This window comes from Candidatus Hydrogenedentota bacterium, from assembly GCA_013359265.1.
Taxonomy (GTDB): Bacteria; Hydrogenedentota; Hydrogenedentia; order Hydrogenedentales; family SLHB01; genus JABWCD01.
In genome coordinates this window covers 288,356-346,026 of the sequence record JABWCD010000004.1, presented here as the reverse complement: position 1 = coordinate 346,026, position 57,671 = coordinate 288,356, and the positions used below count along the sequence as shown (strand labels likewise).

Below are 57,671 nucleotides of genomic sequence, written 5' to 3'. Positions count from 1 at the left end.
TCAATGTCTTTCTGCCGGCGTCGAAGCACTTCGTGCTGGGCGGGGTCGCTACGCCGAGCATCCGAATAGAGGGAAAGGCGGACGGCACGCTTGCGATGTCGCTAAGCGCGCCTGTCAATGGACTTCTCGTGCGTGATCAGCCGGAGTTTCTCAAACCGTTGACCGGCACGATCGATGCCCGTGCAACCTACGACCCGCGCGCCGAATTGCTTACGATTGGCCTTTCCCAGGCCGTTACCGAATCGCTGAGTGGGACCATCAGCGGCTCGATTCAGTTTGCGCAAACATCTCCCGCTTTCGATCTGAAGCTCGTATCGGCCCAGTTGCCGCTCGATGACATTGCGAGTTTTGCGCTTCAAAACCGCGTCGACGAGTACGGCGAACTTTCATACGCGCTGAGTCCGGATGCGGAGGTTGCCCTACACCTTACCGGCTCCGCCGAGTCACCCTTGTTCCATGTCAGCGCGGCGATGTCCGGCGGGGAGGTTTCGTTCAAGCCGAAGGACGCGCGCTTCCCGGAAGGATCGCTGAAGCTGGGCCGGGTCGATGCATCGTGGCGTTCGGACACCAAACATTCCACGGGTTCGCTTGCGGTCCTCGGCGGCGACATTCGCAAGCCGGACCTGGGGCTTGAAGCGACGAATGTCACTGCGACCGTATCGTTGGAAGGCCGCCGCATTCAGGTGGCGTCGCTTAACGCTACGGCGCGCGAACAACCGATCGTTGCGAACGGCTGGTACGACCTCGAATCCAAGACGGGGGAGGCTTCCGTGGCCGGCGTGTTGGCGGGCATAGGCGACACCAAGCTCGCGCAATCGATCCGCAACGCGGAGCTCGCCGGTTCGGCCACTGTGAAGGCGTCCGGCCGCCTGGAAAACGGCGTGTACGCATTCGAGGGTGACATTGACGCGTCGCAAACGCAGATCGGCTACCGGTGGTACTTCCTGAAACCGCCGGGCATCGGCGCGAGCGCGCATATCACCGGGGCCTTCACGCCGAAGAAGTCCGCGAAGATCGAGGTAGCGGGCGCCGTCGCGGGCTCGGACCTCAAGGCCGTGACGAACCTGGCATACAGCGCGAAGAGCAAGAAGTGGCAGTTGAAAACTGCGCAGGCGGAGGTCCCAAAACTCGACGTCGTGTCGGTCGGAAAGTGCCTGCCTCTCCCCTACGTTATTACCGGTGGCACCGGAACGGCCGGACGATACGAATGGACACGCGTCGACGGAAAATCCGATCAGCAATGGTCGGCAACGTTGAGTCTCGCCGTGGACGAGATAGCCGTGCGCGCCGAGGGCGCCAATGCGGCGATTGTGTGTCACGACGTTACGCTGACCGGCGACATGGTCGAAGGCGAGAAGCCCGTCACGAATCTGAAACTGCACGCAAAACGCGCGGTCACTCCGCCGCTGCGCGGCGACAAGTGGTTTGTCCCGTTGGAGCGCGACTTTAAGAAGTACCCGCCAACGGACCGGTACTACTCGTATGAGCTATCGGCAGACGCGCTCGATGTTCCTCCGTGGACGGGGACCGATTTCAAGGGGCACGCGTACCAGACGGAAAAGGAAAACGGTCTGGACAGATACTCCGCCAAAGTGGGCGATGGTACGATTGAAGGCAGTTATGTCAGCAACCGCGCGGAAAATTCGTACACCACAAGGGCGAAGTGGACGAACGTGCCTGCGGCGTACTTTATGAAACATCTAAGCCAGCCGGATATTTTTTTCGGCAATATGAACGGCGAAGTAACGTACACACAAGATCGCGACGACCCGCGCAGCCTTGTCGGCAGCGGCAGGTTCGATATGGCGGACGGACAATTCAGCGCGGACTATCTGATCGGGCTGTTCGAGCGGCAACTTGAAGGCGATGTCACTGCCCTCCCGCCTTCGCTGAAGTTTTCCAAACTGAACTCGACGATCGAATTCGAGCGCGACGTAATCCGAACGCCGGAGATTCATCTGGAATCGGACGCGATGAAGCTCGACGCCGACGGGGAATTCGTGATCGACGGCGACATGGATTACACGATCAAGGTTGCCGTATCGCCGGAGGCGGCGGAGCGGATACCGCTTCTGAACGAGAACTTCAACGTGCAGGGGCATCGCTTGGCGCAGGAAGATATCGATCTGGCGTTCAATCTGACTGGGCCAACGCTGAAACCGGTGAGTACTGTCTCAGAGACGCCGCCGGTGCGCGTCACGCTTGTCAGCGGTGCGCTCGAAACGGCGCGCGAAGCGCTGCAAGTGATCGATGCCCCTAGAAAAATCCTGTTTGATTTGCTTAAAATTGGAGGTGGAATCGTGGGAGCCAAGAAACAACCGCAAAGTGGGAACAAGAACTGAGGTTTAATGGAAATTCGTATCGGAAAACCCGGCCGCGTCTGCGCCGGCAGCAATAAGCAATTTGAACACGGCGAGACCGTTGTATCCGTGATGCGCGTCGAGAACCAGCAACTGGCGCGGCACGATTTCGCCAAACCGGTGTGGGACGAAGAGCGAGCATCGGGTGCGATTGCGGTATGGGAAACACAGTACAGCGACCCCTCGATGGCCCAACAGGAGCCCCCGGAAAAGTTCTCGCCGTTGCGCAAGATTTTCTACGACTCCGCCGAGTCGGAGGACCGCGTGCAGATTGCCAAGGCCTACCTCGCGGCGCAACTCCTTCGACGCCAGAAGGTGTTCCGGCTCGTGAAGGAATCGGACGATTCCGAGGGCGACGCGCGCGTGGCGTTGTTCATGGACCGGATCGGCAACCGGCTGGCCGAGGCGCGCGATCCGCACCTGACATACGCGGAGATGGAAGCGGCGCGTGTCGAACTCATGAAGGAACTCGCGACGTTGGAGGGAACTGACTCCGGCGAAGCGACGGAGTCTGGTGAGAGCGCGGCAGCCGATCAAGGACCAGAAGACCATGCCGAGTAAGGGTGGAAAAGACGGCGGCGGCCTGAGCCAGGAGCAAATGTTGTGGGTTGTGCTCGCGCTCTTGTGTACGGCTGTCTTGTTTTTTGCGGCGGGCATACTCGTCAATAAGATTCAATCCGGCGAAAAAGTCACGTCCACCGAAACCGGCCAAGTCGAGCGATTACCTGGCGCGAAGGACACCGAGGAGCGCGCACCGGAAGAGTCCGGCACGAGTACGGAATCGAACAACTCGACGACGACGGCCGGCGTTCAGGTCTCCCCCGCGCCCGTTGTCATGCCGGACGGCACGGCAGGCTCGGCGCCACCGTCGCGCCCGGTGACGAAGCGCGATTCGAACACGCAATTTGTTCCCGCGCCGCCACCGCAACGGGAAGAAGCGAGCGCGAAGCCGGATAAACCTGAATCCCCACCGGTAACGGAGCAACAGGCCGCGCCAACGCCTGTGGCGGACGCGCAGCCCAAGACGGAGCAAGCGGCTATGCCGGCGTCCGAACCCGCGGCACCCGCGCCGGTGTCTCCGTTGGATGATATCGAGCAGCAGAAAGAAGGCGAATCCGGGCCGGCGGGCGAGTTCACGATTCAAGTCGGATCGTTCGACACGATGGCGAATGCCGAGGCGTTTAAGAAGGCGATCGAAGCGAAGAGCGATCACACGGTTACGCTGTATCCCGTGAAGGACAGCAAAGTGGTAAAGGCCTGCATTGGCACGTACGACACGAAAGAAGCCGCCGCCAAAGCGCGCGCGGAGTTGGATCGGATAAAAGACTTCAAAGGCTGCTTCGTCAAGCCGCTCAGCGAACTCTAACCGCGGAAGGAACAGGTCGCATGAAGATTGCCGTAATCGGCCCGGGCGCGATGGGCTGCCTATTCGCGGCGCGCCTGGCGCGCGCGGGTTCCGACGTGACGCTGGTGGACTACAAGCAGGACCGAGCGGCGCGCCTGAACGCAAACGGTATCGTCGTTGAATCGGCAGACGGCACAATTGAAGCCAAACCCAAAGTGGTTGTGACTTTGCCGAACAATGCCGAACTGGTAATCGTCCTGGTCAAGGCGCATTCGACCATTCACCTGAACTTGAACAGCCGCACGCCGGTCCTTTCGCTGCAAAATGGACTGGGCAACGTGGAAACGTTATGTTCGCTGGTTGGCAGCGCGAACCTCCTCGCGGGCGTGACCTCTGAAGCCGTCACCCAACTTGACGAAGGCAACGTGCGGCACGTTGCGCCCGGAGTGACGCGGTTTGGCGCGTGGACGTCGTGTCCAACCGGGCCCGCGGTGAAAGCGCTGACCGCGGCAGGGTTCAACGTCGAGATTACCGAATCGCCGGGGCAGGCGATCTGGGAGAAGGCTTCGGTGAACGCGGGCATCAACCCGGTCACGGCCCTAGCCAACCGCAAGAACGGCGCATTGCTTGAAGTGCCGGAACTGCGGCAGCTCATGCGCGACCTTGTGGTCGAGGCGGTGAAAGTTGCCGCGACGGAAGGCTATCGCTTTGAGAACAGCGTGGTCGAAGTCGCCGAGAAGACTTGCGCGGACACTTCCGAGAACATTTCTTCCATGCTGCAGGACGTGCGCAACGGGCGCATGACGGAGATCGACGCGTTGAGCGGCGAGATTGTCCGCCGCGCGCAACTGTCCGCGTTGCCCACGCCTCGCACGCGCGTGGTGTGGCAGTTGGTGAAAGGCATGGAGCATCGGTGAGCCATCCGGAGCTCGACTATTCAACTCCCGTCTCCTTTACGTTTCGCCAGCGACTGTCTCTCACCCTATTGGCCCCACTTGTTGCACTCGTGATCCGATTGTTGTTCGGAACATGCCGCGTCGAGGTGCGCAATGCGCACTACCACTACGACGCGGAGAAGCGGTTCGGTTGTGTGCTGCTGGTGTTTTGGCATGAAGTGTTGCCGTTGGCGGCGTGGCGCTATCGCGGAACCGGGTACCACACGCTTACGAGCTACAGCTACGACGGGGAATTTGTCGCAAGGGTCATCTCCTGGCATGGGATGGGCGCTCTGCGCGGTTCGTCGAGCCGAGGCGGCGGTGACGCGCTGAACCGAATGAAGGCCGCGATCGATCGCCGCGTCACCCTGGGGTTCACTCCCGATGGACCGCGCGGACCGCGGCGCGAAATGAAGTCAGGCGCGGCAGTGCTCGGCGCGCGGACGGGCGTTCCGGTGATTCCCACCGGGCTTGCGGTGAATCGCTGTTGGCGGATGAAATCGTGGGACAAGATGGTGATCCCGAAACCGTTCTCGTTGATCGTGTGTGAGTATGGGGACGCCATTGCGCCGTGCGAAAGCGAGGACGAGACGGCGATCGAGGCGAAGCGTGCAGAAATCGAAGTAGCGTTGAACGAGGTGCAGCGAAAAATTGAGCGCGGTGTGGGGATGCCGGAATGACTGGAGGAAGCGCTTCAATGCGAGGCGCGCACGCTGCGATCACGTAGCATCGATATGGCGGCGGCGCAGTTGGCCGCAGGCCGCATCGATGTCCTGGCCCTTTTCCTTACGGAGTGTGGCGGAGACGCCGGCAGTTTCGAGCATGTCGCGAAAGTCTTCGCATCGATCGCGGGGCGGCGGCGAATAGCCGAGGCCATGCACCGGGTTGTAGGGGATGAGGTTGACGTGGGCCTTGAGACTATTCGCGAGCGCGGCGAGTTCTTTGGCGTCTTGCTCCGAGTCGTTGACGCCATCGAGCAGCGTCCATTCAAACGTGATTTGCCTGCCGGTCTTGTCGAAGTAGGTTCGGATCGCTTCCTTTAGCTGTGCGATCGGATATTTCTTGTTCAACGGGATCAGTTCCGTGCGTTTCGCGTCGTTGGCCGCGTGAAGCGAAACGCTGAGCCGCACCTGCCAATCTTCATTCGCGAACTGCTCGATGCCCTTTACTTCGCCAACGGTCGACACGGTGATGCGGCGCGCGCCGATGCCGAGTCCATCGGGCGACATCAGGAGCCGGATGCTGCGGACCGTTGCGTCGTAGTTACGAAACGGCTCGCCCATTCCCATGTAGACAATGTTGGGCGACCTCTCCCCCATGTTTTCGTCGGCGAGCAGGTAGAGCGCCTGCTCGACAATCTCGCCGGGCGTGAGATTTCGCGTGTAGCCGGAATGGCCGGTCGCGCAGAACGAACATTTCACGGCACAGCCGACTTGGGTAGAGAGGCAAATCGTGATGCGGTCTTTTTCGCGAATGAGGACCGATTCCACGGTCTCGCCGTCCGCAAGTCTGAAGAGCGCCTTTTTCGTGCCCACCGCGCGGGGCGATGTGGACATGTTCACGAGCGTCAGTTGATTTGCGGAGTACGATTCCGCAAGTCGCGCGCGCAGTTCTTTCGACAGGTCGGTCATGCGATCGAAGTCGAAGACTCTTTTCTGGTGAATCCAGCGAAATATCTGCTTTCCCTGGAAGGGCTTTATGCGGAGGTGGTCCGCGATCTCGGCCGGATTCATATCTGTAAGCGGAGTCTTCATTGTCCTGGGGGCCAGTCCCACGTGAAGTTTATGCCGGGGAGTCCCGTGTTGGCGCGCACGTTTCGCAACTCGAATGTAACGTGCGTTTCCTCGACGGGAAATCTCGCTTCGAGCGCGGTCGGTATACGCACGCCGTCAACATCCTGATAGTTGTCCATTGTCGTATCGCTAAGGGTCGTTCCGGTTGCGTCGGTCAACGTGTTGTGCACGATTCGCCACGGTTCTCCCTGGACGACAATCTGCCGGACTAGGCCGCCGTCCAGCGCGACGTCGAGGGTCGCCTGACCTGCCGCTTCGTCGAAAGCGGTCAGGCGAATGTCTTTATCTTTGGTCTTTGTCCAGTCAATCGGGCTGAACATTTCGTGCGCAATATCGGCGGGCGCGACGGGAAATGGGACGTTCGCGAGATCGTCGGCCTCGAAACTGCAGTAGTACCGATCGTCCACATCCTGAACGGACTTGAAATCGATCAAGAATTCGGGGCCGCGGCTAATGAGTTCGAATACGACTACACCCATGTTCTTCTTTCCGACGATGTATAAGTCGGCGGGCTTGCGGTATGCGACGGTGCCGGACCGAAAACTCTGGACCGATTCCAGTCGCGGAGACGTCAGCGTGAAGCTCGCAGCCGCGCGGAAATCGGTCAGGGCCTCGTCGTTCGCGCGGAGATCGGCGACAATCTCGTCGAGAGACGGCGCGCCGGGCGGCAGCGTTAATGCCTCGACCGGCCGCGCTTTTCCGGTCGTCGCGCAACCCGATGCGACTGCGTAGAGCGTGGCCAGAGCCAGTAAGCCAAACCAGGCGCGGCGCTGCTGGTGGCACAGCAGCCCCGCGGCGCGCGCGGCATCGTTCCTAAACTCTTGCCCATCGCGTTGCACTCGCGGGGTGGTTGCGCTTGCGCGGATTGGTCGTCCGCTCGGAGTTAGTCCTCGTTTGCGAAACGAGGGGTAATTAATTGACAAAATAGGCATAACTTATTATAGCGCATTCACTTTTGAGATGCGACTGGATGGGGCTAGAGCAATTCAAGTTTGAGTACACCGTCTGTTTCGTGCTCCTGCGCGTGAGTCGTCTTCGTACTCGCACTCGATCCTCGATAAGATCGAGTACGATGACGAGCAGGGGCACGAGCACGCGGTGCAGCCGACCTTGAAACGCTCTAGCTTCGAGAAGACTTGAGGATATCTCCAGCAAGGAGTGGATAAGATGGTCTACACGGATTCTGCTTACGGACAGCAGAGAATGGGCGCAGTGCGCAGGGCGAAAGCGACCGTGCGGTCGCCCAACGGGAACGCCGGTTGAATCGGGCGGTTTCATATGGTAGGCTTCCCTGCCTCTTGAACTGTATATTCCCCAATTCCGTTGGCGGGTTTCGTACGTCGGCGGAGGACGTTAGGAGTCAGGGTCATGTCTCGAGTGTGTGATTACAGCGGCAAGCGTCCGCAGATCGGTAAGCGCGTTGTGCGTCGCGGTAAGGCGAAGCGCGAAGGCGGTATCGGTCAGAACGTTACGGGTATTTCGACGCGGCGCTGGAAGCCGAACCTTCAGAAGATTCGTATCATTGACGAAAACGGGACGGTCCGCAAGGTGCGGGTATGCGCGCGGTATATCAAGGCGGGCAAGTTCGTGAAGGCGACGAAGGGGTTGAAGTCGAAAAAGAGCGCGTAGCGGTGAAGTAGCCGCAAAACAACGCATAGTAAATTGTGGCCGCCGGTCAACGAGGAGTTGGCCGGCGGCCTTTTTTCGCAGATCTGCATAGGACGAAAGGGACCGAAACGACCCAAACGAGCCGGACGCATTATACGGTCTGCATGGCTAGTTCAGAGGGCGCGCACAGCGCCCACTCCTCGGAAATTCGACGTGAGTGCGCTGAAGTTTCGTGCGCTCGTTCTCCCTATGCTTTGGGTTCTTCCGGTTTCGGTGCGTCGCCGGAATCCGGGGCGGGCGCTTCTTCCTTTGGCGCCTCTTCGGACTTCTCTTCTTTGGGTTCCGCGCCAAGTTCCTTGGCTTCTTCGCCCGCAGCGGGCGCCTGTTTGGCGACTTCCAGCACATCCGACGCGGGGACGATGATCGCCATCATGTTGTCGTCGCCGCCTCCGAACATGCCCATACCGCCGCCGTCGCCGCCGCGGACAGTGCGCAGTACGCACAAGCCCACCGCGTCACCGTCGACCGTCAAGGCGGGGCATCCGAGGGCCGTCTGGGTTGGGTCGTTGCCCATCACGTAGAACGTACGGGGACGCGAGACGATCGCGTTGATGCGTTCGATGGAGACAGCGTATTCGCGGCCGGCAACACGGCCCAGGCGATTGATCGTGATGACCGGATCGAGGAGACCCGGGGTCGCCGCTTTCGCCAGATCGACGGCGGGAAGCGGTTGCTTTGGCGCCTCGGTGGGCCGGATGAACGCGAGATCGAGATCGCGATCGCGCAAGACGACTTGGGCGGCGATTTCGGTTCCGTCGTCTTGAAGAATTTTCAGATCACCGACCGTGCTTTTGACCTCGAACCCTTCGCGGCCTTCCATCATGTTCTCGAACATGCCGGACGGGTCGGTTTCGTTCAGCGACAACACGGTAAGTCCGGACGGATCGATGATCGTACCTGTCGCTTCGGATTTCATTTCCTCTTCGCGCGACGGGAAGTTGGGCATCGACATCTGCATTTTGATCACGATGCGCACAGTAACGACGCTGGATTTATATTTCTCGAGGACGGCGCGGCCCTTGTCCGCGACGTCATCCGCGAGAGAGGCGAACGAGAATACACACGTTGCCGCGATGGCGGCGAGGCGGATTGCGCGAGTCAGCATAATTAGTCCTTTCCTGCAGCGGGGGCTGCGTCCCACTTGGGTTCAAATTCCAGAAAGACGGTGTAGACGCCGCGTTCGACCTGGAATATGGCGCTCTCCGCTTTCGAATCCTTGATTTCCTTCATCTTCTTCTCGACGTCGTCGACGTTCGCTATGGGAGAACCGCCGATCTTGACGATGAGATCGCTGGGGTCCATGTTCGCGACGGCGGCCCATCCGCCGGGTTCAATCTTTGAGACCAAGGCGCCGGCCTTGTCCTCGGGCCATTTCTCTTTTACCTTGTCGATGAACGTCAAATCGCGGACCTTGAACTCGAAGTCGAAGTCTTCATACTCCTTCATCTCGCGCGTTTGCCGCGGCGACGCCGTGAGTTGGACGGGGATTTTCAGTTTTTCCGATCCGCGCAGCACGCCGAACTCGGCGGTTGATCCGATCTTGTATTGCCGCACCAAGGCGGTGAGTTCCTCGTAGTCCTCCGGCGCGGCCGCTTCGAGCGGCTCGCCATCGACGGCGTAAATGAAATCGCCGACTTTCAGGCCGGCAGATTCCGCCGTCGTGCCCGGGTACACCTGCGTCAATCGGAAGCCCTTGAGATCGGGGTTGCCTACCTGCGTGGCGATATCGCGGGTGATGACTTGCGTGTCAACGGCAAGCCAGGCCTTTTCGACATCCTTGCCGGGGTCGGGCGGCTCCGCGATGCCGACTTTCACAACGGTCTGCAACCGCGCGACCTTGCGTTCGAACTCGACAAGGACAGGCACGGGGTCCTTTTGACCCTCGAGAATCTTCGCCGTGAGTTCTTTCAGCGTGGCCATGTCCTTCACCGGCTGGCCGTTCAGACCGACGATGATGTCCTGGCGATTGATCTCGGGTTTCGCCGTACCGGTCGGACCGCCGGGCCGGACCGAAGTGATGAGGACGCCGTCGGTCGTGTCTCGCTTCATTTCGCGCGCATTGACAAAGGAGACGTTGCGCGCGGTGACCCCCCACTCTTTGAGTTCGTCTTGATCGGGCTCTACTTCCTGGTAGGGGATCGGTGTAACGGTCAATCGCTCCTCTTTGCCGTCGCGCACGACGGTCGCTTCGAGCGGCTGGCCGATTGGGAGCGATGCGATGAGCGCATTGAGCAGCGGGAGCTGCTCTTCGAAACGCACGGTGATGTCGTTGCCGGCGATAGAGGTGAAGAGATCGCCGGCTTTGAATCCGGCTTGATCGGCGGGAGATCCGGCGAACGCATTGCGCACGAGCACGCCACGCGATTGAACATCGGTCTTGAGTTGCGGCTGCATGTTGAGGCCGATCCAGGCGCGCTCGACCTTTCCGCTCGAGATGAGCTTGCGGGTAACATCCTTCGCGATGTTGCCCGGGATGGCCCCGCCCAGCCCGATGCTGATCTCGTTCACGCCGACGATTTGCCCGCGAATGTTCACGAGCGGGCCGCCGGAGTTGCCGGGATAAATTGGCGCGTCGTGGCCGATCCAGCGAATGAGCGAACCGACGTCTTCACCGTCCAGCGTGAGCGAACCGAAGCGGCGCGCCGGGAACACGAGTTCCGTGTTGCTGACAATACCCTGCGTGACGCTTTGCGAAAGCGAGAGCGGGCTTCCCATCGCAAGCACGATGTCGCCCACGCGCAACTCGGAGGAGTCGGCGAATTCCGCGGTGGGGAAAATGCGGCCACGTTCGCCTTTCAGTTTGATGACTGCGATGTCGGTCTGCGGGTCCTTGCCGATCAAATCGGCTTCGATAATCTCTTTTGTCGAGAGTGTGCAGAAGATGCGTGTGGCGTGGCCCGCGACATGGTGGTTGGTGACGACGTGGCCTTCGCCCGTGACGATGGTGCCGCTGCCGCTGGCTTCGTATTTTTCTTCACGCCCGTCGTTGTAATCCGTCCACACGACGCCGATGCGCACGAGGGCGGGCTTCACTTTCGCGATGGCGACGTCCACCGCGGAACGAACGGAATCGGGAGCGTCCTGTGCGAAGGAGATGGTGGCCGCGGTCAGGAACAGAAGCGTGCTGCGGACGTAACGGGACTGCATATGCGATACCTCTTTGCTTTGCACGTAGCGGGTCGGGTGGGCAGTGCCGGAAGGCTTCCGTGACGGCGAGTCGTGCGCCGGCACGGGGAATTCGGCTATTGCGCCAAGGCCCGATTATGGGGCGTGGGCAGGATGGAATCAAGCGGCGGCGGGCAGGTGTGGAGGCGGGAAAGTGCGACAGCGTGAGGGCGGGAAGGGCTGACTACGTTGGGGATTCGGTCTCGCGTCGCGGGTGGGCGCGCGTTGGACTATTCGGGCGAGGCGATCGCGTGGCGGCGTGCGATGTAGCCGGCGATGATGCCGTGGGTCGGCGAAAAGAGGGCAGCGAGCGCGAAGAGCATGCCGCTGACGACGGCCATAGCGCCCGCGATGGAACCGTCTATGAGCGCGGCGAGCCAATAGCCGCCGAGCGCGCTGGCGATTCCGAGCATAACGGACAAGGCGAGCATTCGCGAGAGGCGGTCTGTCAACAGGTAGGCGGTGTTGGGCGGAACAATGAGCATCGCGACAACGAGAATTGCGCCCACGCTCTCGAACGCGCCGACGGTGGTGAGCGACACGAAGCCCATGAGCAGGTAATGCCAGAGGGTGACGTTGATGCCGAGCGCCGCGGCCATTCCAGGATCGAAGGAGGTAAGCTTCAGTTGCTTATAACCGAGCGTAACAAAGACCAGGTTGGCGATGGTGATGGCGCCGAGAATCCAGACGGCGCGCGGGCCCATATCGGTGTCGCCGAGAATCCATATGTCCCACGGTGACGACGCGATTTCGCCGTAGAGGACGCATTCGGCATCGAGGTCGACGTGGCCCGCGAACGCTGAGATGAGGATTACGCCCACCGCGAATAGCCACGTGAACGTGACGCCGATCGAAGCGTCGGGTTGCAGGCGGCCATGGCGTTCGAGCGCGTTCGTGGTGAAGGCCGTGAGAAGTCCCAATGCGCCCGCGCCAAGCAGCATCGGGATCGGCGCGCGGCTTTGGGTGACCAGAAAGGCGATAACGATGCCGGGCAACACCGAGTGGCTGATCGCGTCGCCCATCATCGCCTGTTTGCGCAGGACGAGAAAACATCCGACCAGCGCGCAGGCGGCGGAGGCGAGCGATCCGACGAGCACGACCCAGGCGGGATTGCTCATGGGGCCGCGCTCCCCGCGCCCAACGCGGGCGGAATGTGCCGCGCATGCGGGTCCTCGGCGGGATCGTTCAGGGACGCGACGAGACGCGCCTCGAGTTCGGGCGTGATGATGTGCTCGATCTCCTCCGCGTCGTCGTGGACGTGGTCGGGCGCGAGTTCGAGTTTGCGCGTGAGGTACAGTTCCCACAAACGGTGAAGGCGCGTGAGACGCGCGCCGCGCGCGACCCCCTTGGGTGTCAGTGCGAACATGCCGTCGGATGGTTCGCGCACGTATCCTTGTTTGGCGAGGCGCGTAAGCGTGTGATCGAGGCGCGCGGCGTTCATCGAACGGAATTGCAGGAGGTTGGCCATGGAACACGCCGTGTCCATGTCCTGGTGGCGTTCGCCCTCGAGATACAGGGTGCGGAGAATATTTTCGTCCGCGGTTTTTCGGCGAATGCGCCACAGCAGGAGCAGCCGCGCGACGAGTCCGCGGCGCGGCGCGAACAGGAGTGAGACCGCGAAGACGACGGTGGCGGCGACGACCATCCACGGTCCGGTGGGCATGCGCGGGCCGAGATAGCTTACGTAGGTGCCGATGGCGCCGCTGACCGCGCCGAAGATACCGGAGAGGACGATCATGCGCGCAAGGTTATCGGTCCAGTAGCGCGCGGACGCCGCGGGAGTGACGAGCATGGCGGCCATGAGCACCACGCCGACCGCCTGGAGCCCGATCGCCACGGCGAGCACCGTGAGCGTCGCGAGGGCAAATTCGATGACACGCGTTCGCAGGCCGATCGACGATGCGAACGACGGATCGAACGACACGACCTTGAATTCCTTGTACGCGAGCACGACCGCGGCGAGCATGAGAACGGCTGCGATGGCGAGCGTCCAGACGTCGCGATCGAGCATAGCCGAGGCTTGTCCGAAGAGGAACTTGTCGAGACCGGCCTGCGCGGCGTTGCCGCTGTGTTGAATGTAAGTCAGGAGGAGGATGCCCGCGCCGAAGAACACGGACAGTACCATGCCAAGCGCACTTTCCTCTTTGACGCGCGTGTAGCGCGCGATGAGGTCGATCGCGATCGCGCCGATCCAACAGGCGATCGTGGCGCCGGCGAGAATGATGACCGGGTTCTTCGTGCCGGTGAGGATGAACGCGACGCATACGCCAGGCAGCGCGGAATGGGCGAGCGCATCGCCCAACAGCGCGCGTTTGCGCAGGAGCGCAAAGCACCCGATGACGCCCGCCGTTATTCCGAGCAAGATGCACCCGGCGAGGATAAGACGGACGTTGGTGTCGCGAAAGGTGAAGAAGTCGATCCACGGCGGCAGGGCGCCGGCCGCGGGCAGGGCCGGATTCATCGCCGTGCACTCCACTCTTGTTTGCGCAACTTCTCCCCTACTTCGGTCAGCAGGTTCAGGCGGCCTCCGTAGGTCTTGTTCAGGTTCTCGGCAGTGAACGTCGTTTCGACGGGGCCGAACGCGATCATGCGCAGGTTCAGCAACATCACGGAATCGAAGTATTCCGGAACGGACTGAAGATCGTGGTGGACGACGGCGACGGTGCTGCCCTGCTCGCGCAGTTCGCGCAACAGGGTAACGATGGCCTTCTCGGTTGCGGCATCCACGCCGGCGAACGGCTCGTCCATGAGATAGACCCGCGTTTGCTGAGCGAGCGCGCGCGCGAGGAACACGCGTTGCTGCTGGCCGCCGGAGAGCTGGCTGATCTGCCGGCTGGCAAAATCGAGCATGCCGACTTTATCGAGGCAATGGCGCGCAATTTCCCGGTCGCGCTTGCGCGGCCGGCCGAAGAGCGGGACATGCCCGTAACGGCCCATGAGCACGACGTCGAGCGCGGTGGTCGGAAAGTCCCAATCGACGGATTCGCGCTGGGGAACGTATGCGACGAGTTTTCGGACTTCGTCTGCGGGCTTACCGAAGATGGAGACTCTTCCGGATGCGAGCGGAACGAGACCGAGAATCGCCTTGATAAGCGTGCTCTTGCCCGCGCCGTTGGGTCCGCAGATGGCGATGAGATTGCCTTCCGGGAGCTTTACGTCGATGTCCCAAAGCACGGGCCGGTGCCGGTACGCGACGGTGAGGTCGTGCACCTCGATTGGGACGGGCTTAACGTCTTCCATACGGGTTACTTTAGCGCATCAGCGATGACGTCGGCATTGCTGCGGACCATGCCGATATAGGTGCCCCCGGGCGTCCCGGGCGCGCCCATGGCGTCGCTGAACAGTTGGCCGCCGATCCTGACGGAGCCGCCCTTCCCCTCGACGCCGCGCACGAGGGCCTCGATCGATTTGGGCGAGATGGACGACTCGACAAACACGGCCTTGATCTTGCGCGCGACGATCACATCCACCAGGCGGCTCAAGTCTTGCGCGCCATACTCGGCGGTGGTGCTGATGCCCTGCAAGCCCATGACCTCGATGTCGTACGCACGGCCAAAGTAGCCGAAGGCGTCGTGGGCCGTAATGAGTACGCGTTGGTCCTTGGGAACTTCCGCAATGCGATTGCGCACGTACGCGTCAGTTTCCTTAAGTTGGACGGCAAAGTCGGCGAAGTTTTTCTCGTAGTCGCCCTTATTTGCGGGGTCGGCTTCGATTAGCGCGTCGCGGATGCGTTCGGCGGCGATGGTCCACAGCGAAACATCGAACCAGACGTGCGGATCGTGCTGCCCTTGAAACTCGGGCGGTTCGCGGAGTTGGTCTTCGGGAATGGACTCGGTGACCTGGACGGTGTGTACCGTTCGCGCCATCTTCACGAGCACGTCGGCCATTTTCCCTTCGAGGTGCAGCCCGTTGTAGAGAATGAGGTCCGCCCCGGAAAGGCGCTCCAGGTCGCCCTGCGTCGCCTTGTACAAATGCGGGTCGACGCCCGGCCCCATCAATCCGGTGACTTGCGCGTGCGGTCCCGCAATCGTTTGCGCGACGTCGGTGATCATGCCGATGGTGCAGGTCACTTTCAGCGGACCAGTCCGCGGCGCATTCGCGGGAGTTCGGCCGGATGCGCTTCCTTCGCCGCAGCCGGAAAGTGTAAATGAAAAGAGGGTCAGCAGGGCCAACGCAGCGATACGAATCGTACAGGTCATTTTGTCTTCCGTTCGGGCAGCCAAGATTCTGCCGTGATGTTGTGTTTCTCCAAGTAATCCGCAAACGCCGTCAGCCGGGCGTAGACGTCTTCATCGAGCGTATGTTCGATGCGGCACGCATTCTGGTCGGCGCACGCGGCATCGACGCCCAGCACGTTTTCCAGGAACGTGGCGAGAAACCGGTGGCGCTCTTCTACCGAGCGGCCGATCTTTTCGCCGGCGTTCGTGAGCGTGACGTACGAATAGCGGTCGTAGTTCACGAAACCGGAGGCGCTGAGCTGTTTGAGGGCCGTAGTTACGGACGATTTGGTTACACCGAGCGCCTGGGCGATATCGCGCGACCGGGCGACCCGATTACGGGTCGTGATCCGGAAGATGGCTTCGAGATAGTCCTGTGCGCTGGCGCTGACCGGGGATTGCGGCATGGTTGCAGTCATTGTGATCACCTTGTAACCTTGCGCTAAGATTGTACGATGAATCTAACTTTGTGTCAAGTCGCTAATAAACTTGACATAAACAAATTACTATCAATTACTTAGATGAATTGGATTGTCAGGGAGACGCAGTGCAGCAAGGAGTCGGTGGGGCAGAAAGTCACACTCCGAACTGTTGACATGCCTACAGGATTCGGCATTTGCAGAAGTGGATTCTGCATGGTACAATCCGGGCGCAGGTGAGGCGTACGAGCCGACTTACCGAGCAGTTAGTTCGTATTGTGTGGCTGAGCCTGTGCAGGTAGACAGTAGTCGACCCCGACGGCTACTGTCTTTTATTTTTCGAGCTTCGTTCTTCCAGCGCAGATAGACAGTTCTTTCCTTATTGTACGAACGCCCCGAAGCGTTCTGCCGGTTCCGAATCCCCGATTCAACGTCCTTTGGTAGTCAGCGGAGAGGCGAGCACCTGAAGCTTCCTGGCTGCAGTTACTCTTGGGGAAGGAGTGACTTGAGGTAGACTTGTAACGTAAGCCCTCAGTTACCCGCCTCTCCGGCCTGAGCAGTGAACATGTCGTCCCGAACGACATGTTATGAGCCTGTTTTCATGAGGACGTCGGCCTTCACTTCGACGTCCTTCAGTTCGGTGGATCCGGTCAAGTAGTCCGGAACCAATCGAATCTCAATGGATTTCATTCCCGAAATCGGCGTATCGAGCGGAATATCGAGCGAACTGGCGCCCGGCGCCGCAAACTTGCTGCTTTGAAGCCTGCGATGAACAATAGGCTCGCCGTTCTCGCCCAACACGTACAGATCGTACGAGCGAAAGTCGGCGGGCTCTGCCTCGGCCGATGGCTGCCAGTAAATTCGTAACGACGACACGGTGCCGCCGAAGGTATCGACGACGTACACGCTGCGCGACGGCATTTCCGCCGCGGGCGACGTGACTTGGACGCGGCTATTGAACGCGCTTTCTGCCAGCGGATCGGGCGTGATGACGCGGGCCCACGCGTTCTCGATCTTTGCATCCACCGCGCTTGGCTCGGAGAGCGCGCCATCGCCGGATACTTCTGCGCGTTGGCCGGCTTCGAGGGCGCAGAATTCCTGGTCCGTTTCTACCTGGACTTCGCCCCGCTCGACGGTCACGGTGGTCAATTCGTTTACGTACGAGACGCTGAAACACGTGCCGAACACGGTAACCTCGCCGCGCGGCGTGTTCACGCGGAAGAGCTTTCCGTCGCGTCCGACATCCAACCAGATTTTGCCGCGTTCGAGGCTAATGTTCCGCGCATCGGTGACGCGCAGGCTCGTGCTCGACCCAATTTTTACGGAGGTCGGACCGGTGAGGGAAACCATCAAAAAGCTGCCCCTCCGGGTCTCGAGGCGGTCTCCGCGAGTGATGAGCTTCTGCAATTCCGCGGGCTGGGACATTGGCCCGTCGCCGGGCACGAGGAGGGCATCGCCAAATGCATTGGTCACCATGCCGATGCTGGTGACATTGCCGAGATCGTGGGTTTCGGAATAATTGTAGAGGACCAGGGTGACGAACACGAGGATAGCGATGGCCGCGGCGGGCATGAGCCTGCCAACCAACACCCACGTGGTGCGCGGGTTCTTTGCGCGCTCGTTGATCAAGTCGACCACGCTGTCGGAATCGCGCGGCATGACTTCCATCATCGGGAGGTGCGCAAGCACGCGGTAGCGCAGCGGCGCATCGAGCCGGTCGTCGGCGAACACCGCGAAGAGGGTCGCATTGGCGCGCTGCTGTGTGCGCAGCGAGTCGCGGCACGACTCGCATTCGGCGACGTGCTGCTCGAAGATTGCGCGATCGGAGTCGCCCAACTCTCCGTCAATGTACGCCTGAAGCGTGCCTTCTACTCGCGTGCACGAAACCAATTCTTGCCGCCCTCGTTCGGTTCGTCCGCCGCGTACAGCGTGTCGCGCAACTTGCGGACCGCCTGCTGCAGAATTCCGCGGACTTCGTCTTTCGACTCGCCGGTGAACTCGCTGATCTCTTCGTAGCTGAGTTCCTGGAGGTACCGGAGCACCACCGGGAGCCGGTAGCGTTCGGGCAGTGCATCGATTGCGTGATGCACCTTGTCGAATACCTCGGCCCGTTCGGCACTGCCGCCGGGACCCTGGCGATGGTCTTCAATTTGTATAGGCCGCTTGTACGGAAGCGGTGTTTCCGCGCCGAGCCGCTTCTTGTGCTTGCGCAACCAGTTTGCGGCGGTGCGCGTGGTGATTTCTTTCAGCCACGGGCCGAACTTGCTGGGGTCCTCGAGGCGCCGCAGGTGCCGGTACGCCTCGAAGAAGGCGTCCTGCGCGACGTCCTCGGCAGCGCCGTAGCGCCCGACGTAGTAGTACGCGGTGGCGTAGACAGCGCCCTGGTAGTGGTCCACCAGTCGACCGTAGGCTTGGGTATCCCCCTCAAGACAGAGGTACACCAACTGTGCATCTTCAAACTGCATAGTGGTGATTAGTTCATGTCTCTATAGGGGATGTCCAGAAACCGAGCTTCTTAAACTGTACGCAGACGAAGTGGTAGTTTGGCTGGCGCGGCGCATGGATTGCTCCAATTTGGAACGATATTGACGAATCGGGCAGCCAAGGATGAAGCCCCTGGGATTCGCGCGAATGCACTTTGACAGCGTGCCCTTTGGCGTGTGAAGGTGGACGCGTCATGTCACCTTCTGAACTAGCCGACGCCGTGAAAGACAAGGCCGCGCTGCTGGGTTTTGACGCCTGCGGTATTGCCGAGGCGACCGCGATCGACCCCGAGCATCGTCTGGCGCAATGGCTCGATGCGGGGTATCACGCGAGTATGGAGTGGATGCGGCGCACGTGCGACGTACGCACGGACGTTTCCAGGAAGCTGCCTTGCGCGCGCTCGGTGATCGTCGTGGCGCGGAATTACTTCGCGAACCGGCCGGAGCCCGTCGCGGGTGCGGGGCGGGTTTCGCGCTATGCGTGGGGGCGCGACTACCATCGCGTGTTGGAAAAGCCCTTGCGGAAACTCGCGGCGTTCGTAACGGAGCTCGAGCCGGGCACGGGCGTTTATCCGTGCGTGGACAGTGGGCCGGTGATGGAGAAGGCGTGGGCGGAGCGCGCTGGGGTTGGGTGGATCGGAAAGAACAGCCTGCTGCTTCGCCGCGAGCTGGGTTCGTACTTTTTTCTTGGCGCGATCGTCACGACCGCGCGGATCGCGCCGGACTCCCCCGTTCCGGATTTGTGCGGCGGCTGCACGCTGTGCATCGATGCGTGCCCGACGCAGGCGATCGTGCAGCCGAAAGTCGTCGACGCGCGGCGCTGCATTTCGTACCACACCATTGAAAACCGCGGAGACGTGCCGGACGAGTTAGCGGAGAAGTTCGGCGATTGGGTCTTCGGCTGCGACGTGTGCCAGGACGTTTGCCCGTGGAACCGGAAACTGCGAGAGACCACCGAGGCGGATTTTCTGCCGAGGCCGGGAAACGCCCATCTCCGCACGGAAGAAATCAGTGCGCTGGACGAGCGGGATTTTCTCGCGCGCTTCGCCGGGACGCCGATCATGCGCGCGAAACTGGCTGGCCTGAAACGCAACGCTCGGATCGTGGCGGAAAACCAAAGCGTTTCCGTTACGACTGTGAATGGCGGCGCCCGGTCACCGCTTCGCGAATCGCCTGTTCGTTGATGCCGTAGTGGGATGACGACCACAGCACGGAGCGATCCTTGACGAGAATCAATTGCGGCGATTTGTGTTGGAGCGCGAGTTCGTCGGCGATCTGGTTTGAGACGGGGCGGGCTTCGATCACTTTCACCAAGTACACCTTCGGGTCCGATTCGGAAGCGTTTTGGATGTACTTCGCGACTTCGTGGTACGCCTGCGACGAGATGGGACAGGCGGTGCTGTGTTTGAAGATCAGGACGGGCTTCTCGGCGGACGCGATCAGGCAGTCGTCCAATTCGGGAAGGGACGTTAGCGCTTTCATGTTGGCGTCGGCACCCTCGAAATCCAAGCGTGGCATGAACACGCTTCGCAATAGCGGCAGCAGATTGGCAAGCATCGCGAAACGATAGGCCGCGGCAGACGACAGAGTCAAACAGGGCGCGCCCATACATCGGCGTGGCACGGGCCAACGCCCTACTTCGGAGCGAAGGTGTACGTTTTCCACGGTTCCGCATCGAAGGTCAGGACATTCGGTTCGGGCCGAACGACAGCGGCGTCGAGACCTTCTCCGACGAGGCGCAAAGGGGATTTCGAGCGGAGCGTGCACGGCCCCTTTTGGGATGTAGTAATGCTCGCTACGGCGACGCCGTAGTTTTCCCAGCGGATGGAAACTTTGAAGCCGCCGCGCGCGCGGAGTCCTTTGACGCTTCCGCTCGGCCACGCCTTCGGCAGCGCGGGCAGCAGATGGATTTCGCCGGCGTGGGACTGGAGCAGCATTTCGGCGATGCCGGCGGTAGCGCCGAAGTTGCCGTCGATTTGAAAAGGCGGATGGTTGTCGAAAAGGTTCGGCAAGGTGGATTTTGCGAGCAGCGCCTGAATGTTTTCGAGCGCCTTGTCGCCTTCTTCGAGTCGTGCCCAGAAGTTGACGATCCATGCGCGGCTCCAACCGGTGTGGCCTCCCCCACTCGCCAATCGGCGTTCGAGCGAGACGCGCGCGGCCTTCGCGAGTTCCGGCGTGCCGCGCAGCGTGAACTGGTTGCCGGGGTGCAGGCCGAACAGGTGCGACATGTGGCGGTGGCCGGGTTCGGGCTCGTCGAAATCTTCAATCCATTCCTGCAACTGGCCGTGCTTGCCAATCTGCGGTGGCGCGAGTTTTGAACGCGCGTCCGCGAGCCGTGTGCGGAAGTCTTCGTCCACGCCGAGCGCCGTCGAAGCGTCGATGCAGTTGGAGAAGAGATTGTGCAGGATTTGCATGTCCATCGAGGGGCCGTAGCAAATGCTCGCGACGGTCCCGTCGGCGGTCTTGAAATGGTTCTCGGGCGAGTTTGAAGGGCTGGTCACGAGCCAGCCGCGCCGGGGATCGTTCACGAGAAAATCGAGATAGAACTCGGCGGACTCTTTCATGATCGGGTAGGCGCGTTTGAGGTATTGGGGATCGGGGTTGAACGCGTAGTGTTCCCAGACGTGCTGGCAGAGCCACGCGCCCGCGCACGTGAATTGCCCCCATGAGGGGTTTTCTCCGGGCGACGTGAAACCCCAGACATTCGAAATGGTGTGCGCGACCCAACCGCGCGCGCCATATTGGACTTTCGCCGTGCGGCGCCCAGGTTCCCGGAGCATATCTATGTATTTGATGAATGGTTCGTGCAACTCGGCGAGGTCGCAGACTTCCGCGGGCCAATAGTTCATCTGGTCGTTGATGTTGTGGTGATAGTCGCAGTTCCACGGCGCGCGGTAGTGGTCGCACCAGATGCCTTGAAGGTTCGCCGGCAGATCGCCGGGACGCGAACTCGATATCAGAAGGTAGCGGCCATAGTTGAAGTAGAGTTCAACGAGCGCGGGATCAACGGCGCCCTGCGCGGCGGCCAGGAGGCGTTTATCGGTGGGCAGCGTTGCCGTCGCGCCGCTGAGATCGAGGGACACGCGGTTGAAGAGGGACTGATAGTCGGTGACGTGCGCGTGTTGGAGGTCTAAAAAGGATTTTTCTTCCGCCCGCCGAAGCTGCGTTTTACTGTACGCTGCCGGGTTCTTGCGTTCTACGTAGTCCCACGCAATATGTTCCATGGGATCCAACATGAATTCCGTATTCGCAGCGAGAAGCAGGGTAACGCTGTCGGCGTTCTTGATCGACAGCGTAGCGTCGTGCGCGGTCACGTCTCCCCCATCGTTTCGCGCGACGAGCCGCGCGTCGAATTCCATGCTGTCGCCGAGCATGGTGCGGCCCCTGAGCAGGAGCGCGTTGTGTCCAATGGCGCGCGCGCGCAAAGGCCATTCTTTTCCCTCGGGTTCGGCCCGATCGAAGGGTTCGATGCGGGAATCGTTTTTGTTGTAGCGCGAACAGCGTCGCGGATCGCGATCGAGCGTCACATCAAACGAAATGCTTTTGGGTTTGTCCGCGGTGAAATGGAGCACGAGCACCCGGTCCGGTGCGCTGCTAAACATCGTGCGGGTGAAGCGCACGCCGTCCTGTGTGTATTCGACCGTCGCCACCGCCGTCGAGACATCGAGCGCGCGGCGGTAATCGGAGATCGCGCCTTCGGGAAAGGTGAACGTGAGGTCGCCAAGGGTCTGATACGAACCGAAGGCGGCGTAGGCGCCGTTGCCGGTGCTCGAGCCCGGGCCCTTGCAGACCATGTATTTGTTCGCGAGCGCTTCGGCTTCCTTGTACTTGCCGGCAAACAGCAGGCCGCGGATTTCGTCGAGATGTTCGCGGGCCTCCGGATTGTCCGCATCGTAGGGATGCCCGGACCAGAGACTGTCTTCGTTCAACTGGATGCGTTCGCGCTCGACGCCGCCGAAGACCATGCCGCCGATCCGCCCATTGCCGATTGGCAGCGCAGACGACCACGTTTCGGCAGGTGCGTCGTACCAGAGCGTGTTGCGGTTCTGAAGGGATGCGTCGTCAGCGTGCGCGAACCCACCTGAGAGCATCGCGGTTGTGAAAAGGATTAGCGATCGCATAAGGCCCCACGGAATTGTACGTGGCTCAATCTAAGCGGATTGGATGCAGCCCCGCAACCTAGCGTCGTGCCGTACGGTGCGCGCGCAAGTGGGCGCCGAAATGGACATCAAAGTCCTTGATACGCCGTTCGCGCGCCACTTGACGCTATCCTACGAAAAGTAGGCCGAAAACGACAGGTGGATGTCCCCACTTATCCCCCGAGTTAGTCTTAACCGATCTGAAACAGCTACCCAGCGCCGCCTTCTCCGTTTCTCCATTTGGAGAAGGCGGCGCGCGACGCGGAATTAGTGAACGTCTACCACGGGAATGTTTGCGACTTCGCACGCACGGTAGAAAATCTGGACTTGCTTGTAAGTGGCGTTATTTTTGTCGTAGCGCACCGGCTTCCACACGACCACCTGGGGCCAGACTCCGGGAAGCTGTACCAGAATTAGGTCGAGGATAAGAATCGTTGGATTTATCCCCTGAGGTGTCCTTGGAGTCAGAAGTACTTCGATGCCGGGATTCCCTACTTGGACCTCGCCTGTAACGTGGAAGTCGTCCGGCTTCGGGGGCATCAAGTTATTCCACGCATACCAATCCCGAGTCGCAATGCACATCGGGTCCGCAGCAGCGCTCCCCGCCCCGTGCGCGTAGACGAGATCGCACTCTTCGAGAGTGTATTCGAGATTGCCAAGCGTATAGCAGACTACCCCGTTATTGAGCGGTACCGTATGGACCGCCGCGACAACGACATCGCCAGGGCTTGCCTCAGCCTGAATCTTCGCGCCTGGGGCGGTTATGTTTCCCGCAGCAGCGATCTTTCCGTTGATCGCAAGTGCCGCTTCGGCACCCGTGTTAGGGCACAAGTTCGAATTGCCACGGCGTACGACCATCATTTTCGGTGTGCCGCCACCTACCTCGCGAATCGAAATGGACCACTCGCCCGACTCGCCCACACTACCTTTTCCCACAATCTCACATGCACCTGGAATTGTCATAGAATCAGACTCCCTCGGTTCGTTTTGCACTGAGTTTGGTCGCTTTCCAAGCCCAAACACCAAGGAGCAGACAGACTGATCAGTCTGGAGCCACACCGGGCCTTGAACGCCGTCTTATATTCACCTCCTTCCACGGCTGGATGATATCTATAGCATATTACCGATATTTAATCAATAGGTAACTATATGGTCTGCGGACAAGATACGCACATAACCACAATAGAATCCGGTGAGAGTATTAGTTCGCAATTTGCGTTTCGTTAGGATGTTACTGGGAAGATTCAGGAAATTCAGGGACGGAAATTCGGGGAAATTCACGGACTACAGACTGCAATAATCAGGCAAAACTACAGCAACCGAGACCGACTCTCGACCCTGGGATTTAGGCTTCGATTCTTGCAGTCGTTTACCACGTGTCAGTGCTCACTTAACCTGCCGTTTACCGCGTGTTTATCCAATAATCGGCATGGTCCAATACGCATTCATAATCCCCGATGCATTCCGCGACTCGGAAGACGTATACTCGGATCATGAAAACCGTACGCATACGGTACTTGGTCCAGGAGCACGGCGTTGGCCCGGTGGTCGCGGCGCTGTTGTTCGCATGCGTGTCTATTGCGGCGGACCAGGGAGCGAGTTCCGGGGCAACCGATCTGGTGGGCCGGAACGGGCAGTTCACGGTGAAGGGTCCGAGCGGGAAGGTTGAGACGGTCGACGCGAAGAGTCTCAACATGCAGAAGGAGTTGATGCCGTCTGCGCCGCGTGGCGTGATAACGGATGCGGATGCGGAGTCGCCGGCGGGTGAGTCCAAGCCCGGCGAGAAGACCGTTCCAGCAAAATCTGCCGCTGCGCAGCAGGCCGCGCCGAAGGAAGAGACGCCCGAGGAGAAGGCCATTCGCGCGGCGGACGTCGAGACGTTGCGCCAGTTGCGGAAGATTGGCGGGGCCTACTTTTACACGGAAGACAACCAGCCGGTATCGAACGAGGAGATCGATCGCAGGATCGAAACCGGCGAGGTCGAGGGGTTGAAGGTCATTGGACTGCACTTGCAAGACTGGGAGCCGGAGACGAAGTCGAAGGATGCCCCGGCGGAGGAAGCGTCCGACACGGTCGAGCCGGGACCCGTTACGCCGCCCATCCTGGTTCCTCGTTTGAAGGAGAAGGAGAACAAGAAGTATTAGCGCCGCGGCGGTCATTGGAGCGGTGCGGCGGTCGTATCTGCCGCCTTTTCTGGCCCTCTTTCTCCTTACCGTCGTACTGGTCCCTCCGGCCGGCAATTTTCCGTTGAACGACGATTGGGTCTACGCGTCGATGGCGGAGACCCTGTACGAGCGGCACGAATTCGTTCCGCACATGTATCGCGCCGCGTACGCCATTTTCCAAACGTTTTGGGGTGCGGCGTTCTGCTGGGTGTTCGGATTCTCGTACACCGTGTTGCGCGTTTCGACGATCGCGCTCGGGTTGATTGCCGTTTGGTTGACGGCGCGCTGCGCGCGGGAAGCGGGCGCAACGCGCGGCATGTCACTGCTGTGCGGCGCGACGCTGCTCGCGAATCCGCTCTTTTTGAACCTGTCGTACACCTTCATGACCGAGGTGCCGTACCTCGCGCCGATGATGGCGTCGGGCTTTTTCTATCTGCGGGCGCTTCGGCGCGGGCGCGCTATCGATATGCTGTTGGGGAGCACGTCCGCCGCGCTGGCATTCAGCAACCGGCAATACGGCGTCCTGTCCACGGTCGCATTCGCCGCCGCGCTGCTTGTGACATATCGGCGGGCAGTGTTTCGTCCACGCGTGGTGCACGCCGCCGCGGTACTTGCGCCGTGGCTCGTGGTCGTCGTGGCGTTCGCTGTGCTGAGCGCACAGCCGGACAGTCCGCTGCAACGCATCGGACTCGCCGGCAACACGACGCTCAAGACGCAACTGAACATCGTGTTCAACGCATTGTTTTCGCTCTTGCCATACTTGGGGTTGTTTATCCTGCCGATTGCCATGGCCGCGCTCGCCGGCGTGCTGACGAAACGCGTGCGGTGGCGTTGGACCCAATGGACGTGTTTCGTTTGTATCGCCGGGTATTTCACGATTCTGATGGCGATTGGCGTGCAGCCCCTCCCCCGTTTGCCCAATTTGCTTCGGGATTTCGGCGTCGGGCCGTTAACGTTTTACGACACGATGTATGCGGATCGAGAATGGTCGCCGGTCGAGTTGCCGGCGGGCGCGTGGAGGGGCATTACGATTGCTGCGGCAGTTGCCGCAGGCGCGATGGCCGCGCAAACGATCGGTACGCTGAGGCCGAACAAGGGAAGACGCACGAGAACGACGCACCCGATTCGCCGCGCCCAGCATTGGTACTTGTTCCTGTGGTCGGGGATGCTGCTGCTGAGCCCGCTCAATCCCGCGCTGACGATTTACTTCGACCGCTACCTGTTGCCTGGTGCGATCCCACTGTTCATTCTCGTCGCGTCACGCCTAACGCTGCGTGGGCGCGTCGCGCGCATTGCCGCGGCCTCGTGCGTGTTGGCGATGTACGTGGCGGCGCTCGCGGGGATTCAGGACTATCTCGCGTGGAACCGCGCACGGTGGGATGCTATCGCGATCCTGCGTACAAAATACGGCGCGACGGACGATCAGATTGATGGCGGGTACGAATTCAATGGCGTGTACACCAGCGAGACGTACCGTGCGCTGCATCCGGAGAAACCGGCCATGCACACGGGCGACCGGCCCTGGTGGATCATTGATGATCTGTACGCCGTGTCATTTCTGCCCCGCGAAGGGTATGTGGAATTGGAGCGCGTGCCGTATCGCTCGTGGTTGCTTGCCGGGGATGGGCACCTGCTGATTCTTAGGGTGGCGCGCGATTGAGTGCACACATTGTTTGCGATTGAAGTGCGCTCGTACATCCCCCTAAATCCCCCTTCAAAAGGGGGACTTAAGAATTGCAGATTGACGTCGATCGCGCTGTATTAAGTCCCCCTTTTGAAGGGGGATTTAGGGGGATGTGGCTCCCGTGCATTCAAACAAGACGCGCACACTGCGGCGTCGTGGGGCGGTGAGAAATGCCTGATAGCGCGTCTCACGGCCGGCTGCACCGCGTGCTCGTGCTCATGCTCGTCATCGTACTCGATCGTTTCGAGTATCGAGCGCGAGTACGATGACGGCTCACGAGCATGAGCACGAAAAAGACGGCGCGCTCAAGAGCTTACACGTGAGCATTTCTCGCCGCACCGAAGGATTCTACATAATAGACGCGAAAGAGGCGGGCGCGTTGTGCGCGGCGGCGGCGACCGTATATTCTCATGCGGATACTTGGGGTAATCGGATTGGGAGCGGAAGATGACGAAGCGCCTACTGCTGACCGGCGCGAATGGGTTTGTAGCGGGGAGCATTATCGAGGCGGCGCAGGGCGCGTGGGAAGTTCACGCGGCGTCGCGCGGCGCTGCGCCGGTTGATCGCGCGGGGTTGGTGTGGCATTCCTTCGATCCGTTCGATTTGGACGCGTTCCACGACGTGTTTCACGACGTCGATCCCGAGGCAGTGGTGCATACCGCGGCGATCGCCGACATCGATCTATGCGAATCGAACCGCGAACTGGCCACGCGGGTGAACTACACGTACGCCCATGACTTGGCGGAATTGTGCTGGGACCACGACACGCGCTTCGTGTTTTTATCGACAGACAACGTGTTCGACGGCGAGCGCGGGATGTATACCGAGGAAGACGTTCCTCGTCCGATCAATTTTTACGCGGACACCAAAGTGCGCGCGGAGAATTCCGTGAAGGAATTCGGCGGAAACTATCTTATCGCTCGCGTCGCGCTGGTGATGGGATTGCCGGTGCTGGGCGAGGGGAATTCGTTCGTATCGCGCATGGCGCACGCGCTGCGCGAGGGCAAGCAGGTGACGACCCCCGCGCAGGAAGTGCGCACGCCGGTGGACGTGATCACCTTGGGCCGCGCGCTGCTGGAACTCGCCGGCCACGAGCATCGTGGGATAGTGCACTTGAGCGGCAACGACCGGTTGAACCGGCATGAGATGATGCGGCGCATTGCGCGGCGGTTGGGGCTTGACGAAGAACTGGTAGTTGCGCAGGACCCGTCGGGAATTCAGGGGCGTGCGCCGCGGCCGCGCGATGTGTCGCTGGACAACGCGAAGGCCAGGGGACTGCTAAAGACACCGATGGTGGGGTTGGATGAGGGCCTCGAATTGGTATTGGCCGCGGCGAAGGGAAAGGTGTAAATGGGGGCGATTCGGTTCGAGCTCGAGAGCAAATTCGGGGCGACGTACGGAGACGACGAGGAGCGCGCGGTAATCGAAGTGTTGCGCAAGCATGCGCCCACGAGCGGGCCCGCGTGCGCGCAGTTCGAAAAGGAGTTTGCGGAATATTGCGGCGCCGGGTACGCGCGGGCCTGCTCGAACGGCACCGCGGCGCTGTTCTTGTCGCTCGTGGGCCTGGGAGTCGGGAAGGGTGACCGCGTTCTGACGACGCCAATGACCTGGATCGCGACGGCCGCCGCCGGCGCGACGCTCGGGGCGGAAGTCGATTTCGTCGACATTGATCCCGAATCCTGCAATATCGACGCGTCGCAAATTGAAGCGCGGCTGACGCCGAATACAAAAGCGGTGCTGCCCGTTCACCTCTACGGACAATGCTGCGACATGGACACGATTCTCGCGTTGTCGAAAAAGCACAGGTTTGCGGTGGTCGAGGATGCGTGCCATGCGCCCGGCGCGGAGTATCGCGGGCGCAAAGCCGGCAGCATGGGCGCTACGGGCTGCTTCAGTTTTCACGAACAGAAAAACATGTCGACAATGGGCGAAGGCGGCATGATTACGACGAGCGATCCCGCGTTGTTCGAGCGGATCGCGCTGTATCGTTCGCACTGCACGCGGGTGCATGGCGCGAGCACGAAGTACTGTTCGCTGGATTCCAGCCAATTTCCCATTGGCGACCGGCCGTGGTGGCAGGACTTCGACGATTGCGGCTACAACTTCCGCATGACGGACGCCCAGGCCGCGGTTGGCAGCATTCAATTGAAAAAACTCGACGCGATGAACCAGCGGCGTATCGAGATCGCAGACATGGTTTGCGAGGGACTCGAAGACGTGCCGGGCTTGGCGTTGCCAACCGTGCAGCCGGGCAACAAGCACGTGTTTCACCTGTTCCCGCTTCGCATCGATGCGCGCGAGTTTGGCATGGCAAAAGACCAATTCATCGCGACGATGATCGCGGAGTTCGGTATCAAAATCGGCACGCACTACATTCCGCTGCACTGGAGCACGGCGTTCCAGCGGCGCGGGTTCAGGCCGGGGCAATTCCCGAACGCGGAGGCGATTTTCGAGACGCAGGTAACGCTGCCGATTCATCCGCGTTTGACCGACGACGCGGTGGAATATCTGGTGCAGTGCATACGGACGTGCTGCAGGCGATGAATAACCGCGGGAAACGGGGTCCGAGCGCAAGATCGATTACGGAGACGAATACGATTATCATCATGCGTTCGATCGGGAAGCGTTAATGCAAGGGTTGGACCCGGGCAGAGGGGGTAGACCGAATGCAGAAGGTTGATCTGCTTGTCATTGGATCGGGACCGGCGGGACAGCGCGCCGCCATCCAGGGGGTAAAACTCGGCAAGCGAGTCGTTATCGTCGAAAAGCAGGACGTCGTCGGCGGGGTGTGCACAAACCTCGGCACGATACCGAGCAAGACGTTGCGCGAGGCGATCCTGCATTTCTCCGGGTTCCGGCACCGCGCGGCGTACGGGCGCAGCTACGCGGTGAAGCGCCGCGTGACGTTTGGCGAGTTGCGCCAGCGCATCAATCAGGTCATCCAGCACGAGGTCGAAGTGGCGCGCGACCGCATGATGCGCACCGGAGTCGAGATACTCAACGGCACGGCGCGATTTGAGTCGCCCAACGTGGTGGCGGTTTCGTCCGCCGATAATCTGACGACGGTCGAGGCGGAGAAGATCATTATTGCGGCGGGCACGGTGCCCTATCGCGCGGATCGAGTGCCATTCAACGCGCGCAATATCATCGATACCGATCGTCTCTTCGAGCGGGATTTCGATCTCGATACGTTGCCGAAGAGCATGCTGATCATTGGCGCCGGGGTCATCGGAACGGAATACGCGTGCATGTTCGCGGCGATCGGCGTCGATACGCGCTTGCTCGATCGGCGCACGGAGTTGTTTCGCTTTGTCGACCCGGAAATTTGCGAGGCGCTCACCTATCACATGCGCAACGAGCGCGTGACGCTCTATCTCGGCAAGGACTTCAAGGAGATCCGGGAAGACGATAACCGCAAGGTCATTACGACGCTGTCTAACGGCCGCGAGATCAAAACCGACATGCTCCTGTTTGCGTCGGGGCGCGCGGGCGCGATCGAGGCGTTGAATCTCGACGCGGCGGGCGTAAAATCGAGTTCGCGCGGGTTAATCGAGGTGAACGAAAACCTTCAGACCAATGTGCCGCACATCTACGCCGCGGGCGACATCATCGGTTTTCCGGCGCTGGCCTCTACGTCGATGGAACAGGGAAGGCAGGCGGCGTGCCGCGCGTTCGGCGTGCCGTTCAAGGTCGAGGCGCAATTGCTGCCGTACGGAATTTACACGATCCCGGAAATCTCGATGGTTGGGAAGACCGAACGCGAGCTGATGGACGAGGAGGTGCCCTACGAGATCGGCATCGCGCGGTACCGCGAAGTCTCCAAAGGCAAGATCATGGGCGACGAGACGGGCATTCTGAAGCTGGTCTTCCATCAAAAGACCGGCAGACTGTTGGGCGTGCATATCATCGGCGATGGGGCCTCCGAACTGCTGCATATCGGCCAGGCCGTGATGTCGTTCGGAGGTTCGATCAGTTACTTCGTGGACACTGTGTTCAACTACCCGACGCTTGCGGAAGCCTACAAAATCGCGGCGTTGAACGGACTCAAACGTATCGGCGCATCGGCGTTGACCGGGGGCGAATTCGAGGCCCCGAAAACGTCGGGCGCGGAAGAGGTGTGGGTCGACGAAACAGCCGCGAATTCGCCGGGCGGCGCCCCGCATTAGTTTCGTCCACTGAGACGCGGGGAATCTGTGATACTCTCCCCATCATGATTTCCCTATCCGGAAAAACCGCTATCGTCACGGGTGGTGCGAAACGTTTGGGCCGCGCTACGGCGCTTGCGCTGGCCGCGGAGGGCGCGAACGTCGTTATTCACTTCGGCTCGTCATCGGCCGAGGCGGATACGCTGGCACATCAAATCGAGAAGACCGGCGTGCGCGCCTGGACGGTCCAGGGCGATTTGTCCGATCCCGACGCGGCTGCGACGGTAATGGAGAAGGCGATAGCGTCGGCGGGGAACATCGACATTCTGATCAACAACGCATCACGTTTTCCGGAGTCGACACTTGAAGGGCTTACGGCTGACGAAGTCCATGCAAACATGAATCTGCATGCCCTGTCCCCCGCGCTGCTGGCGCGCGCGATGCACGCGCACGGGAAGCCCGGCGCAGTGGTGAATATGTTGGACTGCATGATCGCGGACTACGACAGAAAACACCTGGCATATCACTTGAGCAAGCGCATGCTTCACACGCTGACACGGATCATGGCGGTCGAGCTGGCGCCGCTCATTCGCGTGAACGGCATCGCACCGGGCCTTGTGCTGCCGCCGGCGGGCAAGGACGAATCGTATCTCGCGGGTCTGGCGTCCTCGAACCTGCTAAACCGCTACGGTTGCGCCGACGATGTGACCGCCGCGATACTTTTTCTGTTGAAGAGTGATTTCATCACGGGGCAAACGATTTACGTGGACGGCGGGCGAAACCTGCGGGGAAATATGTACGGTGGCTAGGCCTCTCGACCGAATCTGCATTCGCGAACTGGCGAGCCAGTGTATCGTCGGGATCAATCCCGAAGAGCGCGTAAACAAGCAGGATGTGATAATCACGGTCGTGATGGAGGCTGACCTGCGCGACGCGTGTTCGAGCGACAGCATCGACGACACGGTTGACTACAAGCGTGTCAAGCAGTCGATCCTCGCGCTCGTCGAGAATTCGAGCTTCTTTCTAATCGAAGGGTTGGCCCAAGCGATCGCGGACACGTGCCTGCGCGAACCGCGCGTGCAAATGGTCCACGTTTCGGTGGACAAACCGGGCGCGCTGCGGTTCGCGAGAAGCGTAGCGATCGAGATCACGCGCCATCGCGACGGTCATGCCGGCTGAAGGCGGCCAAACCGAAGTCCTCCTCGCGATCGGATCGAACATCACGCCGGAAAGCAACGTGCCTCGGGCGCTCGCCCTGCTGAAGGAAAGTGTTTTCATCGTATCGGTATCGACCTTCTATCGGTCAGCGGCATTGGGCGCGCCGGGGCAGCCGGAATTCCTCAACGGAGCGTGCCGCATTCGCACCGGCATTTCAGCGCGCGACCTGAAGTTCGATGTGTTACGCGGTATCGAGGCGCGGTTGGGGCGAATTCGGACGGCGGACAAGTACGCGCCCCGCGCGATCGATTTCGATATCGCCCTGTACGGGAATACAATAGTCTGCGAGCCGGGTTTACACATTCCCGATCCGGACATTCAGCATCGGCCTTTTCTTGCGGTCCCATTGGCGGAGATCGCCCCGGATTGGGTCGTGGCGGGAACGACTACGACGTTACGCGAGATCGCCGCGGGGCTGCCAATAGCGGGGCTTTGCGTGGATCCGGACGTCACCGAAGCGTGCCGGCGAATCGTCGCCGAGGAGTCAAGACGTGAACATTAAACGTGTGGAACAACTCGTACGCGAACTGCTCGTCGAGATCGGGGAAGACCCGAATCGCGAGGGCCTGCTCAAAACGCCGGAGCGCGTGGCCGAAGCGTACGACTACCTGACGTCCGGGTATCGGGCGGACTTGAACGAGATCGTGAATGGGGCCGTATTCGAGTCGCACGCGAACAACATGATCATTTCTCGCGATATTGAACTGTACAGCCTGTGCGAACACCACATCCTGCCTTTTTTCGGCGTGTGCCACATCGGATACGTCGCGCAGGAAAAGGTGATCGGTCTCAGCAAGTTGTCGCGAATCGTCGATTTTTATGCGCGGCGCCTGCAGATACAGGAGCGATTGACCCACGAGATCGCGCAGGAAGTGATGAATGTCACCAGCGCCGAAGGCGTGGGCGTCGTCATCGAAGCCCGGCACATGTGCATGATGATGCGCGGCGTCGAAAAACAGCATTCCATCATGTCCACGTCGTCGGTGCTCGGAAGTTTTCTGAAGGATTCAGCGACGCGTTCGGAGTTCCTCAATCTGATCGGGCGGACCCCGAAGTTCGTGCAGGGGCTGTAAGGTAAAGCCGGCCGGGCGCAACGATCCGGCGCGGCTCACCGGAACGCATGGATGAGTACGGCGATCAGGGGCGGGGCGAATCCAGCGGCGATCAGCCACTTGCCCCGGCCCCCGATGCCGTGTTTCCCCTTCAGGATGAACAGCCCCGTGACGTTAATCAGGATCAACATGGCGGCAAAGATGTCGGATGCCCATTTCCAACCCTTCAGACTGTTCCGGTGCAACACGTTGACCTGGTAGAAAACGGGCCGTCTGACAATCCGCTCGTACTTACCCTCCTGTTCGGAAAGGTAGACGTGCAGCGACGCGTCGTCGTAGTAGATTTTCACCTGGTCCTGCGTGGGAAAGTCATATACCTTGTACCGCTCCTCGCCCACCAACGTCCCGAACGCGGCGATCGCGAGGTCGTCGATCTCTGCCTTCGTGTAGGCCCGGTCAAGCCGCACGGTTTGTTTGTGCACAATGAAATCGGGGTTCCAATCGTCCACGTGGTTCAATGCAATGCCTGAAATGCAGTACGCAACGATCAACGACGAGAAGAAATACCCGAGGTCCCGGTGCGTCGCGATGTTCAGCCTTCGCAGCCTGTACTTCGTCCTTCGAGGCATGGCGGCCTACAAACGCGGTTGTGCGGCCTGTTTCGCATGCTCGATCGCGGTTGCCGTGACCCAGCGTTCGACCTCAGGGTCGGGCAGTATCGCGTCGGGTTTGTAGCGGACTTTCGCTTTTCCGTCTTTCACGCCCTCGATCCCTTTTCCAATGATGCCAATCTGGAAATTCTCGTCGTGGGCCACTAACACCGGTATGACAATGGCGTTTTCCTTCTTGGACAAAACCTTCTCCACCGCTTCCGTTGTTTGCTTGGGATCGTAATGGGCGATGTGGCCGCACCATCCATACGAGTGCTCGGCAATTCCCGTGTGTTGTTTCACGTGTTCGGCGACCCGATCAAAGAGTTGCCCCCACTCCCTCTCGTACGTCTCGTCGCCGTATCCGATCAAGACAAGTCCCTCCTTCTCCGGGTGCTGGGACAACGCCGCGACGCGCCGCAGCACGTTCTTCTCGAGAATGTCGGTGAAATCGAGCAGGGGCGATATGCGCGACCGCGCCTTGGGCGTGTACCGCTCGATGCGTTCCAGCTTCAACATCTCCATCGAGTTGGGGTCCTCTTTCTGTCCGATGATTGTCGGAATGTCCTCGAAGGAGTGCGGACTTACCGTCAGGAAGACGGGAACAATGATCACGTCCGTGTAGCCTTCCCGATCGAACTCCTTCAAGCGGGTGGCGATGGACGGTTCGTTGTATTCCATGAACGCCGTTTTGGTCCCTTGCACATACCCTGACTCAAGTATCTCGGCGCTCACGTTTTGTTCGAGTTCGAGCAGCGCGTTCCGCCAAGTCTCCGAATGTGATCCGTGATTGACAAGCAGCACCCCCGTTTTCAATCCGGACGACGAATCCGCCGCGTCAACCGTATGTGGGGTGCAACCGAACGACAGAAGTGACAGGAGCACGGCGGCAACACAGACAAGGTTGCAGCGGCATTCCTTCCGAAGCGAACGACAGAGATTTCTGGTGCACATGACTGAAGTATTTCTCCGTGAAATAAGGATTGTTGGTTACATGCAATGGGGCGGGGCCGGCGCATGCCGTCCCCAATCGAGAAGAAGGGCGGCATGCGCCTGGCGCCAAACGCCTGCTAACCGTGCAGGCTCAACTGCCCAAAGACTTCCGCCACTCCGGGAAGCACGGGCGCTTCGTCGTTGTACTTGACGAACTCGACATGCCCATCCATGTAGAGCACGTTGGCGCCGCCGGGGATGTGGTTGTACTGGGAGACGTCGCTGCTGAGGCGGTCGGTGTAAATCCACACCTCGCTCTGGGCCTGCGCCGACCCGGCGGGACTGTTGATATCCGTAATCAAGAACCGTTCGACGCCTTCGCGCAGCCGGCGAACCGTGTCCCCACCCGCGTTGCCAAGACCCGAACCATACGAAGAGAGGTCAAGATCCTGGCCGACTTCGCCGCCGAAGAAATTGCCAATGGCGAGCGCCATGCCGTACACGAGTTGCGCGGGGCCGTCGCCGATCGCATCGCTTTCGAGTTCGGATATGGGCGCCTGCGGATCGTCTTCGTCCGTGCGATCAAGCACATAGCCGGTGTACCAGTAGGCTTCATCGAGCAGCGGCATTCCGCGCTCCTTCGTCCATTTACCGAAAGTCGGTCCGGGGACATTCTCGAAACACACCAAGTGGGCTTCGGACTCGCCCGTCGCCGGGTTTGTGAAATCCTCCCGCGAGACGAGCGCGCTGGATGGACACGACGCGAGCGCAACGTCCGTCAGATACTCCGGGTACACTTCGCTCATTTGCGGGTTGAGCCAGTGAGTGGGTGCGCCCACAAACGGAATCGCGGGGTAGACCGTCGCGCCGGTGTCGCAGTTCGTGATCTTCTCCCACGATGTTTGGAGGCGCGGATAGCGTTCGCCATCGGACTCTCCGGCGAACATCTTAAATACGATCCCCCACTGTTTGAGGTTGTTCTGGCAGCTTGCGCGGCGCGCGGCCTCGCGTGCGCGGGCCAATGCCGGTAGCAGTATTGCCGCCAGGATCGCTATAATGGCGATGACGACAAGCAGTTCGATGAGCGTGAAGCCGATGCGGGTGGAACGATTCATGGCAGATGTCTCCTACGCCGGCCTGAGCGCATCGTCGCCGGGAAGTCGCCAAACGTAACCGGCCGCGGTCGCTCAGGCCTGGCTTTTTTGCCAATGCCTTTACCAACACAAGGCTGCGCTTCCCCTTCGGATACCCGGCGGTTCAGGGCAGTTCGGCTGCGGATAGGCAGCCTGGACGCTCTTAACGCCTTATCCGTCACCGGAGGCGGGCCTTGTTAAGCCGAATGATACACAAGTTAAGTATACTAATCAAGAGATTTTTTTAGAGTCCTTTGATTTGCAATTAGACTCGGTCCAGCCAGCGCGCTCCGGCCCTGCTAACGCATGAAACCGCTTGAGATTGGGAATAATTGACTTTCATTATCGTGTATGTAATGATTGAGGCTTGCTCGCTACAACGTGAAGGAACGTGACGGATGGCTGATGAAAAGGATGAAAACGGCTCGGGCGCAAAGCTCACGCCTGTCGAAGGCATAAAGGAAAACAGTCTTGGGCTTTATGGCGCGCTCATAACCGAGATCGGCGACGCCAATCCCTACCTGAGCGATCCGTCGACGCAGCTCATCAAGCATCACGGCTCGTATCAGCAGGACGACCGCGATACGCGCACCGAGCGCAAAAAACAGGGGCTGGACTGGGACTACAAGTTCATGGTCCGTACGAAGTTTCCCGGCGGGGCGCTCAGCGCGGAACAGTATTTGGTGTGCGATGACTTATGCGGGAAATATGGCCAGGACGATTTGCGCGTCACCTCGCGGCAGGACTTTCAATTTCACGGCGTCATAAAAGGCAATCTGCGCCCCCTGATTCACGACCTCAACGTGTTCGGGAAGATGACGAGCTTCGGCGGCTGCGGAGATGTCGTTCGCAACACGATGGCGGCGCCGGTAGCGGATATCGATCAGCGGTACGCGAAGTGCAGCGCGGACCTGATCGACATTGCGCGGCGCATCAGCGATCACTTCATGCCGAAAACGCGGTCGTACTACGACCTCTGGATCGACGACGAAAAAGTGAAGACGCACGAGGACGGCACGTACGAGATTGCCGCGCCGAAGGAAACCGTCGAGGACCCGATATACGGAAAGACCTACCTGCCCCGAAAGTTCAAAATCGGTTTGGCGGCTGACTTCGACAATTCGGTCGATGTGTACACACAGGATGTCGGCATCATCGCAGTAACGAAAGACGGCGCGATTGTCGGGTACGAAGTGTTGGCCGGCGGCGGTCTGGGATACACGCACCGCAAACCGGAGACCTACGCGCGCATGGCCACGGCCATTGCGTTCGTGAATGAAGACGAATTGGTTCCGCTGCTCGAAGCGATCGTGAAAGTGCAACGCGATCACGGCGGGCGTGCGAACCGGCGTCACGCGCGCATGAAATACCTGATCGACGACTGGGGCTGGGACAAGTTCGCCGCGACGGTCTTCGAGTACGCGGGCCGCACCTACGCGCCCCCGCGCGGCGTCAAACCCACCGATCAGCCCGACTACCTCGGCTGGCACAAGCAAATTCAGCAGGGACTGAACTACGTGGGCGTGTGGATCGAGAACGGGCGCATTCGCGATTTCGACGGGTCGTACAAGTTCCGCAGCGGGTTGCGAAAGATTGTCGAGCAGTTCAGGTGCGGCGTGCGGCTGACGCCGCATCACAATGTCATCCTCTCGCATATTCGCGACGAAGACGTGCCGAAGGTCCAGGCGCTGCTCGATGCGCACGGCATTCCGACAGACGACGGAATCTCACCGTTGCGCCGCATGGAAATGGCCTGCCCCGCTCTCCCCTTCTGCGGTCTCGCGCTGGCGGAATCGGAACGCGCCATGCCGGGCATTATTCACGACATCGAAGCGGCGGGTCACGGCGACTCGGATGTGATCATTCGCATGAGTGGATGCCCGAACAACTGCTCGCGCCCACGCTCGGCGGAGATCGGTATTGTCGGGAGCGGATCGGATCGCTACGTCATCTACACCGGCGGCGATTTCAACGGCACGCGATTGAACGAACTCGTCGCGGAGAAGCTGACAGGCAAGGACATCGCGGCGGCCGTGTCCGCGCTGTTGAGCGCGTGGAAAGCAAACCGCAATAACGGCGAGCGCTTCGGCGATTGGTCGGCGCGCGTCGGTGTCGATGGAGTAAAACAGCACCTCGCGGGTGTTGTTCACGTATAAGATGGCTACCGTTGCGCAGACAGATTTGCTCGAACACCTTGAAGGCCTTGGGCCCGAAGAGATGCTCAAGTGGGCCTACGAAACCTACGGCGACCGCGCCGCGATCCAGACGAGCCTGCAGAACACCGGCTGCGTGCAGATCGAAATGGCGAGCCGAGTCGCGCCCAAGCTGCGCATCTTCACGATTGATACCTGGCGTTTGCCGGATGAAACGTACCAGGTCATCGATGCGATCGAAAAAAAGTACGGAATCAAAATCGAACGGTTCGAACCGGACCCGAACCGCGTGAAACAAATGGTCGATCGGCATGGTGAGTATCTGTTTTTCGACACGAAGGAGAAACAGGAATACTGCTGCACGATTCGCAAAGTCGAGCCGAATGAGCGTGCGATGGAAACGGTCGACGCGCTGATTACCGGGCGCCGCCGCGATCAATCGAATTCGCGAAGGAAACTCGCGAAGGCGGAAATCGTGCGGATGGAAACGCACGACGTCCTCAAACTAAATCCGCTGGCGGACTGGACCGAGGATCAGGTGTGGGCCTACATCCGCACGAACGAAATTCCCTACAACAAGCTCTACGACATGGGGTACACCAGCATCGGGTGCAAAATCTGCACCACGCCCACCAAGCCATGGGAGGACAAACGCGCCGGCCGCTGGCGCTGGTTCAACCAACTCGACCCGGATTCCAGCAAGGAATGCGGCATCCATTTAGGAGGCAGCGGGATTTGAGTTCCCCGAAAACATTGCTTTAGCATGCGCGGGGTGGCTTTTTCGATGAAAGAGATGACTATCCGCGTTAATTCAGAGGATGAGGTATATGATTGAAGTTAAAGAAGCAGTGAAGATTGCTTCTGCATACCTTCACGAATTACTCGACTCCGATGGGATCGCGGATATCATGCTTGAAGAGGTGGAACTTTCGGAAGACGAGCAGGAGTGGCATGTGACGCTGGGATTTCATCCGCGCTGGTCAGATAAGGGGCCGTTCGACACGTTTACAGGCAAGCGCATTCGGATATATAAGACGTTCACTGTCGATAGAAAAAACGGCAAAATATCGGCTATGAAGATCAGGCAGCTTCAGTGAACGAGCTTCTCAGCCTGAGCCAATCGCACAAGAAACAAGGGATTGTGGTTGACACCAACATACTTTTGCTACTCATAGTTGGGCTAACGGACGTTAATTGCATTACTTCTTTCAAGCGTACAGCTCAGTTCACCAATGAAGACTACTATGTTCTGCAAAACGCTCTCAGTCTATTCGACGTGCACCTTGTCACGCCGCATATATTGTCTGAAGCAAGCAACCTGATGGGGCATAGCGCAAGCCCTCCACCACCCGTGCTGCGCGCGAACCTTCGGCAAATCATATTCCAATGCAAAGAATTCGTTCGCGAGTCCGCAGTGTTGGCGCAGCGAAGGGAGTTCCTGCAGTTTGGGATCGCGGACGCTGGTATCGCCGAACTTGCCACGGGTGGCGCCGTAGTACTAACGGACGATTCGCAATTGTATCATTATCTTTCCGGCGTGGGCGGCAGTGCGGTGAACTTCAATCACCTCCGAACCTACGCTAAGGACCTCTGAGTCGGTGCATTCCCCAATCTATCGAAGGTCATACCGCCAGCTTGTTCCTATCACCGTCCGCTGGGGCGATATGGACGCCTACGGGCACGTAAATAACGCTATGTACTCGCGCTACTTTGAAACGGCGCGCATGAAGTTCTTCGAGTCGGTAAACATCTTCAAGTACAAGGAGGGTGAGCGACAAGCACCCGCGATTGTGTCGGCGACGATCAACTTCCGCCAGCAAGTTCAGTATCCCGCTGAGTTGGAGGCGGGCATCCGGTGCGTCAAGGTTGGTACGAAGAGCTTCACGGTCGAACACCACCTCTTCCGCGCGGGCACGGACGAGGTAGTGGCAGACGGAACGACAGTAATTGCCTGGGTGGATTACGCAGTGGGCAAGGCCGTGCCGCTGCCGGAGCCATTAAAAGAAGTGCTCGGCTCGTGTTCCAGGTGAGTTGTCGGGTTAGCAGGGACGAGTCGGCGAACCGTCGAAACCAAAACTGCTCAAATTGACAGTTTTTCTCCCCCTCTGGTAACATATTATCAACATATCATCTTCGGGGCAGGGTGAAATTCCCGATCGGCGGTACAGCCCGCGAGTGGCAATTGCCACAGGATCCGGTGGAACTCCGGGGCCGACGGTATAGTCCGGATGAAAGAAGATGACACTTAGACCGCAGGACGGTTCTGCGGGCGTGTTGCGTTTTGCGGGCGCGCTCCGGAGGCGTTTGCGGGTCTAGTGTATAGCGTCCCGAAGGTGAGGTGTACCTTACGGGACGAATTGTTTTATGGCCGCTTCGATACACGCACGCGCTACGGTTGACGCCGAAACGGATCGGCGCCACATGCGCCGCGCGCTCGAGCTTGCCGTCAAAGGCAAAGGCCGCACGAGCCCGAACCCGATGGTCGGGTGTGTCGTCGTCCGCGACGGACGAATCGTTGGCGAGGGCTATCACGAGCGTGCAGGCGCACCTCACGCGGAAGTGAATGCGATCCGCGCCGCGGGCGGCGACATCGCCGGGGCCACAATGTACGTGACGCTCGAACCGTGTTGCCACGAGGGCAAGACTCCCCCCTGCTCCGATCTCATCGTTCGTCACAAGCCGGAACGGGTCGTCGTGGCGATGCGCGATCCAAATCCACTGGTTTGCGGCGGCGGCATCGCCGCGTTGCGCGACGCGGGGATTGACGTCGCCGTGGGCGTGCTCGAACCGGAAGCGCAAACGTTGAATGAAGCGTTTGTGAAATATGTAACGCGGAAGATGCCTTTTGTGATCGCGAAGTGCGGCATGTCGCTCGACGGCAAGATCGCGACGCGCACGGGCGATTCGCGCTGGGTAACCGGCGAGGCGTCGCGCCGTTACGTCCATGAATTGCGCAACGAGGTGGACGCGATACTCGTCGGCAGCCGGACGGTAATGATCGACGATCCCAGCTTGACCGCACGGCTCGACACAGGCGCGAAAGACCCTATTCGCGTCATTGTCGATGCCGACGAATACCTCGCCGCGGACCGCCGCGTGTTCAACCAAGACAGCCCCGCGCCGACGTGGGTCGCGTTGCCCGTTGGGCAAGCCTTCGATGGCGCGGACGAAATCATCTACGTACCGGACGGGCCGGGCGGGATCGACCTTGTCGCCCTGATGCGCGAACTGGCCAAGCGCGAGGTAATGTCCGTCCTCATCGAAGGCGGCGGCACTACGCACGCGTCCGCGTTCGCGGCGGGCATCGTGGACAAGGTGATGTTCTTTGTCGCGCCGAAGATCATCGGCGGGCGCGACGCCATCACTGCCGTCGAAGGCGACGGCGCGGCGCGCATGGCGGACGCCGTGCAGCTCGAACGCATGACGGCGCGAAGCATTGGCGAGGATATTTTGATTGAGGCGTATGTAAAGCAGGAACGATCTTTATAGGTCCCATATGACCTATAGGGCCTATGCAAGAAAGAGCACCAGATGTTCACGGGAATCATAGAAGAGGTTGGCGCGGTATCGCGGCGTTCGGGATCGGACATTACGATTCTGGCGAAGTCCGTGCTCGAGGGCGCGCGCGAGGGCGACAGCATCGCCGTAAACGGCACGTGCCTAACGGTCGTGTCCTTCAACGCGGAGAGCTTCGTCGTGCAGGTGTCGCCGGAGACGTATAAGCGCACGACACTCGGCAATCTCAAGCCGGGCGACGCGGTGAATCTCGAACGCGCGCTTGCGGCGGGAATGCGCATGGGCGGGCACTTTGTGCAGGGACACGTCGACGGTGTCGGGCGCGTGCGTTCGGTGAAGCCGCAGGGCGAGTTCTCGCTGTGGCGATTTCAAGCGCCGACGGAAGTGGCGCGCTATCTTGTGCAGAAGGGTTCGATTGCGATCGATGGAATCAGCCTCACCGTGGTCGACCCCGTCGGCGACGAGTTCGACGTCGCCGTCATTCCCGCGACGCTGCAAAAGACGACGTTGAGCAGCAAGCGGCCCGGCGACCCGGTGAACATGGAAGCCGATATGCTGGCGAAACACATCTTTCAATTCATGAAGAACATGTCCGGCGGCGGCTTGACGATCGACAAACTCAAACGTCACGGATTCGCATAAAGAGACCCACGCATGAGAAACGAATCGGCATTGTGTTCGGTTGAAGACGCGCTCGACGAGTTGCGCGCGGGGCGCATGATCATTCTCGTCGACGACGAGGACCGGGAGAACGAGGGCGACCTTGTCATCGCTGCCGAGAAGATATCGCCGCAGGCGGTCAACTTTATGATCACGCACGGGCGCGGACTGGTGTGCCTCGTGCTCACGCCGGAGCGCATCGACTTCCTCGGTTTGGAACCCGTGACGAAGGACAACCGCTCGAAGTTCGGCACCGCGTTTCACACGCCTATCGAAGCCGCCAGTGGCGTAACCACGGGTATCAGCGCGTTTGACCGCGCGCATACGATCCACGTCGCCATCGACCCCGCGTCAAAACCCGACGATATCGTCTCGCCGGGACACGTACACACCTTGCGCGCCCGAAGCGGCGGCGCGATTGTGCGCGCGGGACAGACGGAGGGCTCGCTCGACCTCGCCCGGATGGCAGGGCTGAACCCGTCCGCGGTGATCTGCGAAGTCATGAGGGACGACGGCACCATGGCGCGCATGCCGGACCTCGAAATGTTCGCGAAGAAACACGGCGTCAAAATCTGTTCCGTCGAGCGCATCATCGAGTACCGGCGGCGTCACGAGAAGCTCGTGAAGCGCGTCGCGGAAACGTCACTGCCGACCGATTTCGGGCCGTTCCGCCTCGTCGCATATGAAACCACGGTGGACGACTACCATCACGTCGCGCTGGTGCTCGGCGATATCACGCCCGCGGACGAAGTGCTCGTGCGCGTCCACTCGGAGTGTCTCACCGGCGACGTGTTCGGGTCGCTGCGCTGCGACTGCGGCAGACAGCTCGACGAAGCGCTGCGCATGATCGCCGCGGAAGGCCGCGGAGTTCTGCTCTACATGCGCCAGGAAGGCCGCGGCATCGGACTCGTCAATAAGATTCGCGCGTACGAGTTACAGGACAAGGGCCTCGACACCGTCGAGGCAAACCTCCACCTCGGATTCCGCCCCGATCCCCGCGACTACGGAATCGGCGCGCAGATTCTAACCGATATCGGCGTCCACCGCATGCGATTGATCACGAACAATCCCAGCAAGCGAGTTGGTCTCGAAGCCCACGGCTTGGAAGTCACCGGGCGTGTGCCGTTAATTATCACACCGAATGAGGTCAATGAACGGTACTTGAAGACGAAGATGGAAAAGTTGGGCCATTTATTGGCCTAGAGGAGTCTTATTCGTGCCAACGGTAATTGAAGGTACATTAATATCAAAAGGCAAGAAGTTCGCCATCGTCGTATCGCGCTTCAATGCCTTCATTTCCGAAAAGCTGCTTGAAGGCGCGCTGGATGGACTGAAGCGCCACGGCGTCAAGGACGACGAGGTTACCGTTGTTTGGGCACCGGGCTCCCACGAGATTCCCGTTGTGGCGAAGAAGCTTGCGGCATCGAAGAAGTACGACGCGGTGGTCGCGTTGGGTGCGGTGATTCGCGGCGCAACGGCGCATTTTGACTACGTGGCCGGCAACGCATCGAGAGGTATTGCACAGGCTTCAATGGATACTGGTGTGCCGGTGATTTTCGGTGTGCTGACGACGGACACGATCGAGCAGGCTGTCGAGCGTGCGGGGACGAAGTCCGGCAACAAAGGCTTCGACGCGGCGATGGCGGCGATCGAAATGGCGAACCTGATGGAGCAGTTGTGAGCAAGGGACTGTACCCCATTTCGCACTGCGCGATTGTGCTTATTGCGGCGGGTCACCGCGAAATTGGGGACTGTCCCCGTGTGGGCATCCGACTATGAGCGCTATCAGTCCCAAGGTGCGCCGGTCCGCGCGCGAGCGCGCAATGCAGTTTATGTTCGGCTTGGAGTTCACGGGATACCCGTGGCAGGACTCGCTCGAATCTTTCTGGGCGGCAAACCCCTCGCGCCCGCCGGTGCGCCAATACGCGGACGCCCTGATCGCGGGCGTGATGGAGCGGCGCGCGGAGTTGGACGCGGAGATTGATACCGCGTTGGATCGATGGACGCCGGACCGCGTAGGGCGCATCGAGCGCAACGTGCTGCGCGTCGCGCTATTCGAGATGCGCCACGGCAACGGGGTGCCCGCGAACGTTGCGATCAACGAAGCGATCGAAGTCGTGCGCCAATTCACGACGGACGAGTCCGCGGCCTTCGTGAACGCGGTGCTCGATCGGTTGAAGGACAAGTGACCCCGGGCGTGCGTTACGCCGATCTGCATCTACACACCACCTATTCTGATGGCACGGATACGCCGGAACGCGTGGTGGAACGCGCGGCCGAACTCGGCATAGCCGGCCTGGCGATCACCGATCACGACACGGTCGACGGCGTCCCGTTGGCGCGCGACGCGGCGCAACGCACAGGCATCGCATTTCTCACCGGGACCGAATTGAGCGCGAAATTCGACGGCGGCGACATCCACGTGATCGGTCTCGGAATCGATGTTGCCTCTCCCCCGCTTTGCGCAGCGCTCGATCGAATGCGGGTGGCGCGCGTAACGCGGACGGCGCGCATGCTCGAACGGCTCGCGGCCCGGGGCATGTCGCTCGAGTTGGAAGACACCGCGCGCGAAGGCGTCGTCGGGCGGATGCACGTCGCGCGCGCGTTGCACGCCGCCGGGCACGCGAAGGACGTGCAGCAGGCGTTCGACAAATATCTCAAGCCGGGCAAGCCGGGTTACGTGGGCCAGGTGAAACTGGCCTGTTCCGAGGCGATCGATCTTATCCACGCAGCGGGCGGCCTCGCCTTTCTCGCGCATCCCGGAATCGGCGCGCCGCGTCGAAAACTTCTCGCACTGCTCGAATACCCGTTCGACGGAATCGAGTGTTATCACTCCAAGCATTCGCCCGGCCAGACGGATATGTTCCTGCAGATCGCTCGCGACCGCGGCCTCCTCGTGACGGGCGGTTCCGACTGCCACGGCGAAGCCAAGGGCCGCGCCGAGATGGGGCGCGTGCGCTTGCCAATCGAATGCTTCGAGCGAATCGCCTCCGCGGTCCCACCCCGAAGGGGATGATTCGCGCAATTGCATTGGACGAAGCGAAGCCGGTAAAATAAGTGTTGTCCTGCGCGGATGGTGGAACTGGCAGACACGCCAGACTAAGGATCTGGTCCCCGAAAGGGGATGGGAGTTCAAGTCTCCCTCCGCGCACCACTTTTGCTCTTCAGGCGGTCCTTTGGGGCCGCTTTTCTTTTGCGGTCTAACATGAAGGCCAAGTTTGTTGTCCAAATAGCCGAAAATCAGGCTAACGGGAGGGAGCGATGGAACGTACGTTAATTCCGGCAGGGTCGAGGTGGGAGCCAATAATCGGCTATTCGCGCGCGGTGAAAATTGGCAACGAGGTGCACGTATCGGGCACGGCGCCGTCGGGCCCGGACGGCAAAGTGGTCGGCCCTGGCGATCCATATGCGCAGACGAAGCGGTGCCTCGAGATAATCGAGGGGGCGCTCGCCAAGGCCGGCGCCAAAATGAGCGACGTGTACCGGACGCGGATGTACCTGACGGACGTGTCGCAGTGGGAAGCCGTTGGCCGGGCGCACGGCGAGTATTTCGGCGAAGTGCGCCCCGCGACGACGATCGTGGAAGTGTCGAAACTGATCGATCCCGAAATGCTGGTCGAGATCGAGGCCGACGCCTACATACAGTAACAATCGTCGCGTCGCCGCTCGCGCCGCGTTTCTCCGTGCGACATGTAATGCGTGCCGGTTTGCGGATATCATTCATCCTCGGGGGTGGAGGGGGAATTCCATCCCGTAGACCGGTAAAGGGGGACGTATGAGACACTCGCTCACTCGACGGCGCTTTGTCCAAACCGCATCGTCCGCGGCGTTCGCGATCGCGTCGTCGCGCACCGCGCTGGCCTCGGACGCGAATTCCGCGCTTCAGATCGGCTTGTTGGGGTGCGGCGGACGCGGCGCGTGGATTGGAAACCTGTTTCAAAAGCACGCGAACGCGCGCGTCGTGGCCGTACACGATTATTTTCAGGACATGGCGGATTCGGCCGGCGGCAAGCTGGGCGTGCCCGCCGACAAACGCTACGTCGGTCTCAACGGGTACAAGGAACTGCTCGCCTCCGGCGGCGTCGATGCCGTCGCGGTGATCAGTCCCCCCTACTTTCATCCCGAACACGCCATCGCGGCGCTCGAGGCCGGAAAGCACGTGTTTCTTGCTAAGCCCATCGCGGTCGATGTCGCGGGCTGCAATGCGATTGTGGAAGCCGCGGACAAGGCCGGCGGCAAACTGTCCATTCTCGTCGACTTTCAGACGCGCAGCAACGACCTGTACAAAGAAGCCATCGCGAAGGTCCACAGCGGTGCGATTGGCAGTCCGGTCTGCGGTCAGGTCTTCTACCACACCGGGCGGCTTGGCCTGAAAGCCAAGCCCGGTACCGAAACTGCCCGGCTTAGGAATTGGGTGTTCGACAAGGCGCTCTCGGGCGACATCATCGTCGAACAGAATATCCACGTTATCGACGTGGCGAACTGGATTCTGAACGCGCACCCCATCGCGGCCTGGGGTTCGGGTGGCCGCAAGGCCCGTGTGGATGTCGGCGATTGCTGGGACCACTTCGTCGTCACGTTCCGGTATCCCGGCGACGTGCTGATCGACTTCAGCTCGACCCAGTTTAACTACGGGTTCGACGACCTTTGCGACCGCATTTTCTGCACCGAAGGGACCGTCGAAACGCACTATGGCGGCGACGTTTTCATCAAAAGCAAACGCGGCGGCTGGCCCGGCGGAAAGACCGACCGCATTTACGAGGAAGGCGCCGTCTGCAACATCAAGGCGTTCTGCGCGGCCATCGCGTCCGGACAGCCCCTGAACAACGTTCGGATCAGCGCTGAAAGCAACCTGGCGGCAATTCTCGGCAGGATGGCGGCGTACGGGCAACGGACCGTCACCTGGGACGAAATGATGGCGTCCGGCGACAAACTTGACGCGAGGCTCGCTCTCCCGGAAAATGGCCCCGCCACGCCCCGCGAGATGCCCGCCTGATCCGGGAATACTGGGGCGGGCTTCGAGAGTTTCGGTCTGAGAGTGACACGGCAAACGCCAGACCACAAGTGTGAGGAGGATTCTCGTTCATGCCACCCCTGTACGATCCCGAGGCCGTGCGGCCAATGTGGGAAGAACTGGCCGCCGTTGGGATTCGGCCGCTGACCACCCCCGAAGAGGTAGACGCGGTGCTCGGCCCGGACACGAAGGGTACGACCTTGCTCGTGATCAACTCCGTGTGCGGCTGCGCCGCGGGCGGCTGCAGGCCCGGCGTCATGCTGGCGCTGCAAAACGACCTCATCCCCGATCACCTCGTCACGGTGTTCGCCGGCGTCGACCGCGAGGCGACCCAGCGCGCCCGCGAATTCATGCCGCAGATTCCTCCGTCGTCGCCGAACATCGTATTGTTCAAAGACGGCAAGCCGACGCATGCGCTCCAGCGGATGCACATCGAACGCATGACGGCGGTCGATATCGGCAACGCCCTGCGCGACATCTTCAACAAGGAATGCACGCGCCAAGGCCCCAGCGTCGCCAAGGAAGAATACGACAAGATCGATCCGGTGCAGCAGTGCGGATCGAGCATCCCGCTGTATCAAGGGAATTAGAGCGTCTTACGGTCGGCTGCGCCACGTGCTCGTGCTTTTGCTCGTCATCGTACTCGGTCTATTCTTCTCGTTCCCAGATTTCCGTTTGGGAACGTACTCCAACGGCGGCTCGTCCTCGAACGCCGCTTGAAAAGCGCTGCTTTCCCCCTTCATTGCCGATCGATTCGTCTTCTTGCTTCCCAGCTTCCTGACTTCCTCTCGTTGCATTCATCACTTTCCCCGCTTCTCAAAAGTCCACTCCTCCTCGATCGTCACGAACTCCCCCGTCTTCACTTGCGCGAGTGCGCCCTGCAACGCCGCGCCGTAACTCCCCGACCCCGAATCCAACACGCAAAGGAAGGTGCTTTCATTCGGCACTTTCGATTTGTCTACTGGCGGATTCACCAGCGTCCGCGTCCACGTGCCCGAATCGTTGGCGACGATCATTCGCGGTGCTTGCGCACCCAGCACCACGCCCCGCAACGCCCGCGTCGGCGGAACGGGAACCAACCAATACCGCCGCGACTTCACAACGCCGACCAGCTCGTCAGCGCCCGCCAATACGCGAATGTCACCGTCCGTCCGCTCCAGCCGCACCGTGCTCTTCACCGGTAGCCGCACCGTATTCCGCAATGCAAACGTGGATGGCTCCGCACCCGCCCGCTGCACGGTAACGCGAAACTGCGCCCGCGGCGCGCTCGCATCCAGTTGAATTTCCTTCTTCACGCGGACTCCGCTCGCCTCCGACGGCGGCCCCAACATCGCGATGTAATCATTCCTGACCTCCACCACCTCCGCCGGTCCGCGCCGTACCGCTGCGTCCTTGTCCGTATAGGGAATCACGTCCGTATGCAGTCCCCCAGCGTCCGCCCAATCCGTCCCCGCCGCCACGGCCTCATCGACGGAAAGCGACTCAACAAAGTTTTGCTTCCCCGCAAACCCGACGAACCGCACCGCAAACAACCGCGGTTCGACCTCGATTCGGATCGCGCCATTGTCCAACGAAAACGTCGGCTCGGCGCACAATGCCACCGCAAGCGTTATCAAGATACAAGTCATGGAAACTCCTCGAGTGACGCGGTTCGCATTGTGGAAGCAATCTCCTCACCGTTGCAAGGTCGCGGGCCACGCCACCGTAAATCGGATTACGTTTTTGTCATGAATCTGTGCATGTCGCGTTCACAAAAATCGATTACGCTGGGCAACAACAGAACAAGGGAGATCGGACGATGCGAATGCGGGCACAGTGGATTGCGGGCTTGGCCATCATCGGTTGTATGGCGGCATACGCCGCCGAGGGTAACGTCGAGCCGCACGTTTCGATTACCGTTCAGGGCGACTACCGCTACATCCAATCGAACGGAATTCCGAACCATCCCACGGGACAATTCCCGAATCGGGGAAACCCCAACACCATCGCGCCGCAGCAGCATACCTATCGCGTGCCGGCAAGGCCGCAAATCGCCGAGCGGGTCACACCTCTCCGGCGTATGCCGTTCGGCGTTGCGCTCAATGGGGTCCCGTTCGATCCCGGCACAGCCGAGTTTTGGAACCGCGACCCCAATTCCGGCTGGAATTACGAGGCGCTTTCCGGGCGAATCAACCTCGGCGTGGACCAACACCACGCCCACGTGCAGCCGGACGGTTCGTACCATTATCACGGACTTCCGACCGGACTGATCGACAATGCCACGCGCGACCGGATGACGCTGGTCGGCTACGCGGCCGACGGCTTTCCGGTCTACGCCGTGTACGGCCACACCGATCCCAAGGATCGGACGAGTCCGTTGAAGGAGCTCAAGTCGTCCTACCGGCTGAAGACCGGCGTCCGTCCGACCGGGCCGGGCGGCGCCTATGACGGCACGTTTGTCGAAGACTACGAATACGTGGCCGGCAGCGGCGACCTCGACGAGTGCAACGGCCGGTTCGGCGTCACGCCCGAGTATCCCGAGGGGACCTACCACTATTTCATCACGCAGCAGTTTCCGTTCATTCCCCGTGCATTCAAGGGCACGCCAGACCCGAGTTTCTTTCGGCGCGGGCCCGGGCCGGGCATGGGGCCGCGTCGCGGTGGACCGGGCACCGGCGGATTTCCCCCCGGCCCGCCACGACGCTTGCCGCCTCCGCCGTACGGGGGATATCCCCCGCCTCCGCCCCCGCGATGAGTTCCCGACTCGCTCCCAAGAAGGGGGGTGTCGAATCGAAAGTTGACGATTCAAGGGGGTCTGCCGCGGGGTGACCCATTGCCGCGGGGTACCCCGGAAAACACGTACTCGGTGGAATAAGGGTGTGATCGCATTGTATTTACAGGATTTCGGAGCGTAGGTGCACGATGACTCCGCCGTAGCCGCCGGGAAAATGCGCGGGCGGGGACCCACAGCCCCGTTGGCGTGGCGGCGGCGTCCGGAGGGGTGGTTCGACGCGATTGGGCAGGGATCGCCGACAGTGCGGTGTCTGCCACAGGTGCACTGCCCGGTGTTCGCGTCCATCTCTTCGATCCGCGCAGTCGTGTCCGCGCACCGGCGTGGCGAACGCCGGGCGCCCTGTACCGTCGTACGCGGTTCCATCGCATGTCTTCCTAATACTATGACCACCGCGTTGCACTTTCCCTGGCCGAGGCTGGTGTCTGCACCAAAGGCTTCGGGGGGCCGGTGGGCGGCAGATGGCGGGGTGAGTGCTCGAGGCTTGCGAAACGACCCCTATTTGATTGACGGATACTGCGGATGCTGGGGAAACTGGTGCGCGGAAGCTGAGCGCGAAGAACGAAGCGGAGCTTCTCAAGAGTGCGTTCCCAAGCCGGAGCTTGGGAACGAGAACATGAGGCCGGAGTTTGGGAACGAGAGTAAGCGGAGCTTCTCAAGCGAGTGCGTTCCCAAGCCGGAGCTTGGGAACGAGAACATGAGGCCGGAGCTTGGGAACGAGAACAAGAGGCCGGAGCTAGGGAACGAGAGTAAGCGGAGCTTCTCAAGCGAGCGCGTTCCCAAGCCGGAGCTTGGGAACGAGAACCATGTCTCAGGTTGGACAAACACGAGCGGGTGCGTTTCCAAGCCGGAGCTTGGGAACGAGAGCGGTACGGCGCGGCGTTGGACGTTTCCGTGGGCGTGTGAGTATAAGGTTGGAGAATTGAAGACGAAGTGTCGCCAACGATGCAGGGAGGGACGATGTACGAATCGCGGTGCAAGCTCCGGGCCTTATCGTTCCTGGTATTCGCATGTGCGTACGCGGGGGTGGGGCCGCTGGCCTGGTGTTCCTCGACCTTAATCCCGAGGTCGGCGTTGTTCAGCGAGCCGGACGTAACGGTTGTACGGCTGTCGCCCGACGGTGCATCCGTGGCGTATGTCGCCATGAACGACACCCGTCCGGAGGTGCGCGTTAGAGCGCTAGCGAACCCGTCCGATGACCACCGAGTCGACGAAGGCGTCGCGGGCAGCGTGCAGAACCTATGGTGGACGCCGGACGACGAATCAAATCTGATCTATCAGCGGTCTGCGGCCGATGGGACCCATTTGTACCTTCATCGGCAGGACGGCTCGAAGGCCGTCGATCTGACACCGATCGCGGGCGCGTCGGCGACGCTCGCACGAACCAGTCGCGCGGTTCCAGCTCGCATAGTGGCCGAAATCCGCGACACCAAGTCGAACGCGCGTGAACTCTGGACGGTCGATCTTGCCACGAGCGAGCGAACGCTGCTCGCCGATATGAAGGACGTGTCGCGGATTCATCTCGACAATCAACTTCAGCCGCGCGTGGCGGAGCGGCGCCGATTGGATGAGAGCGTGGAATTGTTGCGGCGTACCGAATCGGGCTCCTGGGAGGCTTTCCGGACCTTGGGGCCGGACCCCGCCCAGGTGTTGGGCGTAGCCGGACTACGCGGGAATGGGGAAACGCTCTATGTCGTGGACAATGCCGGTCGTGATCGGTCGGCGTTGTTCGAAGTGAATGTGAGCACGGGCGAAGACCATATCCTCGCAGAAGACACCGACGCGGACATCCGCCCAGTCGCAATGCTCGATCCGGAGACGGGCGAAGCCCTTTCTGCATCCGCCAACTTCGGCGCGCTGCGCCGATATCACCTGCGCAAGGACGTGAGCGATGGGTTTTCGTTCCTGGAACGCGCGTTGAAGGGCGACGTAGGCGTGAGCGAGGTGAGCGCGGACGGGCGGACCTGGCTCGTCGTGCCGATGGACGGCGGACCCACGAGGTACTTCGCGTACCAGCGCGACAGCGAGCGCGTTGTTCCGCTGTTGCCCATGTACAAATCCCTGGCCGGCCACGCGTTCGGGCGACGCGTGAGTCGCGTCGTCGAAGTCCGGGATGGAATGCGGCTTCCCGTGCATGTCTATCTGCCGCCTTCGGAAAAAGGCGACGTGCCCGCTGCGCCCCTGCCCACGATGATCTATGTGCACGGCGGGCCGCATGTCGCTTACCCCTGGGATTCGTGGATCACGAATCGCAACCTACAATTGCTCGCCGATCGCGGGTATGCGGTCGTTCGCGTGGAATTCCGCGGTGCGGGCGGCATGGGCAAGCGCGTGTGGGACGCGGGCGCCTTCGAATGGGGCGGCGCGGCGTACCGCGATGTGCTCGACATCACCGCCTGGGCGGTTCGCGAAAAGATCGCCGACAAAGATCGCGTGGGCATCTTTGGCTGGTCCTACGGCGGCTACATGGCGATGCAAGCACTGACCCAGCCCGGCAATCCCTACGCGTGCGGCATTTCGATGTACGGGCCGTCCGACCTCGGCGTCCTGCTTGCCCAGCACAAACTTTTTTTCCGGAAACGGATCGCGGATGAACGCACGCCCGAGGGGACGCGCATTCTTCAAGAGCAGTCTCCCATTCATCATGTCGAGAACCTGTCCGCGCCACTGCTCATGACGAATGGTGGACAGGACCGCGTCAATCCGCACAAGACCCAGGCCGATCCGTTTGTCGAAAAAGCGAAGGCCCGCGGAGCGCCGCTGACCTATCTCTACTTTCCAGACGAGCAACACGACTATCGCCGGCCGGAGAATTGGATTGCATTCTGGGCCGTCGCCGAACGCTTCCTCGCGGAACACCTGGGCGGACAATGCGAACCCTTCGGCGACGATCTGCGCGGCGCAACGTCGCTGCAAGTGGTCGCGGGCGAACAATTCGTGCCGGGGCTGGCGGAAGCGCTATAGCAATTCAAGTTTGCATGTGCCGCGGCGACATCCCCCTCAATCCCCCTTCAAAGGGGGACTTAATCCGACAACGCCGGTTTTTGCATGCCTGGAGTCTCACAACATACTGTACTTTAATGACTTATATATCAGTACGCTTTAATTCGTTTCTAGCGGACGCTCTATGATTGTAATACCTTATTCAACAGATACTTACGTCCACTTTTGGCCAGTAACCTGGCGTTGGAGGATTAAGAATCGCAAGTCGACGTTATTGGTACGGTGTTAACTCCCCCTTTGAAGGGGGATTGAGGGGGATGTAGTTTCTGCAGATCGCCGTATACAGGCACATGCAATCATGAACCGCTCCAGCACATCATCCAGCCGGAAAACCCGCGGAAAGATGTTTTCCTTTCGGATGGGGACCGTCGCGACGATGAAGTCCCGGAAAGACCCCTACGCGCGGAAACTCAAAAACAAGTCACGTCGCGCCTGGACCCGGAAATCAAGTTGCGCTGCTCGTTTGCACTAATAATCGGGATGTAACTACACTGTAGGTATGCGCGAAATCCGCTTTACGTGGGATCCGAAGAAGGCCACGGCCAATGTGGCCAAGCACGGGATTTCATTTGAAGAAGCGCGCTCGGTGTTTTTCGATGAACACGCTGTGGAGTTCTACGACGACGAACATTCCGAATGGGAAGACCGCTTCCTGCTACTTGGAATGAGTTCGCGACTGCGGTTGCTGATGGTCTGCCACTGCTTTCGCGAATCCGACGGAGTTGTCCGTATTGTCTCCACGCGCAAAGCGACCCAACGGGAATCCGCCCACTACCGGAGAAAGTGATATGAAAGCCGAATACGATCTATCCAAAATGAAGTCCCGGAAAAATCCGTACGCGCGCAAGCTCAAAAAACAAATCACGCTGCGCCTGGACCCCGAAGTCCTCGACTATTTCAAACAGAAATCAGCGGAAAACGGCATCCCCTACCAAACCCTAATCAACCTCTACCTCCAGGACTGCCGCACAACACGCCGCAACCTCAAGTTGAAGTGAGCACCCTAACACCCCGTGGCATGAGTCCTGTAGCGTCCGGTTTCCATGCCGGGCGGAATTGGGTAATATGAAGCAATGAAAAACAAACACATGGGTTCGAGCATTGATGACTTCCTCAAGGAGGAAGGTATCTTCGAAGAGACGTAGGCGCAAGCGATCAACAGAAGCCGCCGCGTGGCAACTCACCGAAGATATAAAAGAGTAGGTGGATGTCACTATTTATCGATTTGTCCTAAGTTCAGACCGCGGCGACCGCGCTGCCGCCATCCACTACACCCTCATCCAATCCGCCAAACGCCACGGACTCGATCCGTTTGCCGACGCGCGCGACTCCCTCCTGCGCATCGCCACCGAACCCAACATCGACCGCCGCCAACTCCATCCAGGCCGCTGGAAAGCCGCGCTTCTGTCCCGAGACCCGTTTCTTGCCCAGCGCGAGCGCACTGCGTTTCACCAGACACTTACGATGCTCCTGCACAATTGCGGCAGAGATTTCGCGAATAAACGCACCGATCCGTAACCATTAAAAAGTTTGATTCTCAAGCAGCCTCCCTATACTATTCATACATAGCGGAACATAATGAAAACACTAACTGGCTTCATGCCTTACGTATCCGCACTCTGTGATCTGTGTTTCGGGCGATGCATTTCGCGAATTGCATTCCTACTTATTTCGGAGCGATGCATGGGACTCTTCGAAGGTCTTGAAAAGTTGCTGAACGAGCACGGCTCCGCAGCCATCCTGAAGGAAAGGATCTCACTAGCAAACGACAAGTACTCGGCGCTCGAAGCACGAGTCCAGAGCTTAAGTTCTGAAAATGAAGCGCTCTGCATCGAGAACAACCAATTTCGAAAGCAGATAAGAGACCTTGAAGAGAAATTAGCTCGATCAGAAACTAACTCCTATCTTTTCAAGTATGGAATTTACTGGGACTCGACCGGCAACCCGTTCTGCCCACGATGCAGACTCCCAGTGAGTAATATCGTTTGGACAACGCACATAAACTGTCAGATTAAATCTTTCAAGTGCCCATGTTCCGACTCACCCATCGTCCTGTTTTCAGCTGGCGAGCCGATTCACGCGCCAGATGCTATGAAGGAAATGGCCAATGCCTAGTCATCGCGTCGGGAGTTGGTTGAGAGGTGGACGGCAGCGGTGACCGCAAACTGCAAAGACAAAGACGAGGCACACAATGAAACTGAGAGAGTTTAGAGTACGTGAATTTAGAAGCATTTGGGATTCTGGTCCAGTAAGAGTCGATGACCAGACGACCTGCCTTGTCGGTAAGAATGAAGCAGGTAAAACGGCGCTCCTGACGGCGCTTTATCGCACCAACCCGATCATTTCCGCCGATGGAGAATTCGACGAGACTTATGACTATCCAAAGCGCGAGGTCGAAGACTACCGTTTCGCGGTCGAAAATAAAGACCGAGAAGGAGCGGTTGTTGTCGAATGTAATTATGAGTTGGAGGACGACGATGTTGGTGCGATATCGTCCGTCTTTGGAGTTTCCGCCCTCAAAGGGAAGACGTTTAAGCGCAACACCTACTACGGGACCAGCAACAGCAAGTTCTTCTTAACTGTTGACGAAGCCGCGGCGCGGAAACACCTTGCTGACAATCCCGCACTGCCAGATGCGTTGAAACAGACCCTAACGACCGCGACTGACTGGACCACGTTTGCGACGGCCCTCGGTGCAACGGAAACCACCGAAGCGGTCAAGGCGCTCAGGGGACTCGTCGCGAAAGTTCAGCAGAACGGACTCGCCCACTACGTTCTTAATTCACTCATCTGGCCGCGTGCGCCGAAGTATCTCTATTTCGACGAGTACTACCAAATGAAGGGGCAGGCCAATTTGGATGCTCTCATTGCGCGCGAAGATGCGAATCAGCTGGAAGATTCAGACTATCCACTCTTGGGATTGATTAATCTAGCGCGTCTCGATCACAGGCAGCTGGTGCAAACGAAGAACACGACCGAACTTAAGAACAAATTAGAAGGAGCCGGAAACTATCTGACCAAAAGGATCGTAAAATACTGGTCCCAAAATCAGCACATTAAGATGGAATTTGATGTTCGTGACGGCAAGCCGGAAGACCCCGAGGACATGCGCCAGGGGATCAACGTCTGGGGCGAGGTTTACGACACGGTGCACTGGGCGCACACGCCGCTCGGTTCGCGCTCGCGCGGCTTCGTCTGGTTCTTTTCTTTTCTTGCCTGGTATGAGGACATCAAGCGTCAGAAGCAGAACGTAATTCTGCTCCTAGATGAGCCGGGCCTGTCCCTGCACGGCCGCGCCCAGGCCGACCTACTGAGATACTTCGAGGCCGAGTTGGGCGAACACCAGTTGCTCTACACCACGCATTCGCCTTTCATGATTGATTCGCAGAAGTTTGAGCGCGTGCGGATAGTACAAGACTTAGGTATAGATGCAAAGGAACAACTGCCGAAGGATCAGGACGGCACAAAGGTTTTGACCAATGTGTTCGATGCGACGGATGACAGCTTGTTCCCACTCCAAGGCGCGCTCGGCTATGAAATCCAGCAATCTCTCTTTATCGGTCCCAACTCGCTTGTCGTTGAAGGACCGGCGGATATGCTGTATCTGCGTGCCGTCTCAGCGCAGTTTGACCGCGAGGGTCGAACGGCCCTCGCCGAGGACTGGGTGATTACGCCTGTGGGCGGTAGCGGCAAGGTTCCGGCATTCGTCGCTCTGCTCGCTTCGCAGAAAGGCATGAACGTCGCAACGTTGCTCGATATTCAGAATCGAGACCGCACACTCATTGAAGATCTGTACAAGAAGAAACTCTTGAAGAAAAAGCAAGTGCTGACCTATGCGGAGTTCATCAGTCAAGAAGAAGCGGATGTTGAAGATGTGTTCGAGCGGGCGTTCTACGTCGAACTCGTAAATGGCGAGTTCAAGAAGGAGATGAAGACTCCGATGGCTGTTTCCAAGCTCAATACAAAGGAGCCGCGCACTTTACGCGCCATCGAAGCCTATCTAGCAAATAATCCCTTCAAGTCTGGCACATTCGGCCACTACCGGCCAGCGCGGTATTTCTCCGAAAACATCTCCGCCCTGTGGCCCAAGGTTTCCGATGCTACTAAAGATCATTTCGAGGCAATGTTCAAACAGCTCAACGCGCTGTTGAAATAGGAGGCGCGATGGATACACAGCGAAAGTGGCTGGAGGAGACTAGGGAGCTGACAATCGGTCATAGCGCAGGATCCGCTGCGCGGCCTGCCGCTGAAATGAATTCTAGGGATTAGGGATTTAGGGATTTCAGGGACGGGATTTCAGGGACAGACTACGAATTGCAGTGCTCCATAACGGGTACAGCGACGCAATGATTTCGATACGGGGAAATTCAGGGAATTCAGGGAAATTCAGGGACAGACTACGAATAGCTGTAGCAGATATATATTTCACAAAATAGACAGAAGTCAGGACGAGAAATGGCGTAGGGGTCCAGATCAAGGCTTGGACGGTGACGGGTTGTATGCCCGGCGCTAGTGACCCGACCCGGAGTGAATGTCGTAGCGCAAACACACGGCTCGCGTGTCGAAACGATGGCTCTCAACAAGGTTGAAGTTGCGGCGTGACGAGATTCGGAGAGCCGGCTTGCCGTCGCTGTGCCTCGGCGCGGGGGACGTACGTCCAGCCGATCTCCTGTGCGTAATCAAGGATGGGGGCTTGAACGGTCTTATGCTCGGCGGGGCGTGGGCATACAGAACGATTTTCACGGCGTCGCGCTGGCGGCAAAGGGGTTGACGACGGTCACGCCGTCGTAATTCTGGCCCGCGTTGAGGTCCTCGCTGTAAATCGTGTCGCAGCCCATCTGCCTGGCCGCCGCGATGATGGCTGCGTCCCAATAGCTGATCTGGAAGCGATGTCGCAGCTCGACCGCGTCCATGACCAATTCGCGGGTAATAGGGCAGACGGGAACGGCCGCCAGCGACTTCAGCAGCGCGACCGCCTCAGCCTGTCTTGCTACCTCGCTACTTCGCCTCCTCACTTCCTCGCTCCTGCAAAAAGTACGCATGTTTTGACG

Annotated in this window: 56 protein-coding genes, 1 tRNA gene and 1 riboswitch (1 of these 58 cut by a window edge); of the genes, 37 read left to right on the top strand and 20 right to left on the bottom strand. The window is 59.9% G+C overall.

What is annotated here, in order from left to right; translation table 11 throughout:
* The 5 genes in view from HUU46_05295 to HUU46_05275 are tightly spaced (at most 20 nt apart) and all read left to right on the top strand, a layout consistent with a single transcriptional unit that may run on beyond the window.
* A protein-coding gene (locus HUU46_05295; GenBank protein NUM53040.1) for a hypothetical protein crosses the window boundary here: on the top strand, window positions 1-2,342 show its 3' portion. Its footprint begins 664 nt before the window's first position; only the last 2,342 of its 3,006 coding nucleotides appear in the window; its start codon lies beyond the left edge, outside the window; it ends in the stop codon at window positions 2,340-2,342.
* Window positions 2,343-2,348: 6 nt separating this feature from the next.
* Complete coding sequence (locus tag HUU46_05290) at window positions 2,349-2,921, top strand: hypothetical protein (GenBank protein NUM53039.1); 573 nt, start codon at window positions 2,349-2,351, stop codon at window positions 2,919-2,921.
* Entirely contained in the window at window positions 2,911-3,726 is an 816-nt protein-coding gene (locus tag HUU46_05285; protein ID NUM53038.1) for an SPOR domain-containing protein, read from the top strand. Before HUU46_05290 ends, HUU46_05285 begins: the two co-directional genes overlap by 11 nt.
* 20 nt (window positions 3,727-3,746) lie before the next feature.
* Window positions 3,747-4,622: a 2-dehydropantoate 2-reductase gene (locus tag HUU46_05280; GenBank protein ID NUM53037.1), complete on the top strand. Its 876-nt coding sequence runs from the start codon at window positions 3,747-3,749 to the stop codon at window positions 4,620-4,622.
* Entirely contained in the window at window positions 4,619-5,320 is a 702-nt protein-coding gene (locus HUU46_05275) for a lysophospholipid acyltransferase family protein (GenBank protein NUM53036.1), read from the top strand. The genes HUU46_05280 and HUU46_05275 overlap by 4 nt, the downstream gene beginning before the upstream one ends.
* 39 nt (window positions 5,321-5,359) lie before the next feature.
* On the opposite strand, the gene rlmN is transcribed toward HUU46_05275, so the two are convergent.
* Both rlmN and HUU46_05265 read right to left on the bottom strand, forming a co-directional pair.
* Window positions 5,360-6,394: a 23S rRNA (adenine(2503)-C(2))-methyltransferase RlmN gene (gene rlmN / locus HUU46_05270; protein ID NUM53035.1), complete on the bottom strand. Its 1,035-nt coding sequence runs from the start codon at window positions 6,392-6,394 to the stop codon at window positions 5,360-5,362.
* On the bottom strand, window positions 6,391-7,272 hold the full coding sequence (locus HUU46_05265) for a hypothetical protein (protein NUM53034.1): 882 nt from the start codon (window positions 7,270-7,272) through the stop codon (window positions 6,391-6,393). Before HUU46_05265 ends, rlmN begins: the two co-directional genes overlap by 4 nt.
* 529 nt (window positions 7,273-7,801) lie before the next feature.
* Between HUU46_05265 and rpmB the strand changes: the two genes are divergently transcribed.
* A complete protein-coding gene (rpmB, locus tag HUU46_05260) occupies window positions 7,802-8,062 on the top strand; it encodes a 50S ribosomal protein L28 (GenBank protein NUM53033.1) in 261 nt (86 codons plus the stop codon).
* A gap of 226 nt (window positions 8,063-8,288) precedes the next feature.
* On the opposite strand, the gene HUU46_05255 is transcribed toward rpmB, so the two are convergent.
* From HUU46_05255 to HUU46_05215, 9 genes are all read right to left on the bottom strand, one after another.
* Window positions 8,289-9,206 carry a trypsin-like peptidase domain-containing protein gene (locus tag HUU46_05255; GenBank protein NUM53032.1) on the bottom strand — a complete coding sequence of 306 codons (918 nt, stop codon included), beginning with the start codon at window positions 9,204-9,206 and terminating at the stop codon, window positions 8,289-8,291.
* A 2-nt stretch (window positions 9,207-9,208) separates the two neighbouring features.
* Window positions 9,209-11,248 carry a PDZ domain-containing protein gene (locus HUU46_05250; GenBank protein ID NUM53031.1) on the bottom strand — a complete coding sequence of 680 codons (2,040 nt, stop codon included), beginning with the start codon at window positions 11,246-11,248 and terminating at the stop codon, window positions 9,209-9,211.
* A 248-nt stretch (window positions 11,249-11,496) separates the two neighbouring features.
* Window positions 11,497-12,384: a metal ABC transporter permease gene (locus HUU46_05245; protein ID NUM53030.1), complete on the bottom strand. Its 888-nt coding sequence runs from the start codon at window positions 12,382-12,384 to the stop codon at window positions 11,497-11,499.
* Window positions 12,381-13,697 carry a metal ABC transporter permease gene (locus HUU46_05240; GenBank protein ID NUM53029.1) on the bottom strand — a complete coding sequence of 439 codons (1,317 nt, stop codon included), beginning with the start codon at window positions 13,695-13,697 and terminating at the stop codon, window positions 12,381-12,383. The genes HUU46_05245 and HUU46_05240 overlap by 4 nt, the downstream gene beginning before the upstream one ends.
* 26 nt (window positions 13,698-13,723) lie before the next feature.
* Window positions 13,724-14,506, bottom strand: coding sequence for a metal ABC transporter ATP-binding protein (locus HUU46_05235; protein NUM53028.1), 783 nt, complete (start codon window positions 14,504-14,506; stop codon window positions 13,724-13,726).
* Between the two features lie 5 nt (window positions 14,507-14,511).
* Complete coding sequence (locus HUU46_05230; GenBank protein ID NUM53027.1) at window positions 14,512-15,465, bottom strand: zinc ABC transporter substrate-binding protein; 954 nt, start codon at window positions 15,463-15,465, stop codon at window positions 14,512-14,514.
* A complete protein-coding gene (locus HUU46_05225) occupies window positions 15,462-15,902 on the bottom strand; it encodes a metal-dependent transcriptional regulator (GenBank protein NUM53026.1) in 441 nt (146 codons plus the stop codon). Before HUU46_05225 ends, HUU46_05230 begins: the two co-directional genes overlap by 4 nt.
* A 585-nt stretch (window positions 15,903-16,487) precedes the next feature.
* The gene (locus HUU46_05220; protein ID NUM53025.1) at window positions 16,488-17,792 is read right to left on the bottom strand and encodes a FecR domain-containing protein; all 1,305 of its coding nucleotides are present in this window, start codon (window positions 17,790-17,792) and stop codon (window positions 16,488-16,490) included.
* A complete protein-coding gene (locus HUU46_05215) occupies window positions 17,771-18,367 on the bottom strand; it encodes an RNA polymerase sigma factor (GenBank protein ID NUM53024.1) in 597 nt (198 codons plus the stop codon). The genes HUU46_05220 and HUU46_05215 overlap by 22 nt, the downstream gene beginning before the upstream one ends.
* 212 nt (window positions 18,368-18,579) lie before the next feature.
* Here HUU46_05215 and queG point away from each other — a divergent pair, with 212 nt between their 5' ends.
* Entirely contained in the window at window positions 18,580-19,569 is a 990-nt protein-coding gene (queG, locus tag HUU46_05210; protein NUM53023.1) for a tRNA epoxyqueuosine(34) reductase QueG, read from the top strand.
* Here the strand turns inward: queG and ytxJ are convergent.
* The 3 genes from ytxJ to HUU46_05195 form a co-directional block, all read right to left on the bottom strand.
* Complete coding sequence (gene ytxJ, locus HUU46_05205) at window positions 19,514-19,867, bottom strand: bacillithiol system redox-active protein YtxJ (GenBank protein ID NUM53022.1); 354 nt, start codon at window positions 19,865-19,867, stop codon at window positions 19,514-19,516. The genes queG and ytxJ overlap by 56 nt on opposite strands.
* A gap of 152 nt (window positions 19,868-20,019) precedes the next feature.
* Complete coding sequence (locus HUU46_05200; GenBank protein ID NUM53021.1) at window positions 20,020-22,476, bottom strand: glycoside hydrolase family 95 protein; 2,457 nt, start codon at window positions 22,474-22,476, stop codon at window positions 20,020-20,022.
* A 315-nt stretch (window positions 22,477-22,791) separates the two neighbouring features.
* Entirely contained in the window at window positions 22,792-23,106 is a 315-nt protein-coding gene (locus HUU46_05195) for a hypothetical protein (protein ID NUM53020.1), read from the bottom strand.
* A 911-nt stretch (window positions 23,107-24,017) separates the two neighbouring features.
* Here HUU46_05195 and HUU46_05190 point away from each other — a divergent pair.
* The 9 genes from HUU46_05190 (at window position 24,018) to folE (ending at window position 32,809) form a co-directional block, all read left to right on the top strand.
* The gene (locus HUU46_05190) at window positions 24,018-24,668 is read left to right on the top strand and encodes a hypothetical protein (protein ID NUM53019.1); all 651 of its coding nucleotides are present in this window, start codon (window positions 24,018-24,020) and stop codon (window positions 24,666-24,668) included.
* Window positions 24,669-24,690: 22 nt separating this feature from the next.
* Window positions 24,691-26,349, top strand: a complete 1,659-nt coding sequence (locus HUU46_05185; GenBank protein NUM53018.1) for a glycosyltransferase family 39 protein — start codon at window positions 24,691-24,693, stop codon at window positions 26,347-26,349.
* Window positions 26,350-26,820: 471 nt separating this feature from the next.
* Window positions 26,821-27,723, top strand: coding sequence for an NAD(P)-dependent oxidoreductase (locus tag HUU46_05180; protein ID NUM53017.1), 903 nt, complete (start codon window positions 26,821-26,823; stop codon window positions 27,721-27,723).
* Complete coding sequence (locus tag HUU46_05175) at window positions 27,724-28,917, top strand: DegT/DnrJ/EryC1/StrS family aminotransferase (protein ID NUM53016.1); 1,194 nt, start codon at window positions 27,724-27,726, stop codon at window positions 28,915-28,917.
* 122 nt (window positions 28,918-29,039) lie between these two features.
* Window positions 29,040-30,539: a Si-specific NAD(P)(+) transhydrogenase gene (sthA, locus tag HUU46_05170; GenBank protein NUM53015.1), complete on the top strand. Its 1,500-nt coding sequence runs from the start codon at window positions 29,040-29,042 to the stop codon at window positions 30,537-30,539.
* Between the two features lie 44 nt (window positions 30,540-30,583).
* Window positions 30,584-31,327, top strand: a complete 744-nt coding sequence (locus HUU46_05165) for an SDR family oxidoreductase (GenBank protein ID NUM53014.1) — start codon at window positions 30,584-30,586, stop codon at window positions 31,325-31,327.
* On the top strand, window positions 31,320-31,697 hold the full coding sequence (gene folB / locus HUU46_05160; protein NUM53013.1) for a dihydroneopterin aldolase: 378 nt from the start codon (window positions 31,320-31,322) through the stop codon (window positions 31,695-31,697). The genes HUU46_05165 and folB overlap by 8 nt, the downstream gene beginning before the upstream one ends.
* Window positions 31,687-32,238: a 2-amino-4-hydroxy-6-hydroxymethyldihydropteridine diphosphokinase gene (gene folK / locus HUU46_05155; protein ID NUM53012.1), complete on the top strand. Its 552-nt coding sequence runs from the start codon at window positions 31,687-31,689 to the stop codon at window positions 32,236-32,238. Before folB ends, folK begins: the two co-directional genes overlap by 11 nt.
* Window positions 32,177-32,809 (top strand): GTP cyclohydrolase I FolE, encoded by a 633-nt coding sequence (folE, locus tag HUU46_05150; GenBank protein NUM53011.1) that lies wholly within the window; start codon window positions 32,177-32,179, stop codon window positions 32,807-32,809. Before folK ends, folE begins: the two co-directional genes overlap by 62 nt.
* 35 nt (window positions 32,810-32,844) lie before the next feature.
* Here the strand turns inward: folE and HUU46_05145 are convergent, their stop codons facing one another.
* The 3 genes from HUU46_05145 to HUU46_05135 form a co-directional block, all read right to left on the bottom strand.
* Entirely contained in the window at window positions 32,845-33,417 is a 573-nt protein-coding gene (locus HUU46_05145) for a PepSY-associated TM helix domain-containing protein (GenBank protein ID NUM53010.1), read from the bottom strand.
* Window positions 33,418-33,423: 6 nt separating this feature from the next.
* Window positions 33,424-34,392 (bottom strand): cobalamin biosynthesis protein CbiX, encoded by a 969-nt coding sequence (locus tag HUU46_05140; protein ID NUM53009.1) that lies wholly within the window; start codon window positions 34,390-34,392, stop codon window positions 33,424-33,426.
* Between the two features lie 116 nt (window positions 34,393-34,508).
* The gene (locus tag HUU46_05135) at window positions 34,509-35,486 is read right to left on the bottom strand and encodes a DUF1559 domain-containing protein (protein NUM53008.1); all 978 of its coding nucleotides are present in this window, start codon (window positions 35,484-35,486) and stop codon (window positions 34,509-34,511) included.
* A 416-nt stretch (window positions 35,487-35,902) separates the two neighbouring features.
* Between HUU46_05135 and HUU46_05130 the strand changes: the two genes are divergently transcribed.
* From HUU46_05130 to HUU46_05060, 15 genes are all read left to right on the top strand, one after another.
* Window positions 35,903-37,660: an NADPH-dependent assimilatory sulfite reductase hemoprotein subunit gene (locus tag HUU46_05130; GenBank protein NUM53007.1), complete on the top strand. Its 1,758-nt coding sequence runs from the start codon at window positions 35,903-35,905 to the stop codon at window positions 37,658-37,660.
* A 1-nt stretch (window position 37,661) separates the two neighbouring features.
* Complete coding sequence (locus HUU46_05125; protein ID NUM53006.1) at window positions 37,662-38,396, top strand: phosphoadenylyl-sulfate reductase; 735 nt, start codon at window positions 37,662-37,664, stop codon at window positions 38,394-38,396.
* Between the two features lie 88 nt (window positions 38,397-38,484).
* The gene (locus HUU46_05120) at window positions 38,485-38,754 is read left to right on the top strand and encodes a hypothetical protein (GenBank protein NUM53005.1); all 270 of its coding nucleotides are present in this window, start codon (window positions 38,485-38,487) and stop codon (window positions 38,752-38,754) included.
* The gene (locus HUU46_05115; protein NUM53004.1) at window positions 38,751-39,251 is read left to right on the top strand and encodes a hypothetical protein; all 501 of its coding nucleotides are present in this window, start codon (window positions 38,751-38,753) and stop codon (window positions 39,249-39,251) included. Before HUU46_05120 ends, HUU46_05115 begins: the two co-directional genes overlap by 4 nt.
* Window positions 39,252-39,255: 4 nt before the next feature.
* Window positions 39,256-39,687: an acyl-CoA thioesterase gene (locus HUU46_05110; protein NUM53003.1), complete on the top strand. Its 432-nt coding sequence runs from the start codon at window positions 39,256-39,258 to the stop codon at window positions 39,685-39,687.
* 95 nt (window positions 39,688-39,782) lie between these two features.
* Window positions 39,783-39,901: riboswitch (FMN riboswitch) on the top strand.
* Window positions 39,902-40,021: 120 nt separating this feature from the next.
* A complete protein-coding gene (gene ribD, locus HUU46_05105) occupies window positions 40,022-41,146 on the top strand; it encodes a bifunctional diaminohydroxyphosphoribosylaminopyrimidine deaminase/5-amino-6-(5-phosphoribosylamino)uracil reductase RibD (protein ID NUM53002.1) in 1,125 nt (374 codons plus the stop codon).
* A 42-nt stretch (window positions 41,147-41,188) separates the two neighbouring features.
* A complete protein-coding gene (locus tag HUU46_05100; GenBank protein NUM53001.1) occupies window positions 41,189-41,815 on the top strand; it encodes a riboflavin synthase in 627 nt (208 codons plus the stop codon).
* 12 nt (window positions 41,816-41,827) lie between these two features.
* Window positions 41,828-43,036 carry a bifunctional 3,4-dihydroxy-2-butanone-4-phosphate synthase/GTP cyclohydrolase II gene (locus HUU46_05095; GenBank protein NUM53000.1) on the top strand — a complete coding sequence of 403 codons (1,209 nt, stop codon included), beginning with the start codon at window positions 41,828-41,830 and terminating at the stop codon, window positions 43,034-43,036.
* Between the two features lie 13 nt (window positions 43,037-43,049).
* Complete coding sequence (locus tag HUU46_05090; protein NUM52999.1) at window positions 43,050-43,514, top strand: 6,7-dimethyl-8-ribityllumazine synthase; 465 nt, start codon at window positions 43,050-43,052, stop codon at window positions 43,512-43,514.
* Between the two features lie 94 nt (window positions 43,515-43,608).
* Window positions 43,609-44,022 (top strand): transcription antitermination factor NusB, encoded by a 414-nt coding sequence (gene nusB / locus HUU46_05085; GenBank protein NUM52998.1) that lies wholly within the window; start codon window positions 43,609-43,611, stop codon window positions 44,020-44,022.
* A gap of 8 nt (window positions 44,023-44,030) precedes the next feature.
* Complete coding sequence (locus tag HUU46_05080) at window positions 44,031-44,849, top strand: PHP domain-containing protein (protein ID NUM52997.1); 819 nt, start codon at window positions 44,031-44,033, stop codon at window positions 44,847-44,849.
* 51 nt (window positions 44,850-44,900) lie between these two features.
* Window positions 44,901-44,987, top strand: a tRNA-Leu gene (locus HUU46_05075).
* A gap of 107 nt (window positions 44,988-45,094) precedes the next feature.
* On the top strand, window positions 45,095-45,481 hold the full coding sequence (locus HUU46_05070) for a RidA family protein (GenBank protein NUM52996.1): 387 nt from the start codon (window positions 45,095-45,097) through the stop codon (window positions 45,479-45,481).
* A 127-nt stretch (window positions 45,482-45,608) separates the two neighbouring features.
* Entirely contained in the window at window positions 45,609-46,829 is a 1,221-nt protein-coding gene (locus tag HUU46_05065; protein NUM52995.1) for a Gfo/Idh/MocA family oxidoreductase, read from the top strand.
* 89 nt (window positions 46,830-46,918) lie between these two features.
* The gene (locus HUU46_05060) at window positions 46,919-47,437 is read left to right on the top strand and encodes a BrxA/BrxB family bacilliredoxin (GenBank protein ID NUM52994.1); all 519 of its coding nucleotides are present in this window, start codon (window positions 46,919-46,921) and stop codon (window positions 47,435-47,437) included.
* Window positions 47,438-47,647: 210 nt separating this feature from the next.
* Here HUU46_05060 and HUU46_05055 read toward each other — a convergent pair whose 3' ends face one another.
* Window positions 47,648-48,475, bottom strand: a complete 828-nt coding sequence (locus HUU46_05055; protein NUM52993.1) for a hypothetical protein — start codon at window positions 48,473-48,475, stop codon at window positions 47,648-47,650.
* 170 nt (window positions 48,476-48,645) lie between these two features.
* Between HUU46_05055 and HUU46_05050 the strand changes: the two genes are divergently transcribed.
* The 4 genes from HUU46_05050 to HUU46_05035 all read left to right on the top strand — a co-directional run bounded on the left by HUU46_05050 (window position 48,646) and on the right by HUU46_05035 (window position 53,618).
* Window positions 48,646-49,581: a YHYH protein gene (locus HUU46_05050; protein NUM52992.1), complete on the top strand. Its 936-nt coding sequence runs from the start codon at window positions 48,646-48,648 to the stop codon at window positions 49,579-49,581.
* 996 nt (window positions 49,582-50,577) lie between these two features.
* Complete coding sequence (locus tag HUU46_05045; GenBank protein ID NUM52991.1) at window positions 50,578-52,581, top strand: S9 family peptidase; 2,004 nt, start codon at window positions 50,578-50,580, stop codon at window positions 52,579-52,581.
* Window positions 52,582-53,119: 538 nt separating this feature from the next.
* Window positions 53,120-53,407 (top strand): BrnT family toxin, encoded by a 288-nt coding sequence (locus HUU46_05040; protein NUM52990.1) that lies wholly within the window; start codon window positions 53,120-53,122, stop codon window positions 53,405-53,407.
* Between the two features lies 1 nt (window position 53,408).
* Entirely contained in the window at window positions 53,409-53,618 is a 210-nt protein-coding gene (locus HUU46_05035) for a BrnA antitoxin family protein (protein NUM52989.1), read from the top strand.
* A gap of 238 nt (window positions 53,619-53,856) precedes the next feature.
* Here the strand turns inward: HUU46_05035 and HUU46_05030 are convergent, their stop codons facing one another.
* Window positions 53,857-54,072, bottom strand: coding sequence for a hypothetical protein (locus tag HUU46_05030; GenBank protein NUM52988.1), 216 nt, complete (start codon window positions 54,070-54,072; stop codon window positions 53,857-53,859).
* A 231-nt stretch (window positions 54,073-54,303) separates the two neighbouring features.
* Here HUU46_05030 and HUU46_05025 point away from each other — a divergent pair, with 231 nt between their 5' ends.
* Window positions 54,304-54,735: a hypothetical protein gene (locus HUU46_05025; protein NUM52987.1), complete on the top strand. Its 432-nt coding sequence runs from the start codon at window positions 54,304-54,306 to the stop codon at window positions 54,733-54,735.
* 76 nt (window positions 54,736-54,811) lie between these two features.
* On the top strand, window positions 54,812-56,776 hold the full coding sequence (locus tag HUU46_05020; protein ID NUM52986.1) for an AAA family ATPase: 1,965 nt from the start codon (window positions 54,812-54,814) through the stop codon (window positions 56,774-56,776).
* 583 nt (window positions 56,777-57,359) lie between these two features.
* Here HUU46_05020 and HUU46_05015 read toward each other — a convergent pair.
* Window positions 57,360-57,635: a PIN domain-containing protein gene (locus HUU46_05015; protein NUM52985.1), complete on the bottom strand. Its 276-nt coding sequence runs from the start codon at window positions 57,633-57,635 to the stop codon at window positions 57,360-57,362.
* Window positions 57,636-57,671 lie beyond the last annotated feature (36 nt).

Coding starts and splice junctions, on each gene's coding strand:
- HUU46_05290 (NUM53039.1), top strand. CDS start 2,349: ATGGAAATTCGTATCGGAAAACCCGGCCGCGTCTGCGCCGGCAGCAAT.
- HUU46_05285 (NUM53038.1), top strand. CDS start 2,911: ATGCCGAGTAAGGGTGGAAAAGACGGCGGCGGCCTGAGCCAGGAGCAA.
- HUU46_05280 (NUM53037.1), top strand. CDS start 3,747: ATGAAGATTGCCGTAATCGGCCCGGGCGCGATGGGCTGCCTATTCGCG.
- rlmN (NUM53035.1), bottom strand. CDS start 6,394: ATGAAGACTCCGCTTACAGATATGAATCCGGCCGAGATCGCGGACCAC.
- rpmB (NUM53033.1), top strand. CDS start 7,802: ATGTCTCGAGTGTGTGATTACAGCGGCAAGCGTCCGCAGATCGGTAAG.
- HUU46_05255 (NUM53032.1), bottom strand. CDS start 9,206: ATGCTGACTCGCGCAATCCGCCTCGCCGCCATCGCGGCAACGTGTGTA.
- HUU46_05250 (NUM53031.1), bottom strand. CDS start 11,248: ATGCAGTCCCGTTACGTCCGCAGCACGCTTCTGTTCCTGACCGCGGCC.
- HUU46_05245 (NUM53030.1), bottom strand. CDS start 12,384: ATGAGCAATCCCGCCTGGGTCGTGCTCGTCGGATCGCTCGCCTCCGCC.
- HUU46_05235 (NUM53028.1), bottom strand. CDS start 14,506: ATGGAAGACGTTAAGCCCGTCCCAATCGAGGTGCACGACCTCACCGTC.
- HUU46_05230 (NUM53027.1), bottom strand. CDS start 15,465: ATGACCTGTACGATTCGTATCGCTGCGTTGGCCCTGCTGACCCTCTTT.
- HUU46_05225 (NUM53026.1), bottom strand. CDS start 15,902: ATGACTGCAACCATGCCGCAATCCCCGGTCAGCGCCAGCGCACAGGAC.
- HUU46_05215 (NUM53024.1), bottom strand. CDS start 18,367: ATGCAGTTTGAAGATGCACAGTTGGTGTACCTCTGTCTTGAGGGGGAT.
- queG (NUM53023.1), top strand. CDS start 18,580: ATGTCACCTTCTGAACTAGCCGACGCCGTGAAAGACAAGGCCGCGCTG.
- ytxJ (NUM53022.1), bottom strand. CDS start 19,867: ATGAAAGCGCTAACGTCCCTTCCCGAATTGGACGACTGCCTGATCGCG.
- HUU46_05200 (NUM53021.1), bottom strand. CDS start 22,476: ATGCTCTCAGGTGGGTTCGCGCACGCTGACGACGCATCCCTTCAGAAC.
- HUU46_05195 (NUM53020.1), bottom strand. CDS start 23,106: ATGTGCATTGCGACTCGGGATTGGTATGCGTGGAATAACTTGATGCCC.
- HUU46_05190 (NUM53019.1), top strand. CDS start 24,018: ATGAAAACCGTACGCATACGGTACTTGGTCCAGGAGCACGGCGTTGGC.
- HUU46_05180 (NUM53017.1), top strand. CDS start 26,821: ATGACGAAGCGCCTACTGCTGACCGGCGCGAATGGGTTTGTAGCGGGG.
- HUU46_05175 (NUM53016.1), top strand. CDS start 27,724: ATGGGGGCGATTCGGTTCGAGCTCGAGAGCAAATTCGGGGCGACGTAC.
- sthA (NUM53015.1), top strand. CDS start 29,040: ATGCAGAAGGTTGATCTGCTTGTCATTGGATCGGGACCGGCGGGACAG.
- HUU46_05165 (NUM53014.1), top strand. CDS start 30,584: ATGATTTCCCTATCCGGAAAAACCGCTATCGTCACGGGTGGTGCGAAA.
- folK (NUM53012.1), top strand. CDS start 31,687: ATGCCGGCTGAAGGCGGCCAAACCGAAGTCCTCCTCGCGATCGGATCG.
- HUU46_05145 (NUM53010.1), bottom strand. CDS start 33,417: ATGCCTCGAAGGACGAAGTACAGGCTGCGAAGGCTGAACATCGCGACG.
- HUU46_05140 (NUM53009.1), bottom strand. CDS start 34,392: ATGTGCACCAGAAATCTCTGTCGTTCGCTTCGGAAGGAATGCCGCTGC.
- HUU46_05135 (NUM53008.1), bottom strand. CDS start 35,486: ATGAATCGTTCCACCCGCATCGGCTTCACGCTCATCGAACTGCTTGTC.
- HUU46_05130 (NUM53007.1), top strand. CDS start 35,903: ATGGCTGATGAAAAGGATGAAAACGGCTCGGGCGCAAAGCTCACGCCT.
- HUU46_05125 (NUM53006.1), top strand. CDS start 37,662: ATGGCTACCGTTGCGCAGACAGATTTGCTCGAACACCTTGAAGGCCTT.
- HUU46_05120 (NUM53005.1), top strand. CDS start 38,485: ATGATTGAAGTTAAAGAAGCAGTGAAGATTGCTTCTGCATACCTTCAC.
- ribD (NUM53002.1), top strand. CDS start 40,022: ATGGCCGCTTCGATACACGCACGCGCTACGGTTGACGCCGAAACGGAT.
- HUU46_05100 (NUM53001.1), top strand. CDS start 41,189: ATGTTCACGGGAATCATAGAAGAGGTTGGCGCGGTATCGCGGCGTTCG.
- HUU46_05095 (NUM53000.1), top strand. CDS start 41,828: ATGAGAAACGAATCGGCATTGTGTTCGGTTGAAGACGCGCTCGACGAG.
- nusB (NUM52998.1), top strand. CDS start 43,609: ATGAGCGCTATCAGTCCCAAGGTGCGCCGGTCCGCGCGCGAGCGCGCA.
- HUU46_05070 (NUM52996.1), top strand. CDS start 45,095: ATGGAACGTACGTTAATTCCGGCAGGGTCGAGGTGGGAGCCAATAATC.
- HUU46_05065 (NUM52995.1), top strand. CDS start 45,609: ATGAGACACTCGCTCACTCGACGGCGCTTTGTCCAAACCGCATCGTCC.
- HUU46_05060 (NUM52994.1), top strand. CDS start 46,919: ATGCCACCCCTGTACGATCCCGAGGCCGTGCGGCCAATGTGGGAAGAA.
- HUU46_05055 (NUM52993.1), bottom strand. CDS start 48,475: ATGACTTGTATCTTGATAACGCTTGCGGTGGCATTGTGCGCCGAGCCG.
- HUU46_05050 (NUM52992.1), top strand. CDS start 48,646: ATGCGAATGCGGGCACAGTGGATTGCGGGCTTGGCCATCATCGGTTGT.
- HUU46_05045 (NUM52991.1), top strand. CDS start 50,578: ATGTACGAATCGCGGTGCAAGCTCCGGGCCTTATCGTTCCTGGTATTC.
- HUU46_05040 (NUM52990.1), top strand. CDS start 53,120: ATGCGCGAAATCCGCTTTACGTGGGATCCGAAGAAGGCCACGGCCAAT.
- HUU46_05035 (NUM52989.1), top strand. CDS start 53,409: ATGAAAGCCGAATACGATCTATCCAAAATGAAGTCCCGGAAAAATCCG.
- HUU46_05025 (NUM52987.1), top strand. CDS start 54,304: ATGGGACTCTTCGAAGGTCTTGAAAAGTTGCTGAACGAGCACGGCTCC.
- HUU46_05020 (NUM52986.1), top strand. CDS start 54,812: ATGAAACTGAGAGAGTTTAGAGTACGTGAATTTAGAAGCATTTGGGAT.